Origin of the sequence: Rhizobium sp. WYCCWR10014 (assembly GCF_001657485.1) — a bacterium.
Taxonomy (GTDB): Bacteria; Pseudomonadota; Alphaproteobacteria; order Rhizobiales; family Rhizobiaceae; genus Rhizobium.
Genome location: NZ_LXFU01000051.1, coordinates 1 through 57,671, shown reverse-complemented (window position 1 = coordinate 57,671; position 57,671 = coordinate 1). Strand labels below are relative to the sequence as shown.

The window sequence follows — 57,671 nt, the reverse complement described above, 5'->3', positions numbered from 1 at the left end:
GCCATCCGTCGTCCACCAGATCTCCGGTGACAACAAGCGCATCCGGGCGGAACGTCCTCAGCCAGCCGATCGCTTGCTCCAGCGTCTGGAGCGATGAAAGGTCCGGCCTCGCATGGATATCGGATATCTGCGCGACGAGCATATCGAACCTCCCATCTCTGCCGGAGACAGTATGCCGAAACCGACAGCATCGGGCTACCGGCCTTAACTGTTCAATCGACGCGTTTTCCCTCACCGTCGAACACATGCAGATACTGGGCTGGGAAGGCTACATTAACCTTCGGACCTGCCTTCAGCGCGTCGCGGTTCAGCGTGAAGATCTTGAACGGCAGGCCATGCAGGGCAAGGTGCAGGATGATGCCGAAGCCTGTGGGTTCGACGAGTTCCACATCCGCGGCAAGCCCCGCCCCGCCGTCGCTCATCAGCACATGCTCCGGGCGGATGCCGAGCGTCACCTTTGCGCCGTCGACAAGCGGCAAAGGCTTTGCAAGCGGCACGATCGTGCCGTCCTTCAGCTTCACGCCGCCGGCATCATAGCTGGCCTCGAGGAAATTCATCCCCGGCGAGCCGATGAAGCCGGCAACGAAGAGATTGGCGGGGTGGTCGTAAAGCTCCAGGGGACTGCCGACCTGCTGGACCACCCCGCCATGCATGGCGACGATCCGGTCCGCCAGCGTCATTGCCTCGATCTGGTCGTGGGTCACGTAGATCGAGGTCGCCTTCAGGTCGCCATGCAGTTTCTTGATTTCGGCGCGCATCTGTTCGCGCAGGCGCGCATCGAGGTTGGACAGCGGTTCGTCGAACAGGAAGGCTTTCGGCTGGCGCACGATGGCGCGACCCATGGCGACGCGCTGTCGCTGGCCGCCGGAAAGCGCCTTCGGCCTGCGTTCGAGCAAAGGGTCGAGGCCGAGCTTGGCGGCGGCTGCCGCGACCGCGCTCGCAATCTTCTCCTTCGCCACCTTCCGCAGCCTGAGGCTGTAGCTCATATTGCCGGCGACGTTCATATGCGGATAGAGCGCATAGGACTGGAACACCATGGCAATGTCGCGATCCTTGGGATGCAGCTCGTTGACCCTATTGCCGGCGATGCGGATCTCACCTGATGTGACCTCCTCCAGCCCGGCGATCATGCGCAGCAGCGTGGACTTGCCGCAGCCGGACGGGCCGACGAGCACGACGAATTCGCCGTCCCGGATTTCCAGGTTGACGCCGTGCAACACCTGCACATGGCCATAGGCTTTGCGGATATTCTGGATATCGATCGATGCCATTTGTTTAACCCTTGACCGCGCCGGCCGTCAGGCCCTGAACGAGATAGCGCTGGATAAGCAGGAAGAAGAGGCCGGCCGGAATGAGCGCCATGACGCCCGCCGCCATCATCTGCCCGAAGTCCACCGAGAATTTCGAAACGAAGGTGAGAAGGCCGACCGGGAAGGTCGCCGCGTCATTGCCGTTGATCAGCATCAGCGCGAAGAGCAGCTCGCTCCAGGCGGCGGTGAAGACGAAGCCGAGTGTGGCGGCGATGCCCGGCAGCGTCAGCGGCAGGATGATCTGGCGAAACGCTGTGAACTGCGTCGCCCCGTCGATCTTCGCCGCCTCTTCGAGATCCCTCGGAATGCCGTCGAAGAAGGACTGCATCAGGAAGGTGGCGAAAGGCACGTTGAAGGCGGTGTAGACGATGACGAGCCCGGTCAGGCTGTTGGTCAGATGCAGCGGCGACAGGATCTTGAAGATCGGCGCCACCAGCATGACCAGCGGGAACATCTGGGTCAGCAGCATCAGGGCGACGATCCAGTATTTTGCCCGAAAATTGAACCGCGACAGCGCGTAGCCGGACAGCGAGGCGCAGATCGTCACGGTGACGGCCGTCGAGGCCGAGACGATCAGGCTGTTCTTGAAGAAGGTCGGAAACGCGCTGTGGCGCAGCACGAAGGCATAGTGATCCCATGTCGTGCGCGACGGCCACATGCGCACGCCCTCGCTATAGAGCAGGTCGTTCGGCGTCACCGACACCTTGAGCAGCCAGAACAGCGGAAAGAGCGCGAAGGCGATGTAGCAAAGGATCGCCAGGCGGTGTGCGATGGTGGGGATGGCGGATCGTCTCATGATCTCAATCCTTGTTCAGCAGCGTCTGCCGGAGCAGGATGATCAGCATCGAATAGGCAAGCAGCAGCACGAGCAGCACCAGCGCGATCGCCGAGGCATAACCGAAATCGAGCCGCCTGAAGGCTGTCGTGAAGATATAGCTGGCGACGATCTGCGTCCGGTCGGCCGGCCCGCCATTGGTCATGACGACGATGAGATCGGCGAAATTGGAAATCCACACGGTGCGCAGCAGCACGGTGATGGCGATCGTCGGCGCCAGAAACGGCAGGGTGATCGAGCGGAAGCGCTGGAACCAGCCGGCGCCGTCGATCGATGCTGCCTCATAGAGATCGCGCGGGATCGCCTGCAGCGCCGCAAGCAAAGTGATGGCGAAGAAGGGAATGCCCCACCAGACATTGGCAACGATCGGTCCCCACATCGCATAATTGGGATCGGAGAGGATATTGCCCGGCTCATGCATCAGCCCGAGGGCGAAAAGCCAGTGCGGGATAGGACCGATGACGGGATTGAACAACCAGGCCCAGTTGAGGCCGGCGAGAAAGGACGGCACGGCCCAGGGCAGGAAGACCAGCGCCTGCGCGATCGCCCTGCCCTTGAACGGCTTGTCGAGCAGAAGCGCCAGGATCAGCCCGAAAACGAACTGCAGGACGACGGAAGCGCCCGTCCACCAGAGCGTGTTCCTCAGCGCCCCGTAGAAGGCGGCATCGCCGGCAAGCTCGCGGAAATGATCGAGCCCGATGAAGCCGCCGGAAAACGGATTGAGCAGCTGGATATCGCGGAAGGCGTAGGAAATGCCGACCGTCAGCGGCACCAGCATCACTGCAATGATCAGGATCAGCGACGGTGCGCTGTAGAGATAGGGCTCCGAAGCGTCGGCAACGCGACGCAGCCATGGCCTGCGGTCGCGACGCATGTCGAGCGTATCGGCGGAAATGGTCATCAGCCAGAAGTTCCCATTCGCGGCGTTCAGGCGCCGTCTGTGTCATCAAAAAAGCGGCGGCGGCCTGTTCCGAGGCCGCCGCCGTCGATCCGTTGTTTATTTCTTGGCGAGGAACTTCTGCTGCGCCTTGGTGAGGTATTCGGCCCACTGGTCGGCCAGATCCTTCGCCGAGATATCGCCGAGCAATGCCTGCTGCGAGGTCTTGATCGCCAGCGAATCCTTGAAGAAGGCGAATTCCTCGAGATAGGTCGGCATGACTGTTGGCACCGTGTTCGGGTCGGCCAGTTCCTCAAACCAGCCCTTGAACTGGTCACCGGCATAGAAGGGATCCTTCTCGGCCGCCGTATAGGCCGGCAGGGCACCGATGCGCTTGTTCCACTCGATATTGCCTTCCGGCCCTTCGAGGGTGGCGATCAGCTTCCAGGAGAGGTCCTTGTTGCCGCTGGTCGTGAACATCGACCAGCCGCCATAGCCGATCGTCGGGAAGGACTTGCCGTCGGGGCCCTTCGGCAGCGGCATGACGCCGAAATCCTCCTTCTTCATGCGTTCGGCGATGGCGATCAGCGCATCCGGATCCTGATCGAGGAACGCGCAGGTGCCGGAATAGAAGCCGGCGACGACTTCGTTGAAGCCCCAGTTGACGCTATCCTTCGGCGCATAGCCCTTCTTGTAGAGATCGACCATCCATTCGATGCCCTTGGCCCAGCCGGGGCTGTTCATCGTCGAGGTACCGTCGTCGTTGAAATACTTGTTCGAGCCGGCCATCGAGGCGGCAAAGATCATCCAGCCGTTGAGGCCGCCCGCTCCGCCGCGCATGCAGTAGCCGTATTTGCCGGACAGTTTGGAAACTTTTTCCGAAGCGGCGGTGAATTCTTCCATCGTCTTCGGCGGCGCCGCGACGCCGGCTTCGGCAAGCAGCTTCTTGTTGTAGAACATCGCCCTGAGATAGAAGCCGTAGGGCAGCATGTAGGCGGTGTTCTTGACGTCGCGGCCAAGTTCCAGCGCGCGCGGCGTCAGCTCCTTGGTGTGCTCCCACTTTTCGAGGTAGGGCTCCAGGCTCTCGAGCATGCCGTTATTGGCATAGAGCGACAGCCAGGTATCGGGCATTTCCATCACATCGGGCACGTCTCCGGCCGACACCATGGTTGCGAACTTCTGGAACGCTTCGTTCCAGGGCAGCGAGATGATGTCGACCTTGGTGCCGGGATTGGCGGCTTCGAATTTGCCGACGATCGATTTCAGCGTTTCGGTGCGCTCCGGGCTGGTGATGACTTCGACAAGCTTGAGCGTGGTATCGGCAAAGGCCGTGCCCGCCATCATCGAAGCAAAGAGCGTCGAGATTATTAGTTTTTTCATGGCTCAGTTCCCCCTTGTTAGGTTTCTCTCGGGTTTCAGGATTGTGAGGCGGCGGCGAGCGCCTCCTCGATGTCTCTCCAAAGAGCCTCGGTTCCTTCGAGGCCGACATGGAGACGTACGGATCGCGCATGGATGCCGAAGGCATGTGCGGAATTTGGCTGTGCCTTCTGCTGAAGCACCACCTCGCCCGGTACGATCAGGCTTTCATGTCCACCCCAGCTTACGCCCAGTTTGAAGAGCTTGAGGTGGTCGGCGAAGGCTCGGATATCGACGCCCTCGCGGAAGATGAACGAAAACAGGCCCGAGGTGCCGTTGAGGCCGGCGGGCAGACGATTGGCAAGCCCCGGATGGCAGACCGTCTCCACCACGTCGAGCTTCTGCAGACGCCTGGCGATCTCGAGGCCGGATGCCTCATGGGCCCGCATGCGCAGCGGCAGCGTGCGCAACCCGCGGATCAGGAGCCAGGCGTCGAACGGCGAAAGTTTGCCGCCGAGATAAGGATAGGCCTCAGCCTTGACGCGCGCAATCATCGCCTTCGAGCCGGCGATGACGCCCGCCACCACATCGCTGTGGCCACCGAGATATTTCGAGGCCGAATGAATGACGAGGTCGACGCCAAGCGTCAGCGGCCGCTGGAAGAACGGGCTCGCCCAGCTGTTGTCGATAATCGAGACGACGCCCTGTTGTCTGGCGAGTGCTGCGAGCGCGCCGACATCGTGCGCCTCCATCACCCAGCTCGTTGGGCTTTCCATGTAGAAGAGCTTGGCGCCGGGCAGCGCCTTGGCGACCGCTTCCTCGTCGCGCCCGTCGACATAGGTCACCTCGATCTTCATCCGCTTCAGGATGGTGCCGAACAGGCGGAAGGCATCGGGATAGACATGTTTGACGGCAACGATGCGGTCGCCCGGCTCGACAAAGCTTAAGACAGCCGACGAGATCGCCGCCATGCCGCTGGCAAAGCCCAGCGCATCCTCGGCACCTTCGAGCTTGGCGAGCATTTCCTCGAAGGCACGTACCGTCGGGTTCAGGCCGCGCGTATAGATCGGCCGCACCTTCTCGCCGCGGTAGGAGGCGATCATGTCGTCATAATCGGAAAAGGTGAAAAGCGAGGTCTGGAAAATCGGCGGCACGACGGCGTCGGCGAAGTTGCCTTCGTCATGCGCGGTGATGAGGGAAGCAAGATCGAACGGTTCAGAGCCGTTGCTCATTTGGACATTTCCTTGATGTCTTCCTCGACGATATCGAGAATTTTCAATGTTTCGGCGCGCGCCGCCTCGGGGTCCCCGGCAGCGATCGCGTTGAAAAGCGTGCGGTGAAAGGGAAAGGACCGGCGCGCGAAATCCTGCCGGTCGAAGGGATGCTCCCAGAAGCGCTCGAAGGTCTCACGCATCTGCTCGAGAAGCTGGCGAAACAGCGGATTGTGGGTGGCGTCGTAGACGGCGAGATGGAAGGCCAGATCCTCCGGCCCGGAGGTGCCTTTCTCCAGGTGCACCCGCTCCATCGCGTCCAGCTTTTCCTCGATGACGACGAGGTCCTTTTCGGTGCGTCGCCGGGCCGCGACCATGCCCGCCTCGCATTCGATGCCGCGGCGAACCTCCAGCGTCTGCAGCAGCACGTCGCGCAGATGAACCGTGTCAAAAGACAGCGGCATGTGGATCGTCGCCCTGGAAACCGGCTTCAGCAGATAGGTGCCGCTGCCCTTTCGCGTCTCGATGACACCGAGCGCCTGGAAATGGCGTATCGCCTCGCGAATGGTCGAACGACCGACCATAAGGGCCGCCATCAGCTCGCGCTCGGCCGGCAGCCGATCGCCCGCCTTCAACCTGGCTTCTTCAACATAATCCGCCAGTGCGTCGGTCACCTGACGCGCGCGGTCCATGACCGGAAGCGGCCGGATCACCGGCCTGTCGCTGCTATTTGCCTTCATGGTTCCCCATTTTCTTATCAGGCAGTCAGACCTTGAAATTGGTCTGACATCTTAGCATTTCTCAAAGATGGAAAGGCGTCAAGGGGTGTTTGTTGGTAGTTAGTCGGCCAGCTCCAAAATTCCTTTTCCACCTCCGAAATGGTCTCAAAGCACCTGACCGATCTCCCCCTATCGGTTACGAAAAAACCTCACGCCAAGTGGCTGGTCTACCGGACAGCGCCGTCGTCGAAGTATCTTTGATATCCGGACCGCGGATGCAGACGAACCGGCGCCAGGGGATGTGTCAGTCCCCGAGGCGGCACCCGGCGACTTACCGCAGAGACGCCGTGGAACCGGCTCTCTCTTCAGGTGTTCCTCTCGATCAGCAGGGAGCTTTCAAATGACCTACGTCGCATCGCCAAGCTACGACCGTAACGACGCCAGCCGAGCTTCGAACCTTCGTCAGTGTCTCGAGACCGCCAGACGGCGTCTTGATGAGATTTCGCACAACTCGGAAACCGAGAAAATCGAAACGCTCGTGGCTTCCGCCATCGAGGCGGGTTGGGAAGAGGATGAAGTGCGCGAGGCACTGAGCGCCGGCGACGAGCAAGGAAACAAGATGCCGAAGCAGGAACCACCCGTCCCAACGATCGGCGTGGTCCCTTCGTCATCTTTCTGACCAGTGGCGGACGCTAGCGCGGTCCGGGCAGCGGCGCAATTTCCACGTATCTCGCCGTCTAATCAGCTGTGTGGATAGTGTTGGCCAATCGTTACCACTAGGGCGCCGCACGGTATTCCGTCACGCGTGCTCAAGAAGCTCGACGTCTGGCAGGCCCAAAGCTCACAGAAACGGCCCGCCCGGCGCCGGATCTCCTGGTTCATTGGAGGCCGGTCGGCAAGAAGACCCGTCCAACCCTCCGGCGTGATCCTCTCTCCAGCAAACCATCTGACTGTGGCCTGACAATCGTCGGCACCGACCTAGTTAGTCACCGACGGCCGGGGATGGCGGCCGTCGGGCTTTTGAAGACTCGAAATCAACGACAAGAGGATAAGTTGATGAAAAGGACGTTCCTATATTATTGCGCTTTGCTATCTGCGCTGGCGGCGATGACGCCTTCCATTGTCGCCGCGCCCGCTCTCGCTGAAGAGTTTGTTGCTTCGCAGAGCAAGACGGTCGTCGAAACCAACAAGGGAAGTCTGGTCGGCGCGCTCGACGATGGCATTTACAGCTATCTTGGTGTCCCCTATGCACATGCCGACCGCTTCATGCCGGCGGAAGAGGTGGCACCTTGGAAAGGCATCCGTCCCGCAGTCACCTATGGCGAGAACTGCTTCATCCCCCGCATGAAGGAAGTGGCCGGCGACGAACTCTTCAATCCGCACCGCTATCTGCCGATGAGCGAAGCCTGCCAGTTCCTGAACATCTGGACGCCAGCGATCAAGGACGGAAAAAAACGGCCGATCATGGTTTGGATCCACGGGGGCGGCTTCACCAATGGCTCCGGCATCGAACTGACCTCTTACGACGGCCATAATCTGAGTAAGGACGGCGATGTCGTCGTCGTCACCTTGAACCACCGGCTCAACGTGCTCGGCTTCCTCGATCTCTCCGCCTATGGCGAGAAATACAAACGGTCGGGTAACGCCAGCGTCACCGATCTCGTCGCTGCGCTGAAATGGGTCCATGACAATGCCGAAGCCTTTGGCGGCGATCCCGGTAATGTGACGATTTTCGGCCAGTCCGGCGGTGGCTACAAGGTGCGCGCCCTCATGGGGACACCTTCATCGAAGGGCCTCTTCCAGAAGGCCATCGTTCAGAGTGGCTCCCGGAGCGATTCCGTCGTCGATCAGGCATCCTCGCGGAAGGTGGCCGAACTGACGCTCGCCAATCTGGGTCTCAAGGCCGGCGAAATCGACAAGCTTGCCGAGGTCGACTACTACGATCTCCTTGCCGCGGCCGACAAGGCCATCAAAGACGCGACCGCCCAAGGCGCGAAGGATGCCCGCTATGCGCCCGTTCAGGATGGCGACTACATTCCGGCGAACCCTGTCGGGACACAGTGGGTCGACCAGGCCAAGGACATTCCCCTGATGGTCGGGAACACTCTCAACGAATTCGAGACAGTGATCAATCACAAGGCGGGCGAGCTTCTTGCCGACAACAAGAGCAACTGGGACGAAGACAAGTCTCAGGCCAAGCTGAAAGAGCGCTTCGGCGACAAGGCCGACGCGGTCGGCAAGACTTTCATGGCGGCCTACCCCGAGAAGAAAATCGCCGACGCCTATTTCCTGGATCTGCGCTTCCGGCCGGGGGCCATCCGTGATCTCGACCTGAAGGCGAAGCAAAACGGGGCTCCTGTCTACTCATACATGTTCGCCTACGAGTCACCGGTTCTGGATGGCATTGCCATGGCCTGGCATTGTGCGGAACTGCCCTACGTGTTTGCGAACGCCGCCCTGGTCAAGACGTCGACCGGCGGTGGCAGCGACGCGCTCGCGCTTTCCAGGAGGGTGAGCCAGGCCTGGGTCAACTTCGCGCGCAACGGCAAGCCGAGCGCCGAGGGCTTGCCCGACTGGCCGGCCTACACAACCGACAAGCCGGCGACCATGGTTCTCGACAAGGAGTCCCGCGTGGCAGTCGACCTCGATCGCAAGCTGCTGCAGGCAGCAGGCGCCCTCTAGCGCCGATTGCAGGATTGGACATACGGCGCCGGCCGACATCGACCCGGCCGGCGCCGGCAGCCACATTTGCTGGTCCCCGATCAGGCATCGACATCGGCTGAAACCGTCACCTCCTTGAAGGCGTCGAGCTCAGCCAACCGTTCGACCAGCGCCTTGCGGATCGAGGCATAACTGCCGGCGCCGAGCGCCAGCCGCTTCGGAGCCGAGCGTTGTTCGGCAGCCTCGATCATCGCCTGCGCCATCTTGACGGGGTCACCCTTGGCCTCGAACCTGCCGTCGGCGATGGCGCGGCGGATTTCGCCGGCCGGCGTCGCGTCATAGGCTTCCATCGGTTGCGGCGCGACCAGGCCGCGCCCGAAATCGGTCCGCGCCGGACCTGGCTCGGCGATGATGAATTCGATGCCGAAGGGGGCGACCTCCTGCGACACGGCTTCGATGAAGCCTTCGATGCCCCATTTGGTCGCGTGATAGAGGCTGAAATTCGGATAGGCGATCTGCCCGCCTTCCGAAGACACCTGCAGGATGCGGCCGCCGCCCTGCGCCCGCATATGCGGCAATGCTGCCCGGATCACCTGGATCGAGCCGATCAGGTTGGTATCGATCTGATGGCGGATCTGTTCGTCGCTCACCTCTTCGGCAGCACCGAACAGGCCGTAGCCGGCATTGCTGACGACGACGTCGATCCGGCCCATCGCTCCGAAAGCGGCGTCGACGACTGCGCGCACCGCCCCGTCATTGCTGACGTCAAGCGTTGTGATCCAGAGGTTCTCACCGTAATGCGACTTCAAATCGTCGAGCGCTTCGGGCCGGCGTACTGTTGCCGCGACGCGATCGCCACGCGCCAGGAGTTTTTCGGTCATGATGCGCCCGAAACCGGAGGAGGCGCCCGTTATCATCCATGTCTTTGCCATTGTCTTACCTTTCATGCCGCGGGATTGCGGCTGCTCTTGAAGGTAAAGATAGATGAGGCTATTCCTGCTTCCATCCGTCGAATGCTGCATGAGTTGGTGAATTTTAGCCATGAATTACAGGCCGACCCTTGCCGATCTGAGAGCCTTGTCTGCCATCGTCACCCATCGCAGTTTCCGCAAAGCCGCCGATGAGTTGGCTCTGTCGCCTTCGACGCTCAGCCACATGATGCGTTCGCTCGAAGCCAATATGGGCGTTCGGCTTCTCAATCGGACGACTCGCAGCGTCGCGGCGACGGAAGCCGGTGAGCGCCTCGTCACCCGTCTGACGCCACTGTTCAGGGATTTCGATCTGGCGCTCGAGGAGGTCAACGAATTCCGTGGCCACCCCAGCGGCACATTGCGGATCAACACCAGCGAGATCGCCGCGCGGGTGCTGCTCGATGCCGCCGTGCCGACCTTTCTCACACGCTATCCCGACATGTCGCTCGATCTCGTCACCGACAATCGGCTCGTCGATGTCGTTGCCGACGGTTTCGATGCCGGCATAAGGCTTCGCGAGGCGGTGCCGCTCGACATGATCGCGGTGGAATTCGGCGGCGATACCCGCTTTGTCGCCGTCGCTTCGCCGGTCTATCTCGCAGCGCATCCGGCACCGCAAACACCGGACGAACTAAAGACCCACGCCTGCATTCGCTTCCGGCTGCCAAGCGGCAAGCTCTTCCGCTGGGAGTTCGAAAAACACGGCCACGAGCTTGCCGTCGACGTTCCGGGCGTGCTGACGCTCGACCATGTCGAGCTGATGGCTCAGGCAGCGGCAAAAGGGCTCGGCATCGCCTATGTCTCGGATCGCACGGCCCGGCCGTTTCTCGAAAGCGGCGCGCTCGTCACCGTGCTGGACGACTGGTGCCCCGTAATTCCGGGCCTCTGTCTCTATTATCCCGGTCACCGCCACGTGCCGCAAGGTTTGCGGGCTTTCATCACGGTGCTGACCGAGGTCGAACGTCACGGTCGATAGGCCGCCTTGGCCGAGTTTTGCCGATATCGGCCGCCGTCAGAATGTTTCGATGCGGGAGCTGATCCAGCGAACAAAAAGTGAGGCAGGCGGGGCGAGCCGCCCAAAGCTGCGCGCGACCAGCCAGTAGGCGCCGTGGGCAACGGCAAGATCGGAGAGGCGAAGTAATCGGCCCGCCCTGATCTCTTCCTCGGCGAAGATATCATCCATCAGCGCTATGCCCTGCCCGCGCAGGACTGCCTGCATGACCAGCCCACCATCGGCATAGACCGGCCCGCGCGCGGTTTCCGGCATGGCGATGCCTGCCGCTTCGAACCAGCGGAACCAGACGTCGCGGCTCTCCTCATGCAACAGCGTATGACGGAGCATGTCTTCCGGACGGTCGATCGCAGGCCCTGCGTTGACCAGTGCAGGTGCCGCGACCGGCACCATCCTGACAGCGGCGAGATGCCCGCTCTCCGTCCTCGGCCAGGCGGTCACGCTGGCGCTGTGGCGGATGGCGATCTCGGCCTGCCCGCCCCGGAACTCGATCAGGCGTGAATCGGCGTCGATCGTCACGTCGATCTCAGGATGGCGTTCGCGAAACTCCGGCAGACGGGGAACGAGCCAGCACGCCGCGAAGGAAGGTTCCACGCTGATCGTCACCGCTGCCGTCGCCGGCCGGCTGCGGATTTCTTCCAGGCATTCGTCAATCCGGTCGAATGATAATGTCAGGATCGCCAGCAGCTTGTTGCCCGAGGCGGTCAGATGGACGCCGCGATGGCGGCGCTCGAAGAGCGCTTCACCAAGCAAGGTCTCCAACTCGCGGATCTGCCGGCTGACCGCCGCCTGCGAGATGAACAGCTCCTGCGCCGCCAGCGTGAAGCTCTCGAGACGGCCGGCGACCTCGAAACTCCGCAAAGCCGTCAATGGCAGACGTCCGCGCTTCATCCATAACCTCAAGTCATTCGAGGCCGACGATAAGCTCGTTTGAAGGCGGGAGGCAAGAGGCGGCAAATGATCGCGAAGGAGAGATATCGATGCGCAGGCGGATATTCGACATCATATTGAACGTCATCCGGCTGATGACGTTTCAGCCAGGTCTGAGTGAAGGCGCCGGCCGAAGTGACGACGGCGACAGCACCCATCGTCGCCATGACATCAGCCCGGCACCGGTTCAAGATCGATCAGCGCCTTGATCGGCAGGTGGTCGGAGGCGATACGCGCCAGTGGCGTATCATGCGCTTCCACCTGCGAGATGATCCCCTTGCGGTTGGCGATGATCCGGTCGAGCGCCAGAAGCGGCAGGCCGGCGGGGAAACTCGGGACGGCGGGCGGCAGCGGTCCGAAGGCGGATTGGAAGGTGTTGAGCGAAGACCGGTCGCCGAGCCGCCATTCGTTGAGGTCGCCGAGCAGGATGGTCGGCATCTCGTGCCTGTCGTTGATCAGTTCGACCAGCATGCGGGCCTGCTGGGCTCGGCTATGGCGCAGCAATCCGAAATGCGCGGCGATGATGCGCAGCACCCCGCCCTTCTCGAGTTCGATCTCGGCAACGAGCGCGCCGCGCGGCTCCAGCCCCGGCAGCTTGACCTGATGCACGTCATGCACCAGCCCCTTTTTGAAGAGCACGACATTGCCGTGCCAGCCATGCGCTTTCGCCATGCCGGCAACCGGCACCGCGATCAGTCCCGTCTCCCGCTCCAGCCGCCCGAGGTCGAGAATGCCGGTGCGCTCGCCGAAGCGCGTATCGGCCTCCTGCAGCGCGATCACATCGGCGCCGATTTCATGGATCACCCGGCTTGTGCGCTCCGGATCGAAGCGGCGGTCGGTTCCGATGCACTTGTGCACGTTGTAAGAGGCGATCAGCGTTCCGGCACTGCGTGGCCTTGCCTCCGTATAGGCTGCGTCGAGCCGCTTTTTCCTGCTCCTGATCGAGGCGAGAATGCTGGCGGGAAGGCTGTCTTTTCTGGCGTGCATCGGCAGGCGCACTTGTCCCGTTGATCGAAAAGGCTTGTCTCAGCAGTATAGGCAGGCAAGCCGAACTTGCCACGTCCGATCACAAAAAATCCTTCAGAGATAGGGCGACCCTAGCCATAGCACCTTCTCGAGCAGCCGCACCGCGAAGGGTCGCGCCTGAAGCCCCTCAAGCGTCACCGGCGTTGCCGTTTTCAGGGTTTCCTCGATGTGCTCGTCGATCTCGGCGGCGAAACCCTCGTTCAGCACTTCGAGATCGACCTCGAAATTCAGCCGCAGCGAGCGCGGGTCGAGATTGGAAGAGCCGACATAGGCCCAGGTGCCGTCGATCGTCAGCAGCTTCGAATGGCTGAAGCTGCCGGTCGAGCGCCAGATGCGGCAATAATTCTTGAGGATCTGGTCGAATTGCGCCGTCATCGCCCGGTCGACCAGCACGAGGTTGTTGACCGCAGGCACGACGATATCGACCTCGACGCCACGCCGCGCTGCCGTCACCAGGGCGCTGATGAGTTCGCGATCCGGCAGAAAATAGGGCGACATGATGCGGATCGACCGGCGCGCCACGGAAAAGGCGCCCATCAGCATCTTGTGGTTGGTCTCGACGCTGCGGTCCGGGCCGGAGGCGACGACGCGCATCAGGATGGGATCGCCGGGGCTGCGCTGCGGCGGTTCGATGCGCCAGGGCTCGTCGTTCAACAACTCCTGCGTGGAGAAGCGCCAGTCTTCGGCGGCGAGATCGAAGAGGTCGGCGACGACAGGGCCGGTGACGCTGAAATGCGTGTCGTGGGCAAAGCTCTCGCCCATCGCCTCCTCGCTGAAGCCCGCCCTGATGTTCATTCCGCCCGTCAGCGCAATTTTCCCGTCGACGATCAGAATCTTGCGGTGGGTGCGCAGATTGGCATAGGGCAGCCGCAAGCCCATGATGACATTACCGTTGAAGACGGCAACCGTGACGCCGCCTTCCCTCAGATGGCCAAGAATGCTCGGCACCGAATAACGCGCGCCGACAGCGTCGATCAGCACCCGGACCTCCACACCCCGCCTGACCGCCGCAATCAGCGCATCGGCGATGCGAAGGCCGATCGCATCGCGGTCGAAAATATAGGTCTCGAGCAGGATGCTGCGCGTCGCCTCGTCGATGCTTGATTTCATCGCCGCATAGGCCTCGTCGCCGGTCTCCAGCATGTCGATCGTATTGCCTGAGGTCAGCGGATTGCGCGTCACCCGGTCGCCCAGCGTCTGCAGTGCCGCGAAGCGGCGGCCGAACTGGCTGATCACCGTCTCGGCCTCGGCGTCGAAGGTCTCCAACTCGTCGAATTCGGCAGCAAGCAGCAGCGCGTCGCGGCGGACGCTCAACGATTTGCGGCGGATGCGGTTGATGCCGGCAATCGCATAGAGTACCGCGCCGATGATCGGAGACAGGATGATGACGCCGACCCAGCCGATCGCGGCGCGCACCTCCTCCTTGGTCATGGCGGCATGGATCGCCGCCGCGGCCCCCATGGCGATCGAGACGACGAAGAGGATATGCGGCCAGTAGGTCGACAGGAGATAGAACATCGCTGGCGAATATAGCCGCGAAACGGCCGCGTTCAATCGCGCCGTCGCTCTCCCATGACGCGAAATTTTTCACCGTGACCGTTTTGCCGGCCCGGCGACGCCCGTTCAGCGCGGAACAATCCCCGCGCGGGTCGATTGATCCCGACGAGGTGAGGATCGCCATCATGAACATCGCCGCAAACATAGGTCCAGCATTGGCGCTCGACGTCGCGGACGGCGAAAGCATCGCTGAACTTCGGCATCAGGCCGATGGCTGTACCCGTTGTGATCTCTACAGGAATGCCACACAAATCGTCTTCGGCGAAGGCTCTGTGAAAGCCGAGATCGTCCTTGTCGGTGAGCAGCCGGGCGACCAGGAGGATCTGAGCGGCAGGCCGTTTGTCGGTCCGGCGGGTCGGCTGCTTGATCGCTGCCTCGAAGAGGCCGGTCTCGACCGTCGGCGATGCTATGTAACCAATGCCGTCAAGCACTTCAAGTTCACGCCGCGCGGCAAGCGGCGGCTGCATGCGAAACCGAATGCCGGCGAGATCAGGCGTTGCGCATGGTGGCTCGGCGCCGAGCTCAACATCCTGCAGCCGAAACTCGTCGTGACGCTCGGCGCAAGCGCGCTTTACGCGCTACTCGGGCCGAAAGTGAAGCTGACGCCGGAGCGCGGCCGTATCCTGCATCCGGAAAACCGTCCGCCTGTCCTGGTCACCATCCACCCCTCCTATCTCTTGCGCATCCGCGGCGAGGCGGACCAGCACCGGCAGCGCCGGGATTTCGTCTCAGATCTGCACAAGGCGGCGGAGTATCGGCCCCAATAGGGGGTCGATTCTCAACCCTAATATGCTGCAATGCGAAATATTTCCGGGTGCAGGGCGATTTCACTTGAAAGAGCCCACCTCCTCTGGAACCATCCAAGCAGTATCGCGTTCCGACGACGGCATCATTTGACTGGAGATCAGCGATGGCAGAAACTCGGGAAGAGTGGATCAAGAAACGTGCATACGCCCTCTGGGAAGAAGAGGGCTATCCGACAGGGCGAGAGTCCATCCATTGGGAACAGGCACGACACGAGCGCGAAGCGCTCGAAGGTTCTGCTGCGTCTTCCGACGGCAAGGAAGTCAAGCCTAAGGCGAAGCGCAGCGTGACGGGCAGCAAGACGAACGGCGTCGTCACACCGGCACCGAAGCGGACTGCGAGCCGCAAGACGGCGTCCTGAACACCAAATACCGAGCACGTCGATTAAAAAGGGCGTCGTCAAGACGCCCTTCGATCCTTTTTGTCATATGCCTGAATTAGTTGTGCTTTATGAATTTTTAGAGGTGGGGCTTCCATGCGGGGGTGAACAGAGGCCGGATGACGCTGCATGCTTTGAGCCTTCCGAAAAAAGTTGAACCTTCGCCCGATAACGGGGAACAAGAAGATACGACAACTGTTTATGGCGGAACGGGGAAGTTGCCATGAACGACGGTCATCCTGAAATCTTCCTTTTAGCCAGCAACCGCGCTTCGACCGCGATCGTGTGAGGGATGGAGATGTCGCTCCTCATCATCGCCGCGCTGCTCTACCTCGGTCTCGCGCTCGGGCTCATCCTTGTCGTCGACAATCTCGTCGGACTGGTTTTCCGCGATCCGCGCGCGCCGGTACAGCTGGTATCCGTCTATATAGGCCGCGCCTTCGCCGCGTCGCAAAAACTCTATCGAAAATAACCTCTCGGGCGGTGCCCGCAGATTGCTAAAAGCGTTGAACGCCCGGCAGTTAAGGATATTTCGACCGCGCCCTTTTCCTCCTATCGGAAGCCTCTATGTTGACGGTTTGGAAGGTTTGAACCCCGAGGCGACCGATCACACCGGTGCGGCGGACGACAAGGAAGCGATTTTGAATGGGAAGCGTCGGGAACGGCTGGCCGAAAGGCGGTGGCGAAATCGGCGAATTGATACGGCATCCGGCTTTCCACGCCGTCGGCCTCGGTCCGGTCGAAAGCTGGCCTGCGTCTCTCAAGCATATCGCCGAAATGGTGTTGAATTCCCGCCAGGCTAAATTCGTTGCCTGGGGTCCTGATCTCGCTTTTCTCTATAATGACGCCTATGTGCCGATTTTCTCCGAACGGCATCCCAATGCCCTCGGACGACCCTTCCGCGAGGTCTGGGCGGATATTTGGGAACAGTTCTCGCCGATCGTCGCCAGCACGCTGGAAGGCAGTTCGCAGCTTTTCAAAGAGCTGCTTATCCCGATGCGCCGCGACGGCCGTACCGAGGACACCTGGTTCACCTTCTCATATACGCCGCTGCGCGACGAGGACGGCAAGGTCGCCGGCATCCTCTGCGCGGCCCTTGATGTCACCGATCAGGTGTCGGCCAAGCGCGGCGAACAGATCGCGCTGGAAGAACTGCGCGCAAAATCCGAGGCGCTTGCTGTGGTCAACCAGGCGGGTGCCGCGATCACCGCCGAGCCCAGTGTCGACCGCCTCACCCAGATTGTCGTCGATGCCGGCGTGACGCTGACCGGCGCGGAATTCGGCGCCTTCTTCTATAATGTCGATGATGGCGAGGGCGGCAGCTACATGCTCTATGCGCTCTCCGGTGTCGATCGGAAGGCCTTCGAGAAATTCCCGATGCCGCGCAATACCAAGGTCTTCGCGCCAACTTTCAATGGCGAAGGCATCGTGCGCTCCGACGACATCCTGCTCGACCCGCGCTACGGGCAGAATGCGCCGCATGCAGGCATGCCGAAGGGGCATCTTCCGGTCAGGAGCTATCTTGCCGTGCCGGTGAAATCACGCGACGGCAGCGTCATCGGCGGCTTGTTCTTCGGTCACGGCCAGCCCGGCCGTTTTTCCCAAGCGGCCGAGGCGAGCCTCGTCAGCCTCGCCGGCCAATCGGCCGTCGCGATCGACAATATCCGGCTCTTCCGTGCCGCCAAGGTCGAAATCGGCCAGCGCCGCGACATGGAAGATCAGCTGCGGAAACTCAATGAAATGCTTGAGGTCCGAGTCGCGGCCGAGATCGCCGAACGCCAGCAGGCCGAAGCAGCGCTCCAGCAGTCGCAGAAGATGGAATCGATCGGTAAGCTCACCGGCGGAGTCGCCCATGACTTCAACAATCTGCTGCAGGTGATCTCAGGCAATCTGCAGCTTCTCGGCAAGGACGTGGCAGACAGCGGCCGAGGTAAGGAACGCATTTCCAACGCGCTTGCCGCCGTCGAACGCGGCTCGCGGCTGGCAAGCCAGCTGCTCGCCTTCGGCCGCCGCCAGCCGCTGGAACCGAAGGTCATCAACATCGGCCGTCTCGTCACCGGAATGGACGATATGCTGCGCCGCGCGCTCGGCGAGGAGATCGAGGTCGAGACCATGGTCTCCGGCGGCCTCTGGAACACCTTCGCCGATCCGACCCAGATCGAGAACGCACTGCTCAACCTCGCGATCAACTCCCGCGACGCGATGGATGGCGCCGGCAAGCTGACGATCGAGGTCGGCAACGCCTTCCTCGACGATTCCTACAGCCGCATCCATCCTGAAGTCACCGCCGGCCAATATGTGGTGCTCGCGGTGACCGATACCGGCGCCGGCATGACGCAGGAGGTGATGGAGCAAGCCTTCGAGCCCTTCTTCTCGACGAAACCGGAAGGCAAGGGTACCGGTCTTGGCCTGTCGATGGTCTATGGCTTCGTCAAGCAATCCGGCGGCCACGTGAAGATCTACAGCGAGATCGGCGAAGGCACGACCGTCAAACTCTACCTGACCCGCTCGTTCCTAAGCGAGGATCGGGTCACCGCCGCCGACAGTGTACCGGCCGCCGGGGGCACGGAAACCATCCTTGTCGCCGAGGACGACGAGGGCGTACGCGTCACGGTCGTCGAGATGCTCTCGGATCTCGGCTACTACGTGTTGAAGGCCAAGGACGCGCAAAGCGCGCTCACCGTGATCGAGAGCGGCGCCCATATCGACCTGCTCTTTACCGATGTCGTCATGCCCGGGCCGCTGCGAAGCCCGGAGCTTGCGCGCATGGCGCGCGAGCGTCTGCCTGACATCGCCGTGCTCTATACATCGGGCTATACCGAAAATTCGATTGTCCATGGCGGCCGGCTCGATCCCGGTCTCGAGCTGCTCTCCAAGCCCTATACGCGCGAGGAACTCGCCCGCAAGATCCGCCACGTGCTTGCTATCAGGCCGCAACGCCGCCAAGGGGCGGGCGATGCCGCGGTGGCCGTTTCCAAACACCTGGAGATCGCCCATGAAAAGCTGAAGGTGCTGCTCGTGGAAGACGACGCCTTCATCCGCATGGATACCGCCGAGATCCTGAAGGATCTCGGCTATGATGTCATCGAGGCCGATAGTGGCGAAAGGGGCGTGGAAATCCTCGGACACACCATCGTCGACATCATCGTCGCCGATGTCGGCCTGCCCGGCATGTCAGGTCAGGTTTTTGCCGCCAGGGCCCGCGAGGCCTTTCCGTCGGTCGGGCTGGTCTTTGCCACCGGCAACAGCGGCCTGCCGGATGCAACTCGTCTCCCCGGCTCGGTGCTGCTGTCGAAACCTTTCAGCAGCGCAGCGCTCGACCAGGCGGTCAGAAGCGCCGTTCAACAACGGCCTGGCGCCTAGCCGGTCTCGGAAACACTGTAATTTTTGTCTTATGCGTCGGCACTGTCGAACTCGGGATATTTGCGCATCAGATCCACCTGGCTGGTGCAGCTGTCGTCGCGCGCCGTCAGTTCAATCGAAATCGTGTCGGCAGGATCGAGACGGCCGTCGTCGTGACGGCCGCCGCCATCGTGATAGACGGGAATGCGCGCGCCGCTCTGACTGACCAGCACCGCATCGCGTTCGAAGCCCCTCTCCAGCAGCCAGTCTCGCGGCGCCATCAGGCGAATGTCGACCTCATAGAAACGTCCCTTCCCTTGTTTGAGGCTGACGGTATAGGCGACCGGCGATACCTGGCCGTTCACGTCGATCGCACCGTTTCCATCGGCTTTGACGATGTGTTTTTCCATGTTCTCGGCTCCTTCCTATGTGCAGCTCATGTCAGCTTCTCCCATTCGAAACCTGGTAAAATCGGCTTTTGTTCCAAATCCGGGCCTTGCGGGCCACGACCGCAGCCGGAACTTTTGGGCGCCGTGCCGGTTCAATTCCTTTGCAAACCAGAGGAGGCTGAGATGCCGAAAGGTGACAAATCCGACTATACCGACAAGCAGAAGCGCAAGGCCGAGCACATCGAGGAGGGCTACGAGGATCGCGGCGTCTCCGAAAAGGAAGCCGAACGGCGCGCCTGGGCGACGGTCAACAAGGAAAGCGGCGGCGGCAACAAATCCGGTTCCGGCCGCGGCAAGAAGGATACGCATGAATCATCCGAAAAGGGCGGCCGCATCGGCGGCGCGGCATCCGCCGCACGCTCCAAGGAGCAACGGTCCGCTTCCGCGAAGAAGGCTGCCGCCACGCGCAAGCGCAACGAACACCACAGTCACCATTAACAGCTGCTGCGGCAAGCGGAGGCTTTCCGCCAGCCGCATAGGGAATTTGACCCATGACCAAATCGAAGAAGAAATGGTCGCAGGACGTCAGTGAACACAGCGATGCGATGGACCTGAAGGAAGGCGTGTTCAAATCGGACGATCCGAAGAAGATTGCCCGCTCCGTCAAACTCTCCGCAGAGGAGAGCGATCGTCGCAAGTCGAGCCCTTATCGCGCCGCCATGTCGATGCTGACCTTCTACATCAACCGCGCCGGCGACCAGCTGACAAAAAAGCGGCGCGGAACCCTTGAAAAGGCCAAGGACGAACTGCGAAAAGACTTCGGTCGTCATCCGAAAGATTGAGCGCTCATGGCATACGAACTTTATTATTGGGACGGCATTCAGGGCCGCGGCGAATTCGTGCGGTTGGCGCTGGAAGAAGCCGGCGCCGACTACATCGACATCACCCGCCAGTCCGGCCGTGGGCGTGGTACCGGCGCCATGATCGACATCATGGAGAGTGAAAGCGAACCGCACATTCCTTTCGCGCCGCCCTTCCTGAAAGACGGCGACCTCATCATCCCCCATGTCGCCAACATATTATTTTACCTCGGTCCGAAGCTCGGCCTTGCGCCTGAAGACGAAGGCCTTCGCCACGTCGTCAACGGCCTGCAGCTGACCGTCACCGATTTTGTCGCCGAAGCGCACGATACGCACCACCCGATCGACATGTCGCTCTATTACGAGGACCAGAAGCAAGAGGCAAAAGCCCGCTCGGCCGCCTTCATCCGCGACCGCATTCCAAAATTCCTCGGCTATTTCGAGCGGGTGCTGCGGCATAACCCGAAAGGCGCCAAGCATATGGTCGGCGATGCGCTCACCTATGTCGACCTCTCGCTCTTCCAGGTGATCGCCGGACTGACCTATGCCTTTCCGAAGGCCATGACGAAGCGCAAAGCAGAATATCCCGCCCTGCTGGCGCTGCATGGTGCGGTGGCGAAGCGTCCGAACATCGCCCGCTATCTCGCCTCCCCCCGCCGCCTTGCCTTCAACGAGGAAGGGATTTTCAGGCATTATCCTGAGCTCGACGGTGTGGAATGAGTTAAGAGTGACTCCAATAGCGCGAAGCGGTTTTGCCGGGAATTGCGGAAAAGCAAAGAGATGGGGCCGTTCATTCGAGCGGCACAGCCGCATCGAAGAAATTTCCCCACGGGTCTCTCGGCTGGGTCTCCAATCGCCGCGGCACGTTGGCGAGCGTGAAAGCGGCGGGACCGCTCACCTCGTTCAAATCAGCCCAATCCAGCGGCATGGAAACCGGCGCACCCGATCGTGCTCGCGTCGAATAGGCCGCGACCGCCGTATTACCGCGGCCGTTGCGGAGATAATCGATGTAGATATGGCCACTGCGTTTTGCCTTCGTCGCGGTTGCCAGATATTTGTCCGGCGCGTCAGCCGACATGCTTTCGGCCAGCGAATGGGCAAAATCCTTCACCTCGCTCCAGCCGGCCATCGGCGCAAGCGGCGTTACCACATGCAGCCCCTTGCCGCCTGAGGTCTTGACGAAGGCAGCCAGGCCACGAGCTTCCAGCCGTGCCTTCAATTCAAGCGCTGCTGTTATCACCGCGCTCCAGGCGACGTCCTCGCCTGGATCGAGGTCCATGGTGATCATATCGGGTTTTTCCCAATTGTCGGTCGTTACGCCCCAGGGGTGAATTTCGAGCACGGCTGACTGCACTAGCGCCACGAGACCGTTGAAATCGCCGATGCGCAACAGCTTTTCACCATCCGCATCCTGCGGGTCGGCGATCTCCTCGATATGCGAATTCATCCCCTTCCAGGCATGTTTCTGGAAAAACCGCTGGTGGCTTTTTATCCCGTCCGGCAGGCGCAGCAACGCCACAGGCCGGTTGACGACATAAGGCGCCATGAACGACCAGACGGCCGCGTAATAATCCGCCAGCGCCTGCTTGGTCACGCCCTCGTCCGGCCAGTAGAGCCGGTCGGGATGGGTCAAGGATACGTCCGACGCCGGCGGATGTCTGGGGCTCATTCTTCGATCTCGCGTGTGAGGAAATCAAGTAGCCTGTTTTCCTCGGCCCGCAAGCCCCGCAACGGCTCGTTGCCGCTCTCGATGAGCGGATGATCGTTGCCGGCGAGCGCGATGATCGCGGGATGGATATAGCTCGAGCGCGAGATCGCCGGTGTGTTGTGCAGCGCCTCGGCCGCGGCCTCCGACATCTGCTTTACCGTCGGCCGACCGCCGCCGAGGACCGTCTCGCGTGCCGCCCCGAAGGCCGCCAGCGATCCGGCCCAGGTGCGGAAGGTCTTCGCCGAAATTGGAACCCCCGATATCTCGGCCAGATAGGCGTTCAATCGGCCGGAATCGATTGGCTTCAGCGTCCCGCTTTCGTCCTTCCAGACGAAGAGCTGGCGGCCTGGCAGGTCGGCTATCTCCTCCAGGATCTTCTGCAGCCTGGGATGCTTGAGGCTGCGCTGGACGCGCTTGCCACCCTTGGCACGGAATTTCAGCTCGATCTGCCCGTCGACGATCTTCAGGTGGCGCTTCAGCAGCGTCGTTGCGCCATAAGTGCCGTTCTCCCTGACATAGGCCTGGTTGCCGACGCGTAGGTGCGCCTCGTCGAGCAGCGTCGTCAAGGCCGCGAGCACGCCGTTGACGTCTTCCGCACCGGTGTCGAGGTGGCGCAGCACGGTGCGGCGTATCCGAGGCAGCGCCCGGCCGAACGCGATCAGCTGATGGAATTTTCCGGCACTTCGGAAGGATTGCCATTCCTTGTGGTAGCGGTATTGCTTGCGCCCGCGCGCGTCGAAGCCCGTCGCCTGCAAATGGCCGTTGTCGTAGAGGCAGATCCAGACATTCTCATAGGCCGGCGGCAAACCGAGCGCGCCGATGCGCGCCCGCTGCAATTCGTCGGCAAGGGTCGTGCCATCAGGCATCACATAGCTGAAACCCTTGCCCTTCCTTCTCCTGCGGATGCCTGGTTCGGTATCGCTGACATAGACGAGACCAAGGTCGGTGATGGCTTCGGCATTCATGTTCTCTGCGACCCGTTACTTGCTCCTGCGGCCGAACTGGAACCAGCGGCGACGCTCGGCTTTTGTCGCGCCTTTCGGCGGCGCGGTTTGTCCCTGTGGCGCGAAGACCGCCACGCTCTGGGCATAGACGATGACCGGATTCTCCGGCTCGTGCACCTCGAAGGAATCCGTCTCCGAGCCCGTGTCGAGAACCATCGACCACTGTTTGAGGCCATTCACCACAGGCAGATGAACCTCGCAGTCGCCACCTGCATTGAAGACCAGGAAGAGGTCGTCCATCTCCTCGGTGTCCGGTGCATGCACGCTCCTCGAGACATAGACGCCGAGTACCTGCAAACCGTCGTCGTTCCAGGCCCCATCGTCCATGAAACCGCCGTCCGGCTTGTACCAGGCGATCTCGATGCGCCCGTCCTCGGCTGTCTCTCCGGTCAAGAACCGCTCCTGCCGCAAGACGGGATGGGCCTTGCGGAAGGCGACGGCCTGCCGGCAGAAATCGAGGAAGGGGTCGTCGAGCCCCGACCAATCCGTCCAGCCGATCTCGTTGTCCTGGCAATAAGCGTTGTTGTTGCCACCCTGGCTGTTGCCCAACTCATCGCCGGCAAGGATCATCGGAACGCCCTGGGAGAGCATCAGCGTCGCCATCATGTTGCGGCGCCGCCGCGCCCGAAGGCTGTTGATGTCCTCGTTATCGGTCACGCCTTCGGCACCCATGTTGTCCGAATGATTGTCCGAATGTCCGTCCCTGTTATCCTCGCCGTTCGCGTCATTGTGCTTGTCGTCGAAGGAAACCGTATCCATCAGCGTGAAGCCGTCATGGGCCGACAGCAGGTTGATCGATGACGTCGCGCCGCGATCCGAGTGGTTGAACTGTACCGCCGAGCCGGTGATCCGTTGCGAGATCTCCGAGACCATGCCGCCATCGCCCTTCCAAAAGCGACGCACGTCGTCACGAAACTTGTCGTTCCACTCACGGAAGGGATGCGGAAAGCCGCCAACCTGATAACCGCCATCGCCCACGTCCCAGGGCTCGGCGATCAGCTTGACACCGGCAAGGATGGGATCCTGGCGGATGGCGCCGAAGAACAGGCCCTGCCGATCGAATTCCATATCCTGGCGGCCGAGCGTGCTGGCAAGGTCGAAACGGAAGCCGTCGATATGCATGACGCCGACCCAGTAGCGCAGACTGTCGAGCACCATGCGCATCACCATGGGATTGGCGGCATTCAGTGTGTTTCCGGTCCCCGTGGTATCGAAGGTGTGTCGCGGATCGTCGGGGGAGAGAATGTAATAGCTCGCATTGTCGAGCCCGCGGAAGGACAGCGTCGGCCCTTTCTCGCTGCCTTCGGCGGTGTGGTTATAGACCACGTCCATGATGACTTCGATGCCGGCGGCATGGAACTTCTTCACCATGGTCTTGATTTCGGTGATCTTGTCGCCGGACAAGTAACGAGATTGCGGCGCGAAGAAGCCGAGTGTCTGATAGCCCCAATAATTGCGTAGGTTGTTTTCCAGGAGATAACGATCGTCGAGGAAATACTGGATCGGCAGCAGCTCGATCGCCGAGATGCCGAGCTTGACGAGATGGTCGATGATCGGATCACTGCACATGCCGAGAAAGGTGCCGCGCAGCCGGTCTGGCACCTTCGGATGGGTCATCGTCAGGCCGCGAACATGCGCCTCGTAGATGATGGTGTCGGGCCAGGGACGCCGGATCGCCTCTTCACCCGCCCAATCGAAGTCCGGATCCTGCACCACACCCTTGACCATGAACGGCGCGCTGTCACGCTCGTCGAAGGAAAGGTCGTCCTCGCCGATCTGATAACCGAAGAGCGCGTCATCCCATTTAAGCTCGCCCGTCACCTGTTTGGCATAGGGGTCGAGCAGGAGCTTGTTCGGATTGAAGCGATGGCCGGCTTGCGGGTCATAGGGGCCGTGGGCACGATAACCGTAGACGGTGCCCGGCCCGACGCCGGCGATATAGCCCGACCAGATGTCGCCTTCGCGCTTCGGCAACGGCAGCCGGGCGATCTCGTTCTTTCCGTCAGGCGAGAACAGGCAGAGCTCCATCTGTTCCGCATGGGCGGAGAATACCGCGAAATGGGTGCCAGAACCCGTATACTCCGCTCCCAACTCCGGCTTGAGGAAGTCGAGTTCCGAAAATGAAAAGCTCATGGTGCCCCGCTTGCTAAAAAGACCAAGCGGAAAACGTCACGGCGGTTCGAAAGTTCCCTTTTTAAAAGGGAACGCGAGGGATCTGCTCGCCGATCGAAGCGTTCACGGCATCAGCTGGCCGCCATTGACCTCGATGATCTGGCCGGTGATGTAACCCGACAACGTCGGCGAGGCGAGGAAGAGATAGGCGCCGACGCAATCCTCCGACGTGCCGACGAAGCCCATCGGGATCGACTTGCGCTGCAGCTCCATCTGCTCGTCATTGGTATAACGCTCGTGGAAGGGCGTGGCGATAACGCCCGGCGCCACCGCGTTGACGCGGATCCTGTCGGCGACGAATTCCTTGGCATGACCACGCGTGATCGTCGAGACGAAGCCCTTGGACGCCGCATACAGGATCGCACCATTGCCGCCGCCATTGCGCGCGGCGATCGAGGTGGTGTTGATGATGAAGCCACCCTGCTTCTTCAGCCAGGGATGCGCCGCACGCGTTGCCGCCAGCACCGAGCGGGCGTTGAGGTCCATGACCGCGGCGTAATGGGCGTCGGTATATTCGGAGGTCGGCTTGCGCCCCAGCATGCCGCCCGCGTTGTTGATGAGCCCGTCGAGATGACCGAAGGTCTTCGCCGTCTCCTCGACGACACGCTCGGTCTCGCCTTCCCTCGACACGTCACCCTGGATCAGATGCACGGTGGCGCCGGCAGCCCGGATCTCCTCTGCAAGCTTCTCCGCCGGTTCGCGGCTGGCATTGTAATGCACGCCGACCTTCGCCCCCTGCGCGGCAAAAGCGCGGGCAAGCGCCGCGCCGATCCCGGTCGAGGCGCCGGTGATCAGCACGGCCTTGCCGGACAGGTCCGGCAGCTTGATGGATGCGAGCGATTGCGCAAGTTCGACCATGGCGACGATTGCCTCCCGAAAAACCAAGGACATAGGTGATGAAACGAATAGGAGAAGTCTTATCAGGGGAAATCGACGAAGGGCAATGCACGAAAGGGAGAGATTAGCATGGTGCCTAGTCCCGACCAGCGGGATTGAGTTCCCGAGAGAGATCGACAAGTGTCGTGCCTCGGCCTGGCAATGTCTCCTTGCTGCTCTCGATATAAGGGCCGTAAGCATCGAGGAAAGACTGCACGGTATCATTGAAGAAGACCGCGGTTGTTTCCTTGGAGCAGAGCGACGCGCTCACGCAAAGACCAAGCCGGTTGAAGAAATAGACCACCTCCCTGACCTGCTCCTGGCGCGCGGGCTCCTGCGCGATCCGACGGTTGAAGGACTGCAGAAGGTTGTCCCTGGCGTGTCCGCTCGTCTCGGCCGTCCTCCTGTCGGCGGGCGGGACCGTCTCGATGAACGCCGTGTAGAACTTACGAAGTTCACCATAGGCTTGCCGATAACCCTGCATTTCCCAGGTCTCGATGAGAGTGAGCGTATATTTCGTGCGTTCGGTTTCCTGGCTCTCGCGGTACTCGAAGACCGCCCAAAAGACACCCCCCACCGCGCCGACGAAGGTCACTACGGTGACAATGCTGCTTAGAAGCGACCAGCCCGCATCCGAAACGTGGAAGAAAGAGAGCCCGACCTGCCGCTTGGATGATGGCTGGCTCATGGCTTGCAATTCTCGACCAGATCGAACCGCACCGACGGATCGATCGTGCCTTCGTGCCCATCCAGCAACCGCTTCAGGCAAACAAGGCTTGCTTCATCGAAGATGTAGACCGAGCGTAGCTCGCGCTGGTTGCGTGCTGTGGATTCGCGTCCTGGCGGTAATAGCCCGGGCATCCGATCAAGACCGCGGCGTTCGCGTCCGTCGTCCCCGGCGCAGGCGGAGAGATCGACCTCCGCATTGCTCGTTTCCGCGCTCCGGGCGGTTGAGAGAAACTTTTCATAGTCCTGACGGAAGCATTTTGCCCTTACCCCATCGAGCTCGACGACCTCGTCGCAGATGAGGCACGCGGCACCGGCGGCGGCAGGTGCGAGAAGCAGGATGGCAGCTGCCAGGGCCGCAACCGCTCCATAGGCGTCGCGAAATCTAAAAGAGGGCATAGTCTCCCACCAGTCGGCTGTTGATGATCCAGGGTGTCTGCTTGCCGTCGCTCGCCGCGAAAACCAACGTCTTGACGCCGCGATACAGTTCGGAGGCCTCGATGCGACCATTGTGATTGTGGTCATAACGATCGCGTTCCTTTCCAAGGACGGTAACGATCGCGCTAGTGAACAGGCCCCCGACCTCGCGCCGCCCGAGCGACTCCTGTCGGCCCTTCGCAGCGGCGAGAACGGTGAGATTGGATCTGAGGGCGGCGAGGCTGTTGGCGAGATCGTCGTTGGTGGTGAAAGACCCGGTCCCCGCGGCGCCGGAGTGGCAGGCGTCAAGAAGAATGGTGATGCGCGCCTCGGTCCTTTCGAACAGCGCGGCCAGCCGTTCGAAAGGCAAGGCTGTGTGTTCGAGATCCGTCGGATCGGTGGCCGACGTCGCGAAATAGAAACGCCCATTGCGATCCTGCATGCCATGGCCGGCCAGAAACAGGACCGCGTGGTCCCCGAGAGCAAGCCCGTCCAGCAGCCGCGCCGTCGCCTCCAGGATGGCCTCGGGTGTGGCGCGCCTGTCCTTCGGCCCTACCTCGCCGCGGAACGGTGGCTCCTTACCAAGCGGCTCGGTCAGCGTTTCGAGCACCGTGCCAGCATCGCGCAGAGGGTAATTGAGCGAACGGAGACGCTCATCCTCGTAAGTGTTCACGCCGATCACCAGCGCGCGGGTGACCGCACGGCGCGCAAGAGGCTCGCCGAGATCAACCGATACCGGAAGGCTCGCCAGGCCCGCGGAATTGAATCCGATGACCGAAACCCAACGCGCGTCCTTGAGCCTCTCGAACGACACTGCATTTTCGATGGTGGCGGCATCAACCGATTCGGTCAGCACACCGTCCTGAAAAATCGACATAAGCACCGTCTCAGCCGGATCGAACTGCAGTACGGCTCTCACGCGGCTGCCGTTTTCCTCGAGCGCGATCTCGCCTGTCAACGACGGCGGCACGCCCACCTCGGCGACGGCCTGCGGCGCCTGCCCTCGATCAAGAACGGCGCGCGCCAGATCTGGGACCGAGCGCGCTGTGCCAAACCGGTCGAGACTATACTGTCCAACCCTGCCGGGAAACTTCAGATCGATGAGGGCGGCGGCCTCGGCTGTCGCGTCGTAAAAGTAGTCCTTGGTCCAGATCGCGATCTCGTCGTCGGCAATGCGCCCGGACAGGAGCGACTGCCTATCGTCCAGAATGGCGTGAATGTAGAAGTTGCCGTCAGAATTAAGTTGTACCGCATGGCGACGGTCTTTCGTCAACCAGGCGTCGACGAGGAGGTCGCCATTCGGAAGATTCTCGCCGATCCAGAGGAACTTCTGTGTTGCGCGGTCACGCACGGTAATGACGCCATTGCCGGGCGCATAGGTCAGCAGCAGGTCGTCATTGGCTTTGATACGAAAAGCGTGCTGGTACCACAGACGATGGGCATTGTTTTCGAAGAAAAATGCGCCTTCCGCCTGAAGTGCCGCACTCGCCGCCGGCGCGGGGCGCGCGATATCCATGACGTAAAAGGCGGCATAGGGCCTGAGGCTGCCGAACGTCGCGCCCGCGACACACTCCGCACGGGCCACCCATACCGCCCCGCGAGACGTGCGGACCGTCGAGACCTCGACAACGTCGCGAGGCGCCGACAGCGAGCCCGTGCCTCCCGTGCTTGGGGATTCTCCGAGCAGAAGATGTTCACAGTCGGAGATTGGACCCTCCTCCCCGAGGGGCAGAGCCCAGTCGAATCGCCAGCCCGCACGCTCCGCCTCGCGGCGGAAGCGCCCCATCGCCTCTGCGGATCGTTTCAGCCGCTGGTCACGATCAAGCGCGTGAAGGGCGTTATTCTCACCTGCCGCGTCGGACGCGACGAGGCGTTCACCATCGACCATTGGATCGAGCGCGACGCCGAGGCGCAGGAGTTGTTCGGGCAAGGCAGCAGCGAGCGGTGTGTCATTGCCGGGTCTGGTGGAGCCTTGGTCGTTCGATGCCAGGGCCGTATCGATCATGACTGCCTGAAGCTCAATTTTGGCCAGTGTGCGCGACAGGCTCTCCGTAAAATCGCGGGGGCGGCGGCTGTCGGCGTCCGCAACCTCCCAGTCTTCCCAGGTACTGGTCGTCTTGAAGCCGCCGGCAACATCGAATTCCCGAGCGACACTGACGGGCGACACCATGCCCAGCGACCAGAACATATGAAAATGAAGGGGAATGGTCTCGCCGCCTTCGGAGCTGTAGGCGCCCGAAGAATTCGCGATCGAGGCGTAATCCGGGTTCTGGAGCCCACCAACGCGGTAGCCGGCGCCACCCCAAATGGCGTAGGCAGCATTCTCCAGATCGATCGCCACGCGCGTTTGACCGCGGTCTGCGGTGCAGCAAGACGGCCCGGTAATCTGTTCGCGTATGCGCAAATGATCGCCGAAGGTGGAGGAAAAATTCACCTCCGCCCAAGGCGCGAGCGTGGTGAAGACGACACTGTCGCCGAGCGCCCAGCGAAGGTCGCCGGCATCCGCTGTCGCAGCCGTACGCCCATCGACCATGTCGACGATGTCGAGCCGGCCATTGTGCTCGACGCCGATGAAGCGGTGGGTCGGCGAGATCTGCAGGTGTGTGCCTGCCCGCTCTACGATTTCCGTCCCGCTTGCCGCATCCAGCAGAAGAAAGCGGGTATCGTTGAGGAGGATGCGACGGGAGAATTTAGGGATATCGATGCTATGTGTGAACGCCGCGCGGCCCTCGGCGGTGTTGAGGACGATCTCGGCAGGCGCCGGTGCGATTTCAAGCCGCTCCGACTCTTCCTTCAAAACGATCTCCTCCTCGCAGGCGCGCAGATAGCCCACCAATGAGACGGATAGGTTCAAAGGCCCGGCTTGCAACGGAATGGTTGAAACTGAACCACTCGCCGCGGCGCCACGTGTCGCCAGAGCGACCATGGCGCGTGTCTTGCCGAGACCGGCTTTTATCGCGAACGGGTTGGGCGCGGCAGGACCCAACGCGACATGCCCCTTGCCTTTAAAGCGGACGGGCTGTTCTGCTTTGACCATGAACCATACCGGTATGCGATCTTCGAGTGTATTGCCCGACCACTCGATCGCAAAGCTGTTTCCGGCGCGGAGCGGTCCCTCATGCGGCAATCTCCATTGGAATTTTTCGGCCAGACGCCGGAGCGTCTCCTTCTCCTCGTCGCATGACCCGCCGAGCCTGCGAGCAGCTTGTTTCACGCGGGCCTGGAAGCCTTCCAGCGTCTCGCCCTCGTGCCAGCCGACCGATCCATCCACGATCGGTCCCGGTCCGCGGGTGGGTGGAGGTGCTAAACCCGCTTTCCGGCCATCGAAAACGCCGCTCTTTGCGGCTGCGAAGGGTTTGGACGACCCCTTTTCGGATTTCAGGAAACATGTCCCGCCGCTCGAGTTGAACGTATAGGCCCGGCACATGTCGGTTTCGGAGCAGATCGCGATACATTCGCCTTCCGTCAGGCCACGCAGAAGCGGATCGGCCAGCCCATGTCGAATGTCACTGCCGCCAAGATCCGTATTTGGCTGCGAGGTCCACGTTCCTTCGGACACAGTGACCTCGGCCAGTTCGTCGGCAAGGCGGGCGAACTGGCCAGGGAAGGGATCCTGGCCGCTACGGAGCCTGGCAAGGAGGGTAGCACATGCCTTCCCGACCCGGTCGTATTCGGGGCCGAATTGCGCGAGACCGAAGGACATCGACCATGTCCCCAGCTTGAGGTTCAGCGACCGCCCGGAGGAAAGGCGGGCGATGAGCGCCGCATCGCGACCGGCATCGAGGACCGGTCTCTTGCGGATGCCATCGAGAGGAAGCATTGCCTCAGGGCCCCGATCCACCGTCAGTCCTGCGTTAGAGACCGACGGTGTCGAGTAGCCCGCCACCTCTTCGAGATCAAGGACCACACCGGCTTCGGCATCGCAGGCAAGACGAAGGCAGACTTTGCTGTAGCCGGTGGAGGCGCAGCTTTTGCTGCCGATCCCTGTGTCGTCCGGCTGCCACGGTGGTAAGGCCGCATCGCCGACAACCGGACCTGTCCTATGGGAGAGTTCCTCCTCCATGTTGACGGCATGTGCCTCCCGGATCGATGCCGGCGCCTCCCAGCTCCGATCCGCCGCCCAGGCCGCCATCGCAGCCATGGTCGCTTGGTCTGTCTGCCCATTCACCGGCCCCGAATAGTAGCCGAGCCGTGAGAGCGCCGTTTGAACACGACGAACAGTCTGATCTTTCGGACCAGAGTTTGGTCGATCCTGTTCTGCGACCTGTCCCTGCGCGCGTTCAGCTTCCAGGGAATTGAGATGCGCGACACGGAGGGTTGTTGGAGCCTCCCATCCCCGGTCGCGTGCCCACGCTACCACCGAACTCCACGTCTCGACCCCGGCATCTCCGTCGATCGGACCATGATAGTAACCGAGCGCTTCCAGGGCACGTTGCAGGCGTTGCACTTGCGATCTTGTCAGCTGCGACCGAAGAGTCTGTATCGGTTTGGACGTTCCGCGATCAACATCTGGCGGCGCAGGATCACGGGTGACGCCGTCGGTCAAGCTCCTGATGATGTCGAGTGGAGACTGCGCCAGAGCCGGCTGCGACAGCAACATGATACATGCCAGAGCAATTCCTATGACCCTCATTGCTGCAGTATGGCCCCCAGCCAAAAGTTAATAAAGAGTATACTGCCGAAGAACTGAGGGTTCCTCAAGTGAATATTTAAGGATTGGCGCGTCTTAGCCGTTATTGCCCTAGCAGATATCGTCGCCGCATCGTCCGCTACTACGCCAATACGAACTCTACTTTTGCGGGAATCAAGTATATTCCTTGCCTTGCAACGCTTTGTTCTTTCGCCATCCAAAATGGCACACAAGCCAGCGGATATGAACGATCGCGGTCCGGCTGGTCCTCGTCCGTTTGTTGCGTTGGAGGCGAATGGGCAGCCTGCGGTGTCGGCGATTTGGCGGCAAAAGTCGCGACGATGCGAAAACCTTGAGTGGGCGTCGTCACCGACGTCCACTCTCAATACCGCCCGTGAGGATTGGTAAGGCGCCTGTTACGGCGCCACGCCGAAGGCCGGCTGTGGTTTCTGGCGAGCGAGAGGCGGGAACGCGAGCGCTATCGCCGCGGCCCCCAGCCCGACCATCGCGGAACCGATGAACAGCCAGGAATAATTGGCGAAGGTGTCGAATATCCAGCCGCCGATGAGAGGGCCGAAGGCCATGCCGAGGCTGGAGAGCATCGTCGCCGCACCGAAGACCGTGCCAATGATGCGGGGGCCGAAATATTCGCGCGCCAGCACGGCATAGAGCGGCATCACACCGCCATAGGCACTGCCGAAGATGATGGCGAGCGCGTAGAATTCGCCGAGCTGGCTGACGAAGAGATAGGTCGCGAGTGCCACCGCCTGCACCAGCAGGCCGGCGACCAGCACCGGTTTGACCCCGATCCTATCGGCAAGGCTACCATAGAGCAGCCGGCCGCCCAGTCCCGCCAGACCCTCGACGCTGTAGATGCTGACGGCCGCCATCGGCGCCACGCCGCAGATCATCGCATAGTTCACCATGTGGAAGATCGGCCCGGAATGCGCCGCGCAGCAAGCAAAGAAGGTCAGGCCAAGCACGATGAATTGCGGCGATCGAAAGACTTTAGACAGTTGCGGCCGAGCGCCGTCGGCCGCGAACTCGGTTCCAGTGTCAGTGGTCTCGGCAGGCGGGCGCCTGACCAGAAGCGCAGCCGGCACCAGCAGCGCCCAGGCCGCAACGCCAATGATCAGCATGGCCGGCCGCCATTCATAGGCCGAGATCAGCCAGCGCGCGAAGGGGGAGATGGTCATCGGCGCAACGCCCATGCCGGCGGAGACCAGCGACACCGCAAGGCCGCGGTTTTCGTCGAACCAGGCGGTCGTTGCCGCGATCATCGGCGCGAAAAACGTACTTGCCGCCAGTCCGACCAGGATGCCGTAGGTCAATTGGAACTGCAGCAGCGTCTCGGCCCGGCTCGCCAGCACCAGCGCCAGGCCGAGCAGCACGGAGCCTATCAGCACGACGACGCGCGGGCCGAAGCGGTCGCTTGCCGCCCCCCAGAAGAAGCCGCCGAAACCCATGACGATGAAGTTCAGCGTCATCGCGCTCGCTATGCCCACATGCGACCAGCCGGTCGCCGTCGCAATCGGCTCCTGGAAAATCGCCAGCGAGAACATCGCGCCGAGCGCGACGCATGTCATCAATGCGCCCGCGGCGACGATGACCCAACGATAGGAAACACCCATGGCTAAATAACCTCCATGCCGACAGAGTGATCGCGACGCCTGCGGCAAGTCTACCGCATTTCGCGCCGGCGATCTCAAGACGTTTGGGCTGGGGCGGATTCGACAGCGCACTCACATCTTTTTTTAGTGTCGAATTGGCGATGGCCCTATCGGCGATGCGCTCTGATCCTCGAATCTAGTCCAATCCCAGTCTCTGAAACAGTTCGGCCGGTGCGCCATACCGTTCGATGACTTGCCGCATAAGACGCAGCATTCGTTCCCGCTCTTCGGGCCGGTCTTGCCAGAGGTCGTGACTTTGGCCTGGATCATTGCGTCGATTAAATAGCAGCGGCTGGCTGTCGAGTTTCCGCCGGTCTCCGGAGCCGTCGGGGGAGATGGGAATTTTCCATTGCGGCATGTCGATACCGGGAATGTAGCGCCCGTGATCGACCGGCTTGTCCTGTGGCTCGATCGTCGTCGGTACCATGGTCGAGTAGGCGTAAAGCGGTTTCTCGCGATCCGGCGGCTGGATCAACGTCCATTCGCCATCGGTGCAGCAGATGCCTTGCCCGAATGTCCCGTAAATGACGGCATTCCGCGCGTTGCTGGTCTCGCCCTTGAGAAGCGGCAGAAATGAATGCGAATGCGTCTGTCGTGGGGGCTCGACGCCGGCGATCGCCAGGATCGAGGCGAAGAGATCGACGGTCGACGTCAGATTTTCAATCACGCCGCCATTTTTGGCTTGGAGGCCGGGGTGCCAGACCAGTAGCGGAATGTTCGCGTGGCTGTCGAAATGCGGGAATTGCTTGCCGTAGCCGCCCCGTTCGCCGAGGTCGTGTCCATGATCGGTGGTGACGATAACGGCCGTGTCGTCCCAGAGCTGGAGTTCGTCCAGGGTGGTGAACAGCTTTCCCAGCCACCGGTCCGTCATCGTCAGCTTGGCGCCATATTGGGAGCGAACGAAAGCCAGTTCCTCGGGGCTCGCCTGGCTCATGAAATCCGCCTGGCGTGCCGCATCCTGATAGGGCGGCCACAGCGTGAAGCGGTCGCGTGCCGCACCGTCGCCGTACATCGAAGCATAGGGCTCCGGGACATCGAAGGGCTCGTGCACGTCAAAGGACTCGACCTGCAGGAAGAACGGCTTTCCGGTCTTCGGCTTGGCGAGCCATTCGCTGGCTGATGTCATCACCTTGGCAGGAAAGAAATCGGCCTCATCCCTGAAGTTTGCGACATTCGAGAAGTAGCGGTGACCATAGCCTGGGCGCCATTTCTCGATATTGTGCACCCATTGCGGAAGATCCGCCTCCGGCACGAGCGGCTCCCAGAAATCCAGCTCGTGCCCTCGAATGAACTCCGCGCCTTGGAAGCTCTGGATGTAGCCGTTCGCCGACTCCTCCCAATAGTGATAGTGATCGGTGACGATGGCGGTTGTGTAACCCGCACTCTCCAGCAGTTTCGGCAGGCGTAGGTCGAAGGGTTCCAGCGGTCCCCAAGGACGCCATTGCATGCCGCTGAAGCCGGCAAAGATTTCACGCCGCGCCGGCATGCAGGGCAGGCTGCCAACAAAGTGATTGTCGAAACGCCAGGCCTTCTTGGCGAAAGACTGGAGGTTCGGCGTCGCGAACTCGGTTCCGCCATAGGCCGAAAGAGCATTGCGGTTAACGCTGTCGATAAGCACGAGGATGATGTTCATGGAAGGACCTTCGATGTTCGTTCGAGGCGTTCACGCCGCTACAGCTTCACCGCACCCGCCGCGAGATCGGAGACGAGCTTTCGCTGAAGCAGCATGAAAAGGACAAGCGTGGGCAGCGTCGAAATCACCGATGCCGTCATCACCAGATTCCATTGGGTGGTGTATTCGCCGAAGAAGCCGGCAAGCCCGACCGGCACGGTCTTGTTTTCGTCCGCCGTCATCAGTGTCAGGGCAAACAGAAATTCATCCCACGCAGACACGAAGGCGTTGACCGCGACCGTCACCACACCCGGCCAGGCGATCGGCAGAATGACCTTGAAGATGATCTGGATCGTGGAGGCGCCGTCGAGCTTGGCTGCCTCGTCGAGATCCTGGGGAATCGTGTCGAGATAGCCGAGCAGCAGATAGATGGCGAATGGCAGGTTCATTGCCGTGTAGGACAGAACCAGGCTCAGCGGATTGTTGATCAGCCCGACGGCGAAAAACATCGAGTAAAGCGGCGTGATCAGGATCACATAGGGAAACAGCTGCGTGCAGATCACCAGGATCAGCAACAGGCCGCGGCCGCGGAAATCGCGGTTTCGCGAAAAGCCATAGGCGGTGATCAGCGAGATGGTAACGGCCGCAACAGTCGAGATCGTGCAGACGACGAGACTGTTTCTGAGGTAGTTCGGAAAGGGCGAGTTTTGGAGGAGCGTGTAGTAGTTTTCCAGGGTCACGCTGGTGAACAGCTGAAACGTCCGGGTGAAGATTTCCTTGTCCGGGCGGAAGGAAATCAACACCACCCAAATGAACGGGAATGCCAGGATCAGCAGCAGGCCGATGCCCAGAATGACGGTGATCAGGTCCTTGGCGAACCTGATATGCCGCGCTTTATGCGTTATCGAAACAGTCATGACGGCGCTCCCCGTTTCCTGCGGGAAAGGACGCCGAGGTAGATGAGCGCGAAGGCGAACATCATCAGGCTCATCAGAACGCCGATTGCGGCACCCTCGCCGACGCGATAGTCGACAAACGAGACCGTATACATCTTCGTTGCCAGAACCTGCGTGTAGTCGCCCGGCCCCCCTCGAGTGGCGAGCCAGACGTAGACGAAATTGTTGAAGGTCCAGATCGTCGTCAGCAGCGCGACCACTGCAATCACGGGCTTCAGCATCGGCAGGATGATGCGCAGGTGTATCTGAAACTCGGACGCGCCGTCGATGCGGGCCGCTTCCCTGAGTTCCCTCGGAATCGACTGCAGCGCCGCGAGGAAGGTGATGATGACGAAAGGGAGCTCGCGCCAGATCAACATGGTTTCGACCGCGCCCCAGACCGTCGACGTCCTGGAAAGGAACGGAATTCCCCTGTCGATGAGCCCTGTCGATAGCAGAAGCTGGTTGACCGCGCCGTAGCGGGGATCGAGCAGCCACTTCCAGGCGGCGACGGCGACGACGGGCGGCGTTACGAATGGGACAAGGACCAGCGACCGGACGAGCCAGCCGATGCGCCATCTGGCAAAGACCTCGGCGTTGAGAAGGATCGCGAGCGCAAGTCCGAGTGCCAGTCGAATGACGACCGTCACGAATGTCAGCAGGAAGGCCGTGTTGAATAACGCGCCGGCGATTCCTTCATCCTTGAGGACGGTGGCAAAGTTGGCAAAGCCGACCCACTGACCCTCTTTTCCCAGATCGAAAAGACTGAGTTCCTGAAAGCTCAGCGCGATATTGTAGAATGCCGGGCCGGCGAAAAAGATTGCCAGGATGAGCATCGCCGGCATGACCAGGCCATAAGGCTCGAAATGCCAACTCCGAAATGATCCTCGTCTTTCGACGCGCTTGGCCAGCGCGCCGTCCGGGTTTGCGGAAACGGACATTGTCAGCCCTTGCCGCGCGCCAGCAGGTCGTTGAGCTCCTTGATGATGACATCCGCAGCCTCATCGGGATTGCGCTGCCCCGAGAATACGGCGCCGAACTCGCGATTGATGAGCGCCGTCATGCTCGACACCTTGATTGGGGAAGAGATGTAGCGCTCGAAGGTCTGCGCCAATGGCAGCATCGTCACATAGCCCTGCTCGGCCGGCGGAAACTGGAGCTGTGAAAGCAGCGACTTCTGCGAGGGATACTGGTTGTAGGTTTTGAAAGTCTCGGGGCCGACGAGATATTTGACGAACTCCCAGGCCTCCTTCTGATGCTTGGTGTTGGGATTGATGCCCAGCGCACGTCCGCCAAGATGGGAGATGCGCTTCTCCGTCCCTTTCGGGATCGGTGCCGTCAGCAGCGGCTTGTCCGATTGCTTCTGGGCAGCCCTGAAGGTTTGTGGCGGAAAGAACGTGATCGCGCAATCGCCTCGGCCGAGCCCGCCGATCAGCTCCGGATCACCCCACGCATTCACGGTGATAAGGTTCTCGGGCGCTGTTCCGTCCACGAAAAACTGGTTGAAATAGTTCATCGCCGCCGCCAGTTGCTCCGGCGTAACGGACACCTTCCATTTCCCCGGGCTTTCCTCCGTGACCAAGGTCGAACCGTTGCTCCAGAGGTAATAATTCACAAGCGTCCACATGCCGCTGTCGGGTGCGCTGCCTGCGGGGAAGCAGAAACCGTATTGTTCGGTTCCGCCACCTTCGGTGGTCAATTTCTTGGCGGCCGCCGCAAGATCATCCCAGCTATCCGGAAAGTTTGTGACCCCGGCTGCCTGCAGAAGATCCGGACGATAGGCCATCGCGAATGTATCCGCCGTCCATGGCAGGCCGAAGATCTTGCCGTCGAGAGTAGCGAGGTCGAGAGCCAGAAAATCGTCGGTGCCAGCTCCCGGCGCATTCGATTGGATGAGAGGACTGAGATCAAGAAGCAGCTTTGATCGCGCCAGATCACGCGTCCACACGAAAGCAAGCTGCTGAACATCCGGTCCCGCACCGGCAGGAATTTCGCGCGCCAGCTGGGCAAGCGTGTCGCCGCCCGACATCGTTTCCAATTTGACTTGGACATCGGGATGATTGGAATTCCAGGCATCGACGGCGGCGATCAGGCCTTGAATTTCGGTCGGGGGATCGAATTGACGAAACGTCAGCTGGACCTTCTCCTGCGCAGCTGATGGAGCAACCGCAAAGATCATCGACACCGCCGTCGTCGCGGCGAAAATCAGCTGCCGGCCTATGCCATTTTTAAACATTGGTTCCTCCTCCTTCTTCCCCTCGCGTGCCTCGATTTCCTTGTCGAAGGCTTATTCTTCTGTGTAGAGCGTCCGTCGAGAACGTGCCCATAGGCACGAAATTCCCTTCCATGAGGGGTTTTCGTAGCACTTGGCACGCCGGAATTAGTCTACTATTGTTGTGTAGAATGTGGCGCATACTGCGCTGACGTCAAATGCAAACATGCTATATGTTATGCGTAATTCGCATAGGGAGGGAGATGGATGCGGGAGCTTCGCCAATTCGTCGAAGTGGCAAACCAGCGATCGATCTCGCGTGCTGCCAAGAAGCTGAATATTTCGCAGCCGGCGCTTTCCCGGGCGATCCGCCAACTCGAAGACAGCTACGGTGTTCCGCTGTTCAACAGGACCGGGGCCGGCGTCGAATTGAGTGTTTACGGTTCAGCCCTTTATAGCCGGGCGGTGCGGATATTGCCGGCGCTCGATGAAGCGAAGGAAGAGATCGAACATCTTCAGGGCCGGGCCAAGGCCGTTATTCGCATAGCCACCGGCGATCTTTGGGGGCTGGTGATATTGCCGGGGATCATAAGAGCCTTCAGCCGGACGCATCCGGGTGTCGTCGTCCACGTCGAGATAGCCGATGACGGCACACGTTTCGAGGGGATGCGGCACGGCGTCTACGATCTCGTCTTCGGAACGCTCTCCTACAAATATGAAGCCGTCATGCAGGTCGAGTTCGAAACGCTGGCAAGACAGGCGACCTACATCTACTGCGACAAAGATCACCATATGGGCAAAGCGGCAACTGTCACCCTCGATGATCTTCTGCGTCAGCGCTGGATCAGCCCCGGTTACGGAGACGATGAGGGGCCCGGTCAACTCGAGCGTCAGACCCGAGATTTTGCTGTCCGTGTGGACTCCATGCTGCAGGCTCTGTTGATCATGCAGGGTTCGCCGCTGGTAATGGCCGCCTCCAGCGGCTTTGCGAAATTATTCGATCGCTTCGGGATCAGACCAGTGATGTTCGCGGACCACGGCCGGGTGCAGGAATCGGGCGCAATCTATTTTCCGCGTGCGCTCGAAAAATCTCCGGTCCGCGATTTCCTGCGTCTGGTGCGTGGTTCGATGCCGTTGTTGGAGCTGCCTGAATTCTCGCTTCCGGAAAATGCGTGATCAAAGCGTGCGAAACATAACCAAGGCGTCGACATAACCCTGCGTCGGATGAAGAAATACGCCCGGGAGCCGGCCGACGATATCGAAGCCGAGAGATTGCCACAGCCCAACCGCACGCTCGTTGCTGCTGATGACGAAATTGAACTGCATCGCCCGAAAGCACCGCAAGCGGGCATGCTCCAGCGAATGCTCATGCATCAGCCGCGCGACGCCACGACCGCTGGCTGCAGCATCGGTCATGTAGCCGCAGTTGCAGACATGCCGGCCGCCGCCTGCCTGGTTGGCCCTGATGTAATATGTCCCAAGGATCACCCCATCCTCTTCGGTAACGAAGGTCTCGCGGTCCGATCCCATCCAGTAGGCCAGCGCATCGGCTTCGCTCAAGTCGCGATCGAGCGCATAGGTTTCGCCGGCGCGGATCGTCGGACCGATGATCCTCCAAATGGCGCTTCGATCGTTCTTGTCTGCGGGTCGGATCAGCATGCCCGATCTCTAACGAAACCGGGCGCGCCGCGCAACGGCCGGCAGCCTCCGGCAAAAGCTGGGAGCGTCCCGACCTCAAACCCTTTCAAGTACTATCGCAATCCCCTGCCCGACGCCGATGCACATGGTCGACAGCGAATATTGTCCGCCGGTCTCCAGAAGCTCGAGCGCTGCCGTACCGGTGATGCGTGCGCCCGACATGCCAAGCGGATGGCCGAGCGCGATCGCGCCGCCATTGCGGTTCACCCGCGCGTCATCATCGGCAATCCCGAGTGCGCGCAGCACCGCCAGCCCCTGGCTGGCAAAGGCCTCGTTGAGTTCGATCACGTCGAACTGATCCGCGGTCATGCCGAGCCGCGCCATCAGCTTGCGCGATGCCGGAATCGGCCCGACGCCCATCACCCTTGGCGGAACGGCGGCAGCCGCACCACCGAGGATGCGGGCGATCGGCGTCAGGCCGTATTTGCGCGCCGCCGCTTCGGACGCGACGATCAGCGCCGCCGCCCCGTCATTGACGCCGGAGGCATTGCCCGCGGTCACCGTGCCGCCTTCCTTCTTGAAAGGTGTCGCGAGTTTCGCCAGCGTTTCGATCGTTGTCGCGCGCGGATGCTCGTCCTTGTCGATGACAACCGGATCGCCTTTGCGCTGCGGGATGGTCACGGGAGTGATCTCCTTCGCCAGCCGTCCATTCGCCTGGGCGGCGGCCGCCTTCGCCTGGCTTCGCACCGCGAAGGCATCCTGGTCTTCGCGGCTGACCTGATAGTCCTCGGCGACATTCTCGCCGGTCTCAGGCATGGAATCGACGCCATATTGCTTCTTCATCAGCGGATTGACGAAGCGCCAGCCGATCGTCGTGTCATGGATTTCGGCCGCGCGTGAAAAGGCCGTCTCGGCCTTCGGCATGACGAAGGGCGCGCGCGACATGCTTTCGACGCCGCCAGCGATCATCAGCTCGGCCTCGCCGGAACGGATGGCGCGCGCCGCTGTGATCACCGCATCCATACCGGAGCCGCAGAGCCGGTTGATCGTCGTGCCGGGAACCGCGATCGGCAGGCCGGCAAGCAGCGCCGACATGCGCGCGACATTTCGGTTGTCTTCGCCCGCCTGGTTGGCGCAGCCGAAGATCACATCGTCGACGGCTTCCCAATCGACGGCGGCATTTCGTTGCATCAGCGCTTTCAACGGGATCGCGCCGAGATCGTCGGCCCGCACCTGGGACAGCGAGCCGGCGAAGCGGCCGATCGGCGTTCTGACATAGTCGCAGATAAAAGCTTCGGTCATGGCTTTTCCTCAGAGTTGCGGGACGACGAGGTCGCCAACCGGCCCCTCGATGTGCAGCGGCGCGCCGGTCATCGCCTGCAATTCCTCCTGCGACATCGCGGCCAACTTCTCGCGCAGGACGAAGCGTCCCTTGACGATGTCGATGACGGCGTGGCTGGTATAGACGCGGGTGATGCAGGCAACACCGGTCAGCGGGAAGGTGCATTTCTCCACCAGCTTCGGCTCGCCTGTTTTGGTGACGTGCTCGGTGATGACGCAGACCTGCTTGGCGCCGTGCACGAGGTCCATGGCGCCGCCGACGGCCGGCACGCCCTTGCTGCCCACCCGCCAGTTGGCAAGGTCGCCGCTTTGGGCAACCTGATAGGCGCCGAGGATCGCGACGTCGAGATGGCCGCCGCGCACCATGGCAAAGCTGTCGGCGTGATGGAAGAAGGCAGCACCCGGCTTCAGCGTCACCGCCTTCTTGCCGGCATTGATCAGGTCCCAGTCCTCCTCGCCTGCCGCCGGCGGTTCGCCGAAATTCAGGATGCCGTTTTCGGTGTGGAAGATCGCCTGACGGCCGGGCGGCTGATAACGAGCGACCATTTCGGGAAAGCCGATGCCGAGGTTCACATAGGCGCCGTCGGCGATGTCCTGCGCGGCGCGCCAGGCGATCTGTGCATTGGAAAGCTTGATGTCTTCACGAGTGTCGATGGTCATACGTAGGCCACTCCGGCTCGAATGAGCTCTTCTTCCTGCTGGGGATTGGGAACAGTGACGACGCGGTCGACGAAGATGCCTGGTGTCACCACCTGCTCGGGATCGATTCCGCCAGCTGGCACGATGGATGATACCTGGACGATGGTCTTCGCCGCCGCCATGCACATCAGCGGATTGAAGTTGCGGCCGGCCTTGTTGTAGGTGAGGTTGCCCTGGATGTCGCCGATCGCAGCCTTGACGATCGCGAAGTCGGCCTTCAGCCAGCGCTCCTGCACGTAATGACGGCCGTCGAATTCGGCGATGACCTTGCCGTCGGCAAGTTCGGTGCCGTAGGCGGTCGGCGTATAGAAAGCCGGGATACCGGCCCCGCCGGCGCGGATGCGCTCGGCAAGCGTTCCCTGCGGCACCAGTTCGAGCTCGATTTCGCCGGCCAGATATTTATCCGTGAAGGCGCGCGGATCCGACGAACGCGGGAAAGAGCAGATCATCTTCCGCACCATGCCCGCATCGATCATCGCAGCGATACCGATGCGCCCGTTGCCGGCATTGTTGTTGATGACGGTGAGGTTTTTGGAGCCCTTGTCGATCAATGCATGGATGAGCTCTATCGGCGCGCCCGAGCCACCAAAACCACCGATCATGACGGTCGCGCCATCCCCGATCTCGGAGACGGCTTGCGCCGTGCTCCCGACTGTCTTGTCCATGCGGGATCTCTCCTTGGCTAGATGCGGCCGGGAACTCCCATCCCGCCCTCTGCCGTAGACATAAAGCGCGGCATCTCATGCGGCAATGCATTTTGTGCGTTATTTGACATTTGTTCGTATATCGCACAGAATGTGATGTATCTTGGAGACCGAACCCATGCGTGAAACGGATTTCGTCAGTGGCTTTGCCCGTGGCCTGAAGGTCATCGAAGCTTTCGGTGAAACGCGGCAGCGGCTTTCGATCGCCGAGGCCGCCAAGCTGACGGAGCTCGACCGCGCCACCGTGCGCCGCTCGCTGCTGACGCTCGCCGAGCTCGGTTATGCCGATTATGACGGCAAGTTCTTCACGCTGACGCCGAAGATCCTGCGTCTTGGCCATGCCTATCTCGCGGCGACGCCGCTGCCGGCGCTGCTGCAGCCGCATCTCGATCTTCTCTCGGAAAAGGCCGGCCAGAGCGCCTCGGCTTCGGTGCTTGACGGCGCCGACATTGTCTATATCGCCCGCGCTTCGCAGCGCCGCGTCATGTCGATCAATCTCACCCCCGGCAGCCGCCTGCCCGCCTACTGCGCGTCGATGGGGCGCGTGCTGCTCGCAGCCCTTGGCGAGCGCGAGGCACGCGAGATCCTGACACGCAGCGAACTGAAGCAAAACACGCCGAATACGAAGACGGATCCCGACGAACTGATCGCCGAATTCCGCCGCGTCCGCACTGAGGGTTACGCTATCATCGATCAAGAGCTGGAGATCGGCCTCTGCTCCATTGCCGTGCCCATCGACAACGACCGCGGCGAAACGGTCGCGGCGATCAATATCGGCGCGCCGGCCGCTCTCGTGCCGGCCGCGGAGATGAAGGAGCGGTATCTGCCGCTGCTGAAGGAAACGCAGGCCGCATTGCGCCCGTTGCTGCGCCGGTGACGGTAAGCAGTTTCAGCAAAAGTGCGCAGCGCTTTTGCGGCCGGAATGCGTAAAGGAAAGGGATGGAACGGCCCCGGCCGGAGCCGGGGCCGCTCGCCATCGGTCAATGCGTCAGGTCGAGCGCAGCTGTGAGGTCGCCCATCGGCGGCCGGTCGTTGTTGCGTAGCGCCTTGTCGCGAGCGATGACGCCGGGCAGCACCGGCAGATCGTAGCGCGCCGTGATGAAGCGGATGATCGACGTCGTGTCGTATTGGGTATGATCGACCATGCCGCCCTTGGCGAAGGGTGAGATGATGAAGGCCGGAATGCGGTTGCCGGGACCCCAGCGGTCGGCCTTCGGCGGCGCGACGTGATCCCAGAAGCCGCCGTTCTCGTCATAGGTGACGATGACGAGCATATGGCCCCATTGCGGGCTCTTCTCGAGGTGGGAGACGATATCGGCAAGATGCTGGTCACCGCTCGAAACATCGGCATAACCGCCATGTTCGTTGAGGTTGCCCTGCGGTTTGTAGAAGGAAACCGCCGGCAGCTTGCCATCGTCAATATCCTTGAGGAAGGCTTCTCCGCCAAGGCCGCCGTCTTTCAGATGCTCGGTGCGCGCCGGGGTGCGGGGCGCGAAATTGGCGAAATAGTTGAACGGCTGGTGGTGGAACTGGAAGATCGGCACCGGGGTAGCATTCTTGCCATCAAGGGCTGCCTGCCAGGCGCCGCTATACCAGGCCCAGCTGACGCCCTTCAGCGATAACAGGTCGCCGATGGTGATTGCATGCTGCGGCGGCAACGTCGTTGCGGCCGCCGGATCGGCATAGGCCGCGTCACCATCCTTGGCCGGCGGATTGGCGCTCGGCTGGTAGGGCGGCTGCATGGTGTTGACGGCGTAGAAATCAGGCGTCAGCGTGCCGTCGGAGACGAATTTCGGTGCGCCGTCCAGCGCCGACTTCGGGGCATTCTCCGCCACGGTCAGCGACGTGCCGTCCGCATCGACCTTGGCGATGGTGGGCTTGGCCGGGCTCTTGTCGGCATCCGGATAATAGGGTGTGCAGGCGCAGACCAGCGCGAAATGGTTGAGAAACGAACCGCCAAAGGCGCCTTGGAAGAAATTATCGGCGATGACGTATTTCTTGGCGACCTGCCACATCGGCAGGATGGAGCCGTCGTAATGGCCCATGACCAGGCTGCCGGAATCGGCCCAGGCGACGAACTTGTCGTTCTTGCCGCCGTCGATCTGCATCTGCTCCTGGTAGAAGCGATGCCAGAGGTCGCGGGTGATGACCGAAGGCGCCTCTGCGAAACCCTTGGGATCGTCGATCGCAAAGGAGGCGTTGGCGAGATGGGCCGACTGCGCCTCGGTGACGGCAGGCGAGACACCCTTGGCGGTGAGGCCGCCCCAGGCCGGCGGCAGTTCGGACAGCGGCTGGCCGTCGCGGTCGAGCTGGCGGGCGCGATCGGCGGTCGCGTTCGAGAGCCCGTCGGCGCCGGGAAAGCTGCCGTAGAGATTATCGAAGCTACGGTTTTCGGCATAGATGACGACGACATTGTCGATCTTGTCGTAACCGGCCGGCGCCGCATGGGCCGCCGTCGCTACCGCGAACGGCACGATGGCCGATCCGGCGAGACAGATCGAATGGAGGAGTTTCAGTCTTTTCACGGGAGTACCTCATGGCTAGGGGCGTTGGCTAGAGGAAGCGGAGAACGCTCGGGGCACCTCGACGCTATTCGGGCCGTCTATCAACTTTGTGACATCAGGGGTTGCCGTAATGCCGCAGGAGGATAGCCGTCATCAATTTGTTGCAACCAGGTTCGATCATGGAGAAAACCGGCAATAAGCTATTGGAATCCCTACTATGAAGACGAAGATCATCTGGCTTGTGCGGTCCGGCTTGGCCATAAGTATGGGTGCCGTAGCGCTCTGCCTGGCCATTCTTCCCCTGCGGCAAAGCAGCGCGGCAACCGCCGTCGGCGTGCATCCCGGACCGATGTCACGTGCCGAAGCCTTCGCCCGGGCCGAAATGCTCGCCGCACTCGGCCGCAAGATGTTCTTCGACAAATCGCTGTCAGCCTCGGGGCTCCAGGCCTGCGCGTCCTGCCATGATCCCAGTCACGCGTTCGGCCCGGCATCGGCCATGCCGGTCGAAATGGGCGGCGAACATGGAGACCAGCCGGGGCTGCGCGCCGTTCCGACGCTGCGTTACCTGCAGGCCGTGCCTGCTTTCACCGAGCACTATTACGATTCCGAGGACGAGGGCGACGAAAGCGTCGATAACGGCCCGACCGGCGGCCTGACCTGGGACGGCCGGGTCGATCACGGCGCCGATCAGGCGAAGATCCCGCTGCTCTCCCCCTTCGAGATGGGCAACAAGGATGCGGCCGAGGTGGTGGCGAAGCTGCAGAAGGCCGCCTATGCCGGCGACATCAAGGAGGCCTTTGGCGAGACGGTGTTCGACAATCCACAAGATGCCTTCGATGCCGCCGCCGAGGCGCTCGCCACCTTCGAACAGAGCAGCCCGGATTTCTATCCCTATTCCAGCCGCTACGACGCCTTTCTCGCCGGCAAGGCGACGCTGACGGCGCAGGAGCTGCACGGACGACAGCTGTTCGAAGACCCAGCCAAAGGCAACTGTTCGAGCTGTCACTTAAGCGAGCCCGCCAATGACGGCGAGCCGCCGCAATTTTCAGATTTCGGCTTCCTCGGGCTCGCCGCACCGCGCAACATGGCGATCCCGGCCAACAGCGATCCCAACTATCACGATCTCGGTCTTTGCGGCCCTCAGCGCACCGACTTTGCCGGACGCAGCGAATATTGCGGCCTGTTCCGCACCCCGACGCTGCGCAATGTCGCGCTGAAGAAGAGCTTCTTCCACAATGGCTATTTCCACTCGCTGCGCGACGTCGTCTCCTTCTATGCGACGCGCGACAGCGATCCCCGCCGTTGGTATCCAAGGAATGCCGACGGCACGATCCGGAAATATGACGACCTGCCGCAGGCCTATTGGGATAACCTCAACCAGGATCCGCCCTTCGGCAGGAAGCCGGGCGACGCGCCCGCCCTCACCGATCCCGAAATCGACGACATCGTCGCCTTCCTGGGGACGCTGACGGATGCGGATCTGCAGCCGGAGTTGGGTGGGCATTGAGCCAATCTCGGCCGCCGCCTCAGCACTGAATGGCTAAGAATTAAAACGATCTCGGCGACATTGATCGCTCAGATGCCAGCTCCGCCTTATTGTCCGGCATCGTCGCGACCGGCTGCAACGCCGTATAAGATGAAAGCATTGCCCTCCCTCCGATTGCTCACTGCGCACCTTTGATGATTCAAAATGGCGGGAGCTCTGATCGCCCTGAGATAAAGTCCGTCCATACTGCCTATATGTGGAGTACAGCTGATTCTAGGGCGTACTTACTGGCCCAACAGCACTTTCATTTTTTCTTCTACCACTCGTCCGAGCTCCCGAACGTGAGCCTCAAATTCTACTTTGTCTGCTCCCATCTCAACGCACCTGTCTCTCCACCACAATGCCATGGCAGGGAGATTCCAGATCAGAAGCGCCAAGTCTCGTTTCTCGCGTTCGTTATAGCTATTGGGGTCAAGATGCCGAATCGTCTCGATTGCCCTGACAGCGTCAATTTTTACGAACGTCATCTTTCGAATGTTGTAAAAGAAGCCGCCACCGCTAAATTCCTTGCCTATCTCCCCAGCATAATCCCTCATAGTGCTCGCTCCATATTTTATCGCATGGGTTGAAAGACTGGATCGAAAGCGTGCTTGTAGAGCATTACCTCACCATCCGCCTCCACAACACCCGCGAGTAGGCCATCACTCGCCACGAGAGATCGCTCAAGGTGCTGTGGCGCAGATTCTATTTCAGCATCAACCATTGTTAAAACCCATTACAACTACGCAACGCCCAGCGGTTATGTTTATCAACTCCGTGCAAGATGGAAGCTTCGAATTTCCGCCGGTTGCTTAAACCTCGCCATCTAGCGTAATCACACAGCCGAGGCGCTGATCGCCGCGGATGAAAATTCGGCAGCAGGTCATCTCCCTGAAGCCAGATCTGTTAAATGAAGCCAATGAACCCGATCCCAGAGCATCAAATTCGAGCCGCCTACGACGAACAAACGATCCGGGTGTATCAAGCCTACAGCGACCAGATCGCGGATGCGGCTCTGCGTGAGGGCACATTCGCTTCGCCACCCTTCAAGATCGATCGCATGACCTGGATCAAGCCTTCATTCCTGTGGATGATGTATCGCGCAGGATGGGGCCTGAAGGATGCCGGGCAAGCCCGTATTTTGGCGATTGATATTTCGCGCGAAGGCTTTGAGTGGGCCTTGAGAAATAGCTGCCTGAGCCATCCCGATGAATCAATGAGTAAGGACGAATGGCTGCGCGTCAAAGAGGCTACCCCCGTGCGCATCCAGTGGGACCCCGATAGGGACTTGCAACTTCAGCCGCAAACGTATCGTGCGATTCAAATCGGCTTGAGCAAGCAGGCCGTGGAGCTCTATGTCCGGCAATGGATCGAACGCATTACCGACATCACCTCGGACGCCCACGACATTCACGCGCTTGTACTCCAGGGGAAATTCGAAGCAGCGCAAAATAGGCTGCCTGTGGAGAGGCCCTATTATCCCGAAGGCGCTCTCAAAACCTAGCCGCGGCCGCCAGCCAACCACGTTCATTCAGATCTGGCTGCAGGTCTTTTCCATCAGGGATCCGCGTCGACATTATTCCTTCAGTCACCTCAAGACTCCCACTTGATGTATCATAATTTCCGATATACATCACTTCATCGGAAATACTGGGGGAATGATGGAACGCTCGTTTTTGACGATTGCCGCCGGCGAGAATAATGATGCGATACGCGCGCTTTCGGCGCCGGCGCGGCTAGAGATGCTCAAGCTGCTTTGCGCCAAGGGACCGATGAATATCAACGATATCGCGCGTGCCCTTTCTCTTCCGCAATCGACCGTCGCCACCGGGATCCAGATTTTGGAAGATGCGCGGCTTGTGGATTCCCAGCTGACGAAGGCCCGCAAGGGAAACCAGAAAATCTGCTCGGCGATCTACAGCGAAATCCTGATCAGCTTCGAGGAAAGTGCGGCCCAAAGGGCCAACAACATTATCGAAGTCGAGATGCCGGTCGGGCTCTACACCAGTTGTGACGTCCATGCGCCCTGCGGTCTTTGCTCCACCGAGAGCGTCATCGGTCCGCTGGATGTGCCCGACTATTTTCTCGACCCGCAGCGCATGCAGGCCGGGCTCGTCTGGTTCGGCAGGGGATATGTGGAATATAAATTCCCCAACAATGCCAAAGTGTTGAACAAGGATATCCGCGCCATTGAGTTCTCGCTGGAGCTGTCGTCGGAAGTGCCGGGCACCAATCCGGACTGGCCCTCCGACATAACCCTCTGGGTCAACGGAATGGCGATTGGAACCTGGACGTCGCCTGGCGACTATGGCGACAAGCGCGGCGCCTTCACGCCGGCATGGTGGAAGCTCGAGGGCTCGCAATATGGGATGATGAAGACCTGGCGCATCTCCACCCGCGGAACCTTCATCGATGGTGTCGCCGCCTCGAATGTCACGCTCAGCGACCTCGCCCTTGCCCAGCACTCCTCCATCCGGCTCCGGGTCGGCATCGCGGAGAATGCCGGCCATACCGGCGGCGTCAATATTTTCGGCCGCGGCTTCGGAAATCACGGACGCGATATCATCATGCGGCTACACGTCTGAAAAATCAAAATCGGAAATCTTGATTTAAATATCACGATTCTTTCCAGTTTCGGCGGCCGATAGAACCTCCCAAGCAACTGAAATTAGACACTTTTTTCTGAAATCGATATTAGTATGATTAAAGTCGCAACTTGGTTGACAGAACAACATTCCTGATATCAAGTTAGAGGCAAGAAAACAAAATTTCTGATATATAAACGGGAGGATCCGTTGAAGACGAACGTTGTGGTTCACCGCGATTTCCGCATCGCGACCATTGATTCCAGGCTCTACAGTTCATTTCTCGAGCATCTCGGCAGGGCGATCTACGGGGGCATTTATGAGCCCGGACACCCGACCGCCGATGAGGACGGATTCCGCCAGGATGTCCTCGATCTGGTCCGTGATCTCGACACGCCATACTGCCGCTATCCCGGCGGCAATTTCGTTTCGGCCTATAATTGGGAAGACGGCGTCGGCCCCCGTGCGGAGCGCCCGGTTCGCCTCGACCTTGCCTGGCGCACCCGCGAAGCCAACCAGATCGGCGTGAATGAATTCGTCGACTGGTGCAAGAAGGCGAATACCAAGCCGATGCTTGCCGTCAATCTCGGATCACGCGGCCTCGATGCCGCCCGCAATTTCCTCGAATATTGCAATCATCCCGGCGGCACCTACTGGTCGGATCTGCGCCGCAAGCACGGCTGGTCCAATCCGCACGATGTCAAATTGTGGTGCCTCGGCAACGAGATGGATGGCCCCTGGCAGGTCGGCCACAAGTCGGCCTATGAATATGGCCGGCTGGCGGATGAGACGGCGAAGGCCATGCGCGGCTTCGACAAGTCGCTCGAACTGGTGGTCTGCGGCTCGTCCAATTCCGACATGAAGACCTATCCCGAGTGGGAGGCCCAGGTTCTCGAACAGTGCTATGACAGCGCCGACCATATCTCGCTGCATATGTATTTTGCCAACCGCGAGAAAAACACGCTCAACTATCTCGCCCGCGCGACGAAGCTCGACCGCTACATCACCACGATCGGCGGCGTGATCGACTACATCAAGGCGAAAAAACGCTCGAAGAAGACGATCGGCATTTCCTTCGATGAATGGAATGTCTGGTATCATTCCAACCAGCAGGACAAGGAGATCCTGGCGCGCGACGAATGGCCGGATGCGCCGCATCTCTTGGAAGACATCTATAATTTCGAGGACGTGCTGCAGGTCGGCGGCATCTTGAACACCTTCATCCGGCGCTCCGATCGCGTGCGCATCGCCTGCATCGCGCAGCTCGTCAACGTCATCGCCCCAATCATGACCGAGGACGGCGGTGCGGCCTGGCGCCAGACCATCTATTACCCCTTCTACTACGCCTCCAGATATGGCCGTGGAACGGCGCTGCAGCTGGTCGTCGATGGCCCGACCTATGACAGCGACGAGGAAAACGACGTCCCCTATCTGGACGTATCGGCAGTCCATTCCGAGGACGGCAAGACGCTGACCTTCTTTGCCGTCAACCGCCATCCGAGCACGGCGCTCGATCTCGATGTGCGGCTGGAAGGCTTCGGAAATGCCCGCGTGGTCGAGCAGGTGGAAATGACCCACGGTGATCTGGAAGCCGTCAATACGGCGGCGCGGCCGCAAACGGTTGCTCCGGTTAATGTCGAGAGTGGAAAGATTGAGGATGGACGGCTGCGGGCGGCGTTGAAACCGTTCTCCTACAACGTCATCCGGCTGTCGGTGTGACAGCTATCGCCGGGTAGCCCATTGGGCGGTACCGGCTGAAGATATTCGGCTCGCTGCGAGGAGGCAGGGAGCCGGAGAGATGGTTCACTGAGGTCCCAGACCTGACTGTTCAAGTCCTGGGGCTTCTGCGAACCGACAACCGCGACGTGCCCATGCGTGCCTTTGCGGCCGCCGTATCGTCGCTTTCTAGGGAGGAGTTCATGCAACAGTGGAAGAGGCTCGCATTTGGCGTCGCGCTGGCCGCACTCGGCCTGACAGCGACGGCCAAGGCCGATGACTACACCTCCTTGCCGCGCAAGGAGACGCTCATCGTCGAAAATCCGGAAGGGACGATCAAAAATCCCGGCTGGTTCAATATCTGGGTCAATGGCGGCGGCGGCGTATCGACCGGCCTGCAGCAGCTGACCATGGATACGCTCTGGTATATCGACCCCGAACAAGGACTTGGCGGCGCGACCTGGGACAATTCGCTGGCTGCCGACAAGCCGCAATACAATGCCGACTTCACCGAGATGACCGTGAAACTGCGCAAGGGACTCTTCTGGAGCGACGGCGTGGAGTTCACGGCAGACGACGTGGTCTATACCGTCAAGACCCAGATGGATCACCCCGGCATGGTCTGGAGTGCTGCCTTCTCGGTGCAGGTGGCAAGCGTCGAGGCGACCGACCCCTCGACCGTGGTGTTCAAGCTGAAGAAACCCAATTCGCGCTTCCATGCCATCTTCACCGTTCGCTGGAACGGCGCCTGGATCATGCCCAAGCATGTCTTCGAGAAAGTCGAAGATCCGCTCCGCTATGATTTCGCCAATCCCGTTTCGCTGGGTGCCTACAAGCTCAAGTCGTTTGATCCCCAGGGCAAATGGTATACCTGGGAGAAGCGTGACGACTGGCAGCGGACCTCGCTTGCCCGCTTCGGCGAGCCGGCCCCGAAATACGTGACCTATACCGATCCCGGCCCGCCGGATAAGCGCACCATCGCCCAGCTCGAGCACAATCTGGATATCATCCACGACAATACGCCGGAGGGAATGTTCACCCTCAAGGAGAAATCCAAGACGATCGAAACCTGGTTCCCGGGCTTCCCCTTCGCCCATCCGGACCCGACGCTTCCCGCGGTGATCTTCAACACCCAGAATCCGCCCTTCGACAACGCCGATGTACGCTGGGCGCTTGCCCTGCTGATCGACATCAAGGCGGTCGACATGGCGAGCTATCGCGGGGCGGCGACGCTTTCGGCGCTCGGCGTGCCGCCGACGGCGGCCACGATGAAGGACTATCAGGCGCCAATGCAGGATTGGCTGAAGAATTTCGAGATCGATACCGGCAAGAGCAAGATCAAGCCTTATGACCCGACGGTCGGGCAACAGATCGCCGATATCCTGCGCAAGCAGCCGAAGTTCAAGGACCAGATCCCGACCGACCCTGAGGCAATCAGCGGTGCATTCGGCTATGGTTGGTGGAAACCGGATCCGAAGGCTGCCGGCGAACTGCTAGAGAAGGCAGGCTTCAAGAAATCCGGCGGCAAATGGCTGACCCCTGATGGACAGCCCTTCAAGATCCGGATGACGGTTGAAGGCGACACACGCTCGGTCTTCACCCGCGCCGGGACGCTGATCGCACAGCAATGGGCCGCATTCGGCATCGACGCCAAAGCCGTGCCGGCCGCGAAGCTGTGGCAGGTGGCACTCCAGCCCGGCGATTTCCAGGTGGCGATCGCCTGGAGCGTCGAGACCTGGGGCGGTGATCCCGATCTGTCGTTCTTCCTGGATAGCTGGCACTCGCAGTTCGTGGCCAAGAAGGGTGACAATCAGCCGCCGCGCAACTGGCAGCGCTGGAGCAATCCGGAGCTCGACAAGATCATCGAAAGCATTCGCGGCATCAGCGCCGACGATCCCAAGGGCGTCGAGCTCGGCAAGGATTATCTGAAGCTGGTCGCCCGCGAAATGCCGACGATCCCGCTGATGTCGTATAACGTCTTCACCTCGATGGATACGACCTACTGGACCGGTTATCCGACGATATCAGATCCCTATACCGACCCGGTGCCGAATTGGGCCAACTCCAGGCTGATGATGGTCAAGCTCAAGCCGGCACAACCGAAATAATCCTCCCAAAGCCGGCGCGAGTGTTGCGCGCCGGCCCCCTATCGACGGGCATGTGGCATGTCCGTCGATCCTTTCCTGTCGATGAAGGGAACCAGAGAGGAACCACTGCCCTATGACGTCTTATCTGCTCTTTGTGCTGAAGCGGTTCGGTCAGTTTCTGCTCGTCGTATTTCTTGGCGTGACCATCACATTCTTCGTCACCCACCTGACCCCGATCGATCCGGTCGAAGAAAGCATAGGCGCCATCACGCAGATGGGGCAGTCCGATCCCAATGCGATCGAACTGATGCGCCAGTCGCTTCGCGAGCTCTACGGTATGGAGGGGTCGATCTGGCAGCAATACCTGCATTTCTGGCTTCGGCTTGCGACCGGTGATCTCGGTCCCTCGCTATCGGCTTTTCCCACACCCGTTTCCACCATCATCCTGCGCTCCCTACCCTGGACCATCGGGCTGATGACGGTGTCGACCCTGATCACTTTCGTGCTCGGCAATGCCATCGGCGCGCTCGCCGGCTATTACCGGAAGAATATGGTGATGAAGGCAGTCAGCCTCGTCTTCATCGCCCTGCTTCCCATTCCCTATTACATTCTCGCCTTCGTGCTTCTGATTGTGTTCGGCTATCTCTGGCCGGTGCTGCCGATCAATGGCGGCTACGAGATGAACGCCAATCTGGACCTCTCCGTTGCCCTGGTCCTCGATATACTGAAGCACTCCATCCTGCCGGCCTTTTCTCTCATCCTTGTGGGAACCGGCAGTTGGCTGATCGGGATGCGCGCCCTCGTGTCCAACATCATCACCGAGGATTACGTCGTCTTCGCCGAACTCGGCGGTGTTCCCAAACGGAAAATTCTCCGCTCCTACATCTCCCGCAATGCCATGGTACCGCAATTCACCGGGCTTGCCATGTCTCTCGGCGCGATCTTCAACGGCACGGTCATTACCGAAATCGTCTTCGGCTATCCCGGCATCGGCAACCTGCTGATCGAAGCGGTACATGCCGGCGACTACAGTCTGGTGCTCGGCCTCAGCGCATTGTCGATCGTCGGCGTCGCCGCCGCCGTGTTCATCATCGACATTCTGAGCCCGCTGATCGATCCGCGCATCAAGGTGGAATAGAACATGTTTACGATCGTCCGCGACCTCGCACGCCAGAATATGGAATTCCTCTGCGGCCTGCTGCTCTTTGCCGTCATTGTCGGATTGGTAGTCGTGTCCTATTTCTCGCCTTACGGCGCGACCGACATCTATCTGCTGCCGCCCGATATGCCGCCCGACGGCGAATATTGGCTCGGCACGACATCGCGCGGCCAGGACGTCTTCTGGCAGTTGACGACCGCCCTTCGCAACACCTTGTTTTTTGGCATCGGCGTCGCCTTCATTTCACGCATCATCTCGCTGGTCGTCGGCCTCGTCGCCGGTTATGCCGGCGGCGCGGTGGACCGGGTGCTGATGGCCATCAACGACAGCGTCATGGTCATCCCGCAATTTCCGCTGCTGATCCTTTTCTACTTCGTGCTGAAGGACAGCATGACCTGGACGGCACTAATCCTCATCATGGCCTCGCTCGGCTGGTCCTATGACGCGCGCCTCATCCGGTCGGTGGCGATCAGCCTGAAGACGAGATCCTTCACCACGCAGAGCGTCTATTCCGGCATGAGCATGCGCAAGATCCTCGTCGAGGAGCACCTGCCTTATGTTCTGCCGATCGTCTTCGCCACCACGATGAACAACATGATCTGGTCGATCGGCATGGAGATCACCCTGTCGGTGCTGGGCTTCACCGATATCGAGACGCCGACCATGGGCATGATGATCTATTGGGCCAATGCGCATTCGGCGTTGATATCAGGCATATGGTGGTGGGTGGCCGCCCCGGTCGCCGTCATCGTCGTCCTCTTCCTGGCGCTCTTCCTGCTGTCCATGTCGATGAACGAATACAATGATCCGCGCAGCCGGCTGAACCGGATGGGAAGTTAGTATGGATCCTTTGGTCGAAATTGAGAATCTGAAAGCCTATTACCGTGCCTTTCTCTATGGCGTCGATCGCGAGGTGCGCGCTGTCGACGATATCAGCCTGACCATCGCCCGAGGCGAGGTCTATGGCGTTGCCGGTGAATCGAGCAGCGGCAAGACGACCTTGATCAAGACCATCGCCGGCGCGATCCGGCCGCCGCTGAGGGTCGTGTCGGGAAAAGTGACATTTCATTTCGACGGCGGCACCCAGGATATCTATGCGATGAAGCCGGAGGATCGCCTGGCCCTGCGCTGGAAGCATCTGTCCTATATCATGCAGGGCTCGATGAATGTGCTCAATCCGGTGCGCCGGATCCGTCACTCCTTCACCGATTTCGCCTTTCGCCACATGAAGGTCGGCAAGAGCGAGTTTCTCGAAAGGGTCGCCACCCATCTGCAGCGGCTGAAGCTCGATCCGCATCTGCTCGACGCCTATCCCCACGAACTGTCAGGCGGCATGCGCCAGCGCATGACCATCGCGCTGGCGACAATCCTGACGCCGGAATTCATTATCGCCGACGAACCGACAACCGCGCTAGACGTGATCGTTCAGCGCGACGTGCTCTCGATGATCCGCGAAATCCAGCGCGAGATGGGCTCGTCCTTTCTGTTCGTCACCCATGACATGGGGGTTCACGCGACGGTCTCCGACCGCATCGGCATTGTCTATGCCGGTCGTCTCGTCGAGGAAGCGCCGACCGCCAAACTCTTCAACATGCCGCTCCATCCCTATACGCAGCACCTCGTCGGCAGCCTGCCGCGCATCGGCGACGCGACGGCCCGCCCTTCGCTGGAGGGGCGCCCGCCGAACCTCGCCATGCCGCCGGAAGGCTGCCGGTTTCACCCGCGCTGTCCCAAGCGCATGGAGATCTGCTCGCAGAAGGTTCCGCCGCTCGTCACCGTCGAGCCGCAGCGGCGCGTGGCGTGTTTTGCCGTTACGGGAGATCAGGTTTGAGCGCTCTTCTTAGCCTCTCGCATGTCACGAAAGTCTACCGGCAGGGCGGCATGCTCGGCCGGCGCCTGATCACGGCGGTCAAGGACGTGAGCTTCGAACTGGGAGCGGAGCCGGAGATCCTCTCGATCGTCGGCGAATCCGGCTCGGGAAAATCGACGATCGCGGCGATGATCCTCGGCCAGACCGAACCGACGGAAGGCGAGCTTCAATTCAGCGGCAGGACCGTCGCCATCCATAGCAGATCCGAACGCAAGGCTTTCATGAAAGAGGTCCAGCCGGTTCTGCAAAACCCTTTCGAAGCCTTCAATCCGCTGAAACGCGTCGATCGTTATCTCTTCGAGACTGCCCGCAATTTTTCGTTCTCGGGAAAACGGCCGGACCGGCAGCAGGCGGAGAAGATGGCGGATGCAGCCCTCGTCCATGTCGGCCTGACCCTTGAAGAAGTGAAAGGCCGGTTTCCCCACGAACTATCGGGCGGCCAGCTTCAGCGCGTCGCCATCGCCCGGGCGCTGATCCCGCAGCCCCGCCTGCTGGTGGCCGATGAACCGGTATCGATGGTCGACGCCTCGCTGCGCATGGCCATCGTCAATCTCTTCGGCCGCCTGAAAAACGAACTCGGTCTTTCCATCGTCTACATCACCCACGACCTCGCTACCGCCTATTACATCAGCGACAACATCATCATCATGCGCAAAGGCGAAATCGTCGAGCGCGGACAGGCGCGGGCCGTGTTGGATAATCCGCAGCATGAGTATTCGCGGGCGCTGAAGGACGCGGTGCTGGCGGCCGATTTTAGCGTGGCGACGTAAGCGCAGCGGAGAAGGTGCGGTAATCAAACCGCGTCCATCACGTGGCGCGATCACGCGGCTCATTCGATCAAGTCACCGGGAAAGTCGGGCGTCTTCATTGGAGCCGAACCGCTGACGCGCCTTCGCCGGACCGGACCAGCGCGCGGCATGGTGCTCAACGCGGCCGTCATCCTCGGCGAGATCGCGTCAACGGAAGGCGCGCTTCAATTCAGCGGCAGGACCGCCACCACCCTTAGCAAATTGGAACGCGAGGCTTTCCTGAAAGAGGTTCAGCCGGTTCTGCAAAACCCCTTCGGAGCCTCGCTTGTGGTCCGAGCCAAGACGTCTACATCCCCAGCCCCAAGGACTTGCCGCGCTTCAGTGAGCGCTGCAACTCCATCTGCTGCGTGAGCTCGGCACGATGACTACGATCGGCAAGGCGAGCAACCTGGCGGATACGCCCGACGTCCCCAGCCTGATCAGGCCCCACTCGCTTCAGCTGATCCGCGAGATCTGAGGGATCGGCGCGACCGAAGCGCGTTTCGATCGCGCTGGCGATGTCCTTTGCCTCGGCAAGCGCTCGACGCCCCTCCGGTGTCCCCGCCAGTTGCTCGACGAACTTTGCCTTGTCGGTATGGGCGAGATCGTCGAGCTTTCGCAGCAGCGCCTCGCTCTGGCGGCTCGGGCCCAGAATCTCGACCACGTCCTGCTTTTCCCGCTTCCAGCGTTCCGAGCCGCATTCGGCCGCGAGGCGACGCTGCCAGGTCTTGGCGGATTGGCGAACATGCGACGTCAGCGCATCGATCCGGGAGAGCGCGTGCCGGCGATCGGCGTTGTCTCCGAACAGGCCTGTCTTGCCGGCGAGCGCACCGATCGTCTCGGGCAAAGTGCTG

Annotated in this window: 51 protein-coding genes and 1 pseudogene (1 of these 52 running past the window's edge); 21 read left to right on the top strand and 31 right to left on the bottom strand. The window is 61.0% G+C overall.

From position 1 onward, the window contains the following. The 7 genes from A6U98_RS30255 to A6U98_RS30225 all read right to left on the bottom strand — a co-directional run. Nucleotides 1-142 carry the 5' end (the start) of a metallophosphoesterase gene (locus tag A6U98_RS30255; protein ID WP_064654664.1) on the bottom strand. 611 nt of this gene lie to the left of the window's left edge, so the window shows 142 of its 753 coding nt (coding positions 1-142); the start codon lies at nt 140-142; its stop codon lies beyond the left edge, outside the window. A gap of 70 nt (nt 143-212) precedes the next feature. Further along, on the bottom strand, nt 213-1,271 hold the full coding sequence (gene ugpC / locus A6U98_RS30250; RefSeq protein ID WP_064654663.1) for a sn-glycerol-3-phosphate ABC transporter ATP-binding protein UgpC: 1,059 nt from the start codon (nt 1,269-1,271) through the stop codon (nt 213-215). Nucleotides 1,272-1,275: 4 nt separating this feature from the next. Then, the gene (locus A6U98_RS30245; RefSeq protein WP_064654662.1) at nt 1,276-2,106 is read right to left on the bottom strand and encodes a carbohydrate ABC transporter permease; all 831 of its coding nucleotides are present in this window, start codon (nt 2,104-2,106) and stop codon (nt 1,276-1,278) included. Nucleotides 2,107-2,110: 4 nt separating this feature from the next. Continuing rightward, nucleotides 2,111-3,046 (bottom strand): sugar ABC transporter permease, encoded by a 936-nt coding sequence (locus A6U98_RS30240; RefSeq protein ID WP_011655107.1) that lies wholly within the window; start codon nt 3,044-3,046, stop codon nt 2,111-2,113. Nucleotides 3,047-3,142: 96 nt separating this feature from the next. Further along, on the bottom strand, nt 3,143-4,402 hold the full coding sequence (locus A6U98_RS30235) for a sugar ABC transporter substrate-binding protein (RefSeq protein ID WP_003547731.1): 1,260 nt from the start codon (nt 4,400-4,402) through the stop codon (nt 3,143-3,145). Nucleotides 4,403-4,437: 35 nt separating this feature from the next. Then, nucleotides 4,438-5,610: a PLP-dependent transferase gene (locus tag A6U98_RS30230; protein WP_064654661.1), complete on the bottom strand. Its 1,173-nt coding sequence runs from the start codon at nt 5,608-5,610 to the stop codon at nt 4,438-4,440. Next, nucleotides 5,607-6,329 (bottom strand): FadR/GntR family transcriptional regulator, encoded by a 723-nt coding sequence (locus tag A6U98_RS30225; RefSeq protein ID WP_064654659.1) that lies wholly within the window; start codon nt 6,327-6,329, stop codon nt 5,607-5,609. Before A6U98_RS30225 ends, A6U98_RS30230 begins: the two co-directional genes overlap by 4 nt. A 379-nt stretch (nt 6,330-6,708) precedes the next feature. Between A6U98_RS30225 and A6U98_RS30220 the strand changes: the two genes are divergently transcribed. Together A6U98_RS30220 and A6U98_RS30215 are read left to right on the top strand one after the other, a co-directional pair. Beyond that, nucleotides 6,709-6,987, top strand: coding sequence for a hypothetical protein (locus A6U98_RS30220; RefSeq protein WP_064654657.1), 279 nt, complete (start codon nt 6,709-6,711; stop codon nt 6,985-6,987). A 377-nt stretch (nt 6,988-7,364) separates the two neighbouring features. Beyond that, entirely contained in the window at nt 7,365-8,990 is a 1,626-nt protein-coding gene (locus tag A6U98_RS30215; RefSeq protein WP_064654655.1) for a carboxylesterase family protein, read from the top strand. An 80-nt stretch (nt 8,991-9,070) separates the two neighbouring features. Here A6U98_RS30215 and A6U98_RS30210 read toward each other — a convergent pair whose 3' ends face one another. Beyond that, nucleotides 9,071-9,901, bottom strand: a complete 831-nt coding sequence (locus A6U98_RS30210; RefSeq protein WP_064655343.1) for an SDR family oxidoreductase — start codon at nt 9,899-9,901, stop codon at nt 9,071-9,073. Between the two features lie 109 nt (nt 9,902-10,010). Between A6U98_RS30210 and A6U98_RS30205 the strand changes: the two genes are divergently transcribed. Continuing rightward, on the top strand, nt 10,011-10,916 hold the full coding sequence (locus A6U98_RS30205; protein WP_064654653.1) for a LysR family transcriptional regulator: 906 nt from the start codon (nt 10,011-10,013) through the stop codon (nt 10,914-10,916). 36 nt (nt 10,917-10,952) lie between these two features. Here the strand turns inward: A6U98_RS30205 and A6U98_RS30200 are convergent, their stop codons facing one another. The 3 genes from A6U98_RS30200 to A6U98_RS30190 form a co-directional block, all read right to left on the bottom strand. Beyond that, nucleotides 10,953-11,843 carry a LysR substrate-binding domain-containing protein gene (locus A6U98_RS30200; RefSeq protein WP_064654651.1) on the bottom strand — a complete coding sequence of 297 codons (891 nt, stop codon included), beginning with the start codon at nt 11,841-11,843 and terminating at the stop codon, nt 10,953-10,955. Between the two features lie 210 nt (nt 11,844-12,053). Beyond that, entirely contained in the window at nt 12,054-12,869 is an 816-nt protein-coding gene (locus A6U98_RS30195; RefSeq protein WP_064655342.1) for an endonuclease/exonuclease/phosphatase family protein, read from the bottom strand. A gap of 93 nt (nt 12,870-12,962) precedes the next feature. Further along, nucleotides 12,963-14,426, bottom strand: a complete 1,464-nt coding sequence (locus A6U98_RS30190; RefSeq protein WP_064655341.1) for a phosphatidylserine/phosphatidylglycerophosphate/cardiolipin synthase family protein — start codon at nt 14,424-14,426, stop codon at nt 12,963-12,965. 164 nt (nt 14,427-14,590) lie between these two features. On the opposite strand from A6U98_RS30190, the gene A6U98_RS30185 reads away from it, so the two are divergent. The 4 genes from A6U98_RS30185 to A6U98_RS30175 all read left to right on the top strand — a co-directional run bounded on the left by A6U98_RS30185 (nt 14,591) and on the right by A6U98_RS30175 (nt 19,011). Beyond that, nucleotides 14,591-15,232, top strand: a complete 642-nt coding sequence (locus tag A6U98_RS30185; RefSeq protein ID WP_064654649.1) for a UdgX family uracil-DNA binding protein — start codon at nt 14,591-14,593, stop codon at nt 15,230-15,232. Nucleotides 15,233-15,375: 143 nt separating this feature from the next. Beyond that, nucleotides 15,376-15,630: a DUF2934 domain-containing protein gene (locus tag A6U98_RS30180; protein ID WP_064654647.1), complete on the top strand. Its 255-nt coding sequence runs from the start codon at nt 15,376-15,378 to the stop codon at nt 15,628-15,630. A 316-nt stretch (nt 15,631-15,946) separates the two neighbouring features. Next, complete coding sequence (locus A6U98_RS37390; protein WP_164902857.1) at nt 15,947-16,120, top strand: hypothetical protein; 174 nt, start codon at nt 15,947-15,949, stop codon at nt 16,118-16,120. A 173-nt stretch (nt 16,121-16,293) separates the two neighbouring features. Further along, nucleotides 16,294-19,011 (top strand): response regulator, encoded by a 2,718-nt coding sequence (locus A6U98_RS30175; RefSeq protein WP_064654645.1) that lies wholly within the window; start codon nt 16,294-16,296, stop codon nt 19,009-19,011. Nucleotides 19,012-19,040: 29 nt separating this feature from the next. On the opposite strand, the gene A6U98_RS30170 is transcribed toward A6U98_RS30175, so the two are convergent. Continuing rightward, nucleotides 19,041-19,400, bottom strand: a complete 360-nt coding sequence (locus A6U98_RS30170; RefSeq protein WP_064654642.1) for a hypothetical protein — start codon at nt 19,398-19,400, stop codon at nt 19,041-19,043. 162 nt (nt 19,401-19,562) lie between these two features. Here A6U98_RS30170 and A6U98_RS30165 point away from each other — a divergent pair, with 162 nt between their 5' ends. From A6U98_RS30165 to A6U98_RS30155, 3 genes are read left to right on the top strand one after another with little or no spacing between them, the layout of a single operon-like run. Then, nucleotides 19,563-19,877, top strand: a complete 315-nt coding sequence (locus A6U98_RS30165) for a hypothetical protein (RefSeq protein WP_064654640.1) — start codon at nt 19,563-19,565, stop codon at nt 19,875-19,877. A 53-nt stretch (nt 19,878-19,930) separates the two neighbouring features. Further along, nucleotides 19,931-20,221 (top strand): DUF3175 domain-containing protein, encoded by a 291-nt coding sequence (locus A6U98_RS30160; RefSeq protein ID WP_064654638.1) that lies wholly within the window; start codon nt 19,931-19,933, stop codon nt 20,219-20,221. 6 nt (nt 20,222-20,227) lie between these two features. Beyond that, nucleotides 20,228-20,959 (top strand): glutathione S-transferase, encoded by a 732-nt coding sequence (locus tag A6U98_RS30155; RefSeq protein ID WP_064654636.1) that lies wholly within the window; start codon nt 20,228-20,230, stop codon nt 20,957-20,959. 70 nt (nt 20,960-21,029) lie between these two features. Here the strand turns inward: A6U98_RS30155 and ligD are convergent, their stop codons facing one another. The 12 genes from ligD to A6U98_RS30090 form a co-directional block, all read right to left on the bottom strand. Further along, nucleotides 21,030-21,908: a non-homologous end-joining DNA ligase gene (gene ligD / locus A6U98_RS30150; RefSeq protein ID WP_064654634.1), complete on the bottom strand. Its 879-nt coding sequence runs from the start codon at nt 21,906-21,908 to the stop codon at nt 21,030-21,032. Then, the gene (locus tag A6U98_RS30145) at nt 21,905-22,912 is read right to left on the bottom strand and encodes a DNA topoisomerase IB (protein WP_064654632.1); all 1,008 of its coding nucleotides are present in this window, start codon (nt 22,910-22,912) and stop codon (nt 21,905-21,907) included. Before A6U98_RS30145 ends, ligD begins: the two co-directional genes overlap by 4 nt. Before the next feature lie 15 nt (nt 22,913-22,927). Beyond that, nucleotides 22,928-25,084 carry a glycogen debranching protein GlgX gene (gene glgX / locus A6U98_RS30140; RefSeq protein WP_064654629.1) on the bottom strand — a complete coding sequence of 719 codons (2,157 nt, stop codon included), beginning with the start codon at nt 25,082-25,084 and terminating at the stop codon, nt 22,928-22,930. A gap of 102 nt (nt 25,085-25,186) precedes the next feature. Next, nucleotides 25,187-25,981, bottom strand: coding sequence for an SDR family NAD(P)-dependent oxidoreductase (locus tag A6U98_RS30135; RefSeq protein ID WP_064655340.1), 795 nt, complete (start codon nt 25,979-25,981; stop codon nt 25,187-25,189). A gap of 115 nt (nt 25,982-26,096) precedes the next feature. Continuing rightward, nucleotides 26,097-26,687, bottom strand: a complete 591-nt coding sequence (locus A6U98_RS30130) for a hypothetical protein (protein WP_064654627.1) — start codon at nt 26,685-26,687, stop codon at nt 26,097-26,099. Continuing rightward, nucleotides 26,684-27,124, bottom strand: a complete 441-nt coding sequence (locus A6U98_RS30125) for a hypothetical protein (RefSeq protein WP_064654625.1) — start codon at nt 27,122-27,124, stop codon at nt 26,684-26,686. The genes A6U98_RS30130 and A6U98_RS30125 overlap by 4 nt, the downstream gene beginning before the upstream one ends. Then, entirely contained in the window at nt 27,111-31,742 is a 4,632-nt protein-coding gene (locus A6U98_RS30120; RefSeq protein ID WP_245304588.1) for a caspase family protein, read from the bottom strand. The genes A6U98_RS30125 and A6U98_RS30120 overlap by 14 nt, the downstream gene beginning before the upstream one ends. 446 nt (nt 31,743-32,188) lie before the next feature. After that, nucleotides 32,189-33,403, bottom strand: coding sequence for an MFS transporter (locus A6U98_RS30110; RefSeq protein WP_064654621.1), 1,215 nt, complete (start codon nt 33,401-33,403; stop codon nt 32,189-32,191). A gap of 175 nt (nt 33,404-33,578) precedes the next feature. Further along, nucleotides 33,579-35,075, bottom strand: a complete 1,497-nt coding sequence (locus tag A6U98_RS30105) for a sulfatase (protein WP_064654619.1) — start codon at nt 35,073-35,075, stop codon at nt 33,579-33,581. Between the two features lie 38 nt (nt 35,076-35,113). After that, the gene (locus tag A6U98_RS30100; RefSeq protein ID WP_064654617.1) at nt 35,114-35,971 is read right to left on the bottom strand and encodes a carbohydrate ABC transporter permease; all 858 of its coding nucleotides are present in this window, start codon (nt 35,969-35,971) and stop codon (nt 35,114-35,116) included. Then, entirely contained in the window at nt 35,968-36,930 is a 963-nt protein-coding gene (locus A6U98_RS30095) for a sugar ABC transporter permease (RefSeq protein WP_064654615.1), read from the bottom strand. Before A6U98_RS30095 ends, A6U98_RS30100 begins: the two co-directional genes overlap by 4 nt. A gap of 2 nt (nt 36,931-36,932) precedes the next feature. Next, entirely contained in the window at nt 36,933-38,225 is a 1,293-nt protein-coding gene (locus A6U98_RS30090; RefSeq protein WP_064654614.1) for a sugar ABC transporter substrate-binding protein, read from the bottom strand. Between the two features lie 243 nt (nt 38,226-38,468). Between A6U98_RS30090 and A6U98_RS30085 the strand changes: the two genes are divergently transcribed. Next, nucleotides 38,469-39,377 carry a LysR family transcriptional regulator gene (locus A6U98_RS30085; RefSeq protein ID WP_064654613.1) on the top strand — a complete coding sequence of 303 codons (909 nt, stop codon included), beginning with the start codon at nt 38,469-38,471 and terminating at the stop codon, nt 39,375-39,377. On the opposite strand, the gene A6U98_RS30080 is transcribed toward A6U98_RS30085, so the two are convergent. The 4 genes from A6U98_RS30080 to A6U98_RS30065 form a co-directional block, all read right to left on the bottom strand. After that, on the bottom strand, nt 39,378-39,860 hold the full coding sequence (locus tag A6U98_RS30080) for a GNAT family N-acetyltransferase (RefSeq protein ID WP_064654611.1): 483 nt from the start codon (nt 39,858-39,860) through the stop codon (nt 39,378-39,380). It lies immediately after the preceding gene. Between the two features lie 75 nt (nt 39,861-39,935). Continuing rightward, nucleotides 39,936-41,141, bottom strand: coding sequence for a 3-oxoadipyl-CoA thiolase (gene pcaF / locus A6U98_RS30075; RefSeq protein ID WP_064654609.1), 1,206 nt, complete (start codon nt 41,139-41,141; stop codon nt 39,936-39,938). A 9-nt stretch (nt 41,142-41,150) separates the two neighbouring features. Further along, nucleotides 41,151-41,840: a CoA transferase subunit B gene (locus A6U98_RS30070; protein ID WP_064654607.1), complete on the bottom strand. Its 690-nt coding sequence runs from the start codon at nt 41,838-41,840 to the stop codon at nt 41,151-41,153. Further along, nucleotides 41,837-42,544, bottom strand: coding sequence for a 3-oxoacid CoA-transferase subunit A (locus tag A6U98_RS30065; RefSeq protein ID WP_064654605.1), 708 nt, complete (start codon nt 42,542-42,544; stop codon nt 41,837-41,839). The genes A6U98_RS30070 and A6U98_RS30065 overlap by 4 nt, the downstream gene beginning before the upstream one ends. Nucleotides 42,545-42,701: 157 nt before the next feature. On the opposite strand from A6U98_RS30065, the gene A6U98_RS30060 reads away from it, so the two are divergent. Beyond that, nucleotides 42,702-43,460 (top strand): IclR family transcriptional regulator, encoded by a 759-nt coding sequence (locus tag A6U98_RS30060; protein ID WP_064654604.1) that lies wholly within the window; start codon nt 42,702-42,704, stop codon nt 43,458-43,460. 103 nt (nt 43,461-43,563) lie between these two features. On the opposite strand, the gene A6U98_RS30055 is transcribed toward A6U98_RS30060, so the two are convergent. Further along, entirely contained in the window at nt 43,564-45,108 is a 1,545-nt protein-coding gene (locus A6U98_RS30055) for an acid phosphatase (RefSeq protein ID WP_064654602.1), read from the bottom strand. A gap of 196 nt (nt 45,109-45,304) precedes the next feature. Here A6U98_RS30055 and A6U98_RS30050 point away from each other — a divergent pair, with 196 nt between their 5' ends. Next, on the top strand, nt 45,305-46,594 hold the full coding sequence (locus tag A6U98_RS30050) for a cytochrome c peroxidase (protein WP_064654600.1): 1,290 nt from the start codon (nt 45,305-45,307) through the stop codon (nt 46,592-46,594). Nucleotides 46,595-46,857: 263 nt separating this feature from the next. Here A6U98_RS30050 and A6U98_RS30045 read toward each other — a convergent pair whose 3' ends face one another. Further along, nucleotides 46,858-47,169 (bottom strand): hypothetical protein, encoded by a 312-nt coding sequence (locus A6U98_RS30045; RefSeq protein ID WP_064654598.1) that lies wholly within the window; start codon nt 47,167-47,169, stop codon nt 46,858-46,860. Nucleotides 47,170-47,522: 353 nt separating this feature from the next. Between A6U98_RS30045 and A6U98_RS30040 the strand changes: the two genes are divergently transcribed. From A6U98_RS30040 to A6U98_RS30005, 8 genes are all read left to right on the top strand, one after another. Then, nucleotides 47,523-48,116, top strand: coding sequence for a DUF4291 domain-containing protein (locus tag A6U98_RS30040; protein WP_197496461.1), 594 nt, complete (start codon nt 47,523-47,525; stop codon nt 48,114-48,116). 154 nt (nt 48,117-48,270) lie between these two features. Then, nucleotides 48,271-49,197 carry an ArsR family transcriptional regulator gene (locus A6U98_RS30035; RefSeq protein ID WP_017957935.1) on the top strand — a complete coding sequence of 309 codons (927 nt, stop codon included), beginning with the start codon at nt 48,271-48,273 and terminating at the stop codon, nt 49,195-49,197. Between the two features lie 210 nt (nt 49,198-49,407). Further along, complete coding sequence (locus A6U98_RS30030) at nt 49,408-50,916, top strand: alpha-N-arabinofuranosidase (protein ID WP_064654596.1); 1,509 nt, start codon at nt 49,408-49,410, stop codon at nt 50,914-50,916. Nucleotides 50,917-51,116: 200 nt separating this feature from the next. After that, a complete protein-coding gene (locus tag A6U98_RS30025) occupies nt 51,117-53,021 on the top strand; it encodes an ABC transporter substrate-binding protein (protein WP_064654594.1) in 1,905 nt (634 codons plus the stop codon). A gap of 112 nt (nt 53,022-53,133) precedes the next feature. After that, nucleotides 53,134-54,138, top strand: coding sequence for an ABC transporter permease (locus A6U98_RS30020; RefSeq protein WP_064654592.1), 1,005 nt, complete (start codon nt 53,134-53,136; stop codon nt 54,136-54,138). A 3-nt stretch (nt 54,139-54,141) separates the two neighbouring features. After that, nucleotides 54,142-54,999, top strand: coding sequence for an ABC transporter permease (locus A6U98_RS30015; protein WP_064654590.1), 858 nt, complete (start codon nt 54,142-54,144; stop codon nt 54,997-54,999). Nucleotide 55,000: 1 nt separating this feature from the next. Then, nucleotides 55,001-55,990 carry an ABC transporter ATP-binding protein gene (locus A6U98_RS30010; protein WP_064654588.1) on the top strand — a complete coding sequence of 330 codons (990 nt, stop codon included), beginning with the start codon at nt 55,001-55,003 and terminating at the stop codon, nt 55,988-55,990. Next, a complete protein-coding gene (locus A6U98_RS30005; protein ID WP_064654586.1) occupies nt 55,987-56,799 on the top strand; it encodes an ABC transporter ATP-binding protein in 813 nt (270 codons plus the stop codon). Before A6U98_RS30010 ends, A6U98_RS30005 begins: the two co-directional genes overlap by 4 nt. 325 nt (nt 56,800-57,124) lie before the next feature. On the opposite strand, the pseudogene A6U98_RS37385 reads toward A6U98_RS30005, so the two are convergent. Continuing rightward, a pseudogene (locus tag A6U98_RS37385) lies at nt 57,125-57,671 on the bottom strand (Ti-type conjugative transfer relaxase TraA); the annotation flags it as partial.

Coding starts and splice junctions, on each gene's coding strand:
- A6U98_RS30095 (WP_064654615.1), bottom strand. CDS start 36,930: ATGTCCGTTTCCGCAAACCCGGACGGCGCGCTGGCCAAGCGCGTCGAA.
- A6U98_RS30165 (WP_064654640.1), top strand. CDS start 19,563: ATGCCGAAAGGTGACAAATCCGACTATACCGACAAGCAGAAGCGCAAG.
- A6U98_RS30045 (WP_064654598.1), bottom strand. CDS start 47,169: ATGAGGGATTATGCTGGGGAGATAGGCAAGGAATTTAGCGGTGGCGGC.
- A6U98_RS30050 (WP_064654600.1), top strand. CDS start 45,305: ATGAAGACGAAGATCATCTGGCTTGTGCGGTCCGGCTTGGCCATAAGT.
- A6U98_RS30025 (WP_064654594.1), top strand. CDS start 51,117: ATGCAACAGTGGAAGAGGCTCGCATTTGGCGTCGCGCTGGCCGCACTC.
- ugpC (WP_064654663.1), bottom strand. CDS start 1,271: ATGGCATCGATCGATATCCAGAATATCCGCAAAGCCTATGGCCATGTG.
- A6U98_RS30135 (WP_064655340.1), bottom strand. CDS start 25,981: ATGGTCGAACTTGCGCAATCGCTCGCATCCATCAAGCTGCCGGACCTG.
- A6U98_RS30240 (WP_011655107.1), bottom strand. CDS start 3,046: ATGACCATTTCCGCCGATACGCTCGACATGCGTCGCGACCGCAGGCCA.
- A6U98_RS30130 (WP_064654627.1), bottom strand. CDS start 26,687: ATGAGCCAGCCATCATCCAAGCGGCAGGTCGGGCTCTCTTTCTTCCAC.
- A6U98_RS30155 (WP_064654636.1), top strand. CDS start 20,228: ATGGCATACGAACTTTATTATTGGGACGGCATTCAGGGCCGCGGCGAA.
- A6U98_RS30245 (WP_064654662.1), bottom strand. CDS start 2,106: ATGAGACGATCCGCCATCCCCACCATCGCACACCGCCTGGCGATCCTT.
- A6U98_RS30190 (WP_064655341.1), bottom strand. CDS start 14,426: ATGTTCTATCTCCTGTCGACCTACTGGCCGCATATCCTCTTCGTCGTC.
- ligD (WP_064654634.1), bottom strand. CDS start 21,908: ATGAGCCCCAGACATCCGCCGGCGTCGGACGTATCCTTGACCCATCCC.
- A6U98_RS30200 (WP_064654651.1), bottom strand. CDS start 11,843: ATGAAGCGCGGACGTCTGCCATTGACGGCTTTGCGGAGTTTCGAGGTC.
- A6U98_RS30070 (WP_064654607.1), bottom strand. CDS start 41,840: ATGACCATCGACACTCGTGAAGACATCAAGCTTTCCAATGCACAGATC.
- pcaF (WP_064654609.1), bottom strand. CDS start 41,141: ATGACCGAAGCTTTTATCTGCGACTATGTCAGAACGCCGATCGGCCGC.
- A6U98_RS30180 (WP_064654647.1), top strand. CDS start 15,376: ATGGCAGAAACTCGGGAAGAGTGGATCAAGAAACGTGCATACGCCCTC.
- A6U98_RS30185 (WP_064654649.1), top strand. CDS start 14,591: ATGAACATCGCCGCAAACATAGGTCCAGCATTGGCGCTCGACGTCGCG.
- A6U98_RS30060 (WP_064654604.1), top strand. CDS start 42,702: ATGCGTGAAACGGATTTCGTCAGTGGCTTTGCCCGTGGCCTGAAGGTC.
- A6U98_RS30020 (WP_064654592.1), top strand. CDS start 53,134: ATGACGTCTTATCTGCTCTTTGTGCTGAAGCGGTTCGGTCAGTTTCTG.
- A6U98_RS30110 (WP_064654621.1), bottom strand. CDS start 33,403: ATGGGTGTTTCCTATCGTTGGGTCATCGTCGCCGCGGGCGCATTGATG.
- A6U98_RS30010 (WP_064654588.1), top strand. CDS start 55,001: ATGGATCCTTTGGTCGAAATTGAGAATCTGAAAGCCTATTACCGTGCC.
- A6U98_RS30215 (WP_064654655.1), top strand. CDS start 7,365: ATGAAAAGGACGTTCCTATATTATTGCGCTTTGCTATCTGCGCTGGCG.
- A6U98_RS30120 (WP_245304588.1), bottom strand. CDS start 31,742: ATGTTGCTGTCGCAGCCGGCTCTGGCGCAGTCTCCACTCGACATCATC.
- A6U98_RS30065 (WP_064654605.1), bottom strand. CDS start 42,544: ATGGACAAGACAGTCGGGAGCACGGCGCAAGCCGTCTCCGAGATCGGG.
- A6U98_RS30145 (WP_064654632.1), bottom strand. CDS start 22,912: ATGAATGCCGAAGCCATCACCGACCTTGGTCTCGTCTATGTCAGCGAT.
- A6U98_RS30220 (WP_064654657.1), top strand. CDS start 6,709: ATGACCTACGTCGCATCGCCAAGCTACGACCGTAACGACGCCAGCCGA.
- A6U98_RS30170 (WP_064654642.1), bottom strand. CDS start 19,400: ATGGAAAAACACATCGTCAAAGCCGATGGAAACGGTGCGATCGACGTG.
- A6U98_RS30090 (WP_064654614.1), bottom strand. CDS start 38,225: ATGTTTAAAAATGGCATAGGCCGGCAGCTGATTTTCGCCGCGACGACG.
- A6U98_RS30175 (WP_064654645.1), top strand. CDS start 16,294: ATGGGAAGCGTCGGGAACGGCTGGCCGAAAGGCGGTGGCGAAATCGGC.
- A6U98_RS30160 (WP_064654638.1), top strand. CDS start 19,931: ATGACCAAATCGAAGAAGAAATGGTCGCAGGACGTCAGTGAACACAGC.
- A6U98_RS30230 (WP_064654661.1), bottom strand. CDS start 5,610: ATGAGCAACGGCTCTGAACCGTTCGATCTTGCTTCCCTCATCACCGCG.
- A6U98_RS30040 (WP_197496461.1), top strand. CDS start 47,523: ATGAAGCCAATGAACCCGATCCCAGAGCATCAAATTCGAGCCGCCTAC.
- A6U98_RS37390 (WP_164902857.1), top strand. CDS start 15,947: ATGTCGCTCCTCATCATCGCCGCGCTGCTCTACCTCGGTCTCGCGCTC.
- A6U98_RS30100 (WP_064654617.1), bottom strand. CDS start 35,971: ATGACTGTTTCGATAACGCATAAAGCGCGGCATATCAGGTTCGCCAAG.
- A6U98_RS30080 (WP_064654611.1), bottom strand. CDS start 39,860: ATGCTGATCCGACCCGCAGACAAGAACGATCGAAGCGCCATTTGGAGG.
- A6U98_RS30205 (WP_064654653.1), top strand. CDS start 10,011: ATGAATTACAGGCCGACCCTTGCCGATCTGAGAGCCTTGTCTGCCATC.
- A6U98_RS30035 (WP_017957935.1), top strand. CDS start 48,271: ATGATGGAACGCTCGTTTTTGACGATTGCCGCCGGCGAGAATAATGAT.
- A6U98_RS30210 (WP_064655343.1), bottom strand. CDS start 9,901: ATGGCAAAGACATGGATGATAACGGGCGCCTCCTCCGGTTTCGGGCGC.
- A6U98_RS30195 (WP_064655342.1), bottom strand. CDS start 12,869: ATGCACGCCAGAAAAGACAGCCTTCCCGCCAGCATTCTCGCCTCGATC.
- glgX (WP_064654629.1), bottom strand. CDS start 25,084: ATGAGCTTTTCATTTTCGGAACTCGACTTCCTCAAGCCGGAGTTGGGA.
- A6U98_RS30015 (WP_064654590.1), top strand. CDS start 54,142: ATGTTTACGATCGTCCGCGACCTCGCACGCCAGAATATGGAATTCCTC.
- A6U98_RS30085 (WP_064654613.1), top strand. CDS start 38,469: ATGCGGGAGCTTCGCCAATTCGTCGAAGTGGCAAACCAGCGATCGATC.
- A6U98_RS30105 (WP_064654619.1), bottom strand. CDS start 35,075: ATGAACATCATCCTCGTGCTTATCGACAGCGTTAACCGCAATGCTCTT.
- A6U98_RS30125 (WP_064654625.1), bottom strand. CDS start 27,124: ATGCCCTCTTTTAGATTTCGCGACGCCTATGGAGCGGTTGCGGCCCTG.
- A6U98_RS30225 (WP_064654659.1), bottom strand. CDS start 6,329: ATGAAGGCAAATAGCAGCGACAGGCCGGTGATCCGGCCGCTTCCGGTC.
- A6U98_RS30235 (WP_003547731.1), bottom strand. CDS start 4,402: ATGAAAAAACTAATAATCTCGACGCTCTTTGCTTCGATGATGGCGGGC.